Source organism: Azospirillum sp. B21, from assembly GCF_008364825.1.
Taxonomy (GTDB): Bacteria; Pseudomonadota; Alphaproteobacteria; order Azospirillales; family Azospirillaceae; genus Azospirillum.
In genome coordinates this window covers 225,075-282,069 of sequence record NZ_VTTO01000003.1, presented here as the reverse complement: position 1 = coordinate 282,069, position 56,995 = coordinate 225,075, and the positions used below count along the sequence as shown (strand labels likewise).

48 protein-coding genes, 1 tRNA gene and 1 pseudogene (2 of these 50 only partly in view) are annotated in these 56,995 nt (G+C 68.1%); 14 read left to right on the top strand and 36 right to left on the bottom strand.

Features of this window, described 5'->3' with window-relative positions; translation table 11 throughout:
• The 4 genes from tssM to FZ983_RS09545 all read left to right on the top strand — a co-directional run.
• A protein-coding gene (gene tssM / locus FZ983_RS09560) for a type VI secretion system membrane subunit TssM (RefSeq protein WP_149223323.1) crosses the window boundary here: on the top strand, positions 1-2,262 show its 3' portion. Its footprint begins 1,380 nt before the window's first position; the window shows 2,262 of its 3,642 coding nt (coding positions 1,381-3,642); its start codon lies beyond the left edge, outside the window; the stop codon is at positions 2,260-2,262.
• A complete protein-coding gene (locus FZ983_RS09555; protein WP_149223322.1) occupies positions 2,244-4,253 on the top strand; it encodes a serine/threonine-protein kinase in 2,010 nt (669 codons plus the stop codon). The genes tssM and FZ983_RS09555 overlap by 19 nt, the downstream gene beginning before the upstream one ends.
• 59 nt (positions 4,254-4,312) lie before the next feature.
• Positions 4,313-4,756, top strand: a complete 444-nt coding sequence (locus FZ983_RS09550; RefSeq protein ID WP_188092282.1) for an ATP-binding protein — start codon at positions 4,313-4,315, stop codon at positions 4,754-4,756.
• Between the two features lie 356 nt (positions 4,757-5,112).
• Complete coding sequence (locus FZ983_RS09545; protein ID WP_143273396.1) at positions 5,113-5,298, top strand: hypothetical protein; 186 nt, start codon at positions 5,113-5,115, stop codon at positions 5,296-5,298.
• A 24-nt stretch (positions 5,299-5,322) separates the two neighbouring features.
• Here FZ983_RS09545 and FZ983_RS09540 read toward each other — a convergent pair whose 3' ends face one another.
• Complete coding sequence (locus tag FZ983_RS09540) at positions 5,323-5,505, bottom strand: hypothetical protein (RefSeq protein ID WP_149223320.1); 183 nt, start codon at positions 5,503-5,505, stop codon at positions 5,323-5,325.
• Between the two features lie 192 nt (positions 5,506-5,697).
• On the opposite strand from FZ983_RS09540, the gene FZ983_RS09535 reads away from it, so the two are divergent.
• A complete protein-coding gene (locus FZ983_RS09535; RefSeq protein WP_188092281.1) occupies positions 5,698-6,117 on the top strand; it encodes an RcnB family protein in 420 nt (139 codons plus the stop codon).
• A 7-nt stretch (positions 6,118-6,124) separates the two neighbouring features.
• Here FZ983_RS09535 and FZ983_RS09530 read toward each other — a convergent pair whose 3' ends face one another.
• The gene (locus tag FZ983_RS09530; protein WP_149223318.1) at positions 6,125-8,032 is read right to left on the bottom strand and encodes a response regulator; all 1,908 of its coding nucleotides are present in this window, start codon (positions 8,030-8,032) and stop codon (positions 6,125-6,127) included.
• An 8-nt stretch (positions 8,033-8,040) separates the two neighbouring features.
• Positions 8,041-10,632 carry a response regulator gene (locus FZ983_RS09525; RefSeq protein ID WP_149223317.1) on the bottom strand — a complete coding sequence of 864 codons (2,592 nt, stop codon included), beginning with the start codon at positions 10,630-10,632 and terminating at the stop codon, positions 8,041-8,043.
• 319 nt (positions 10,633-10,951) lie between these two features.
• Between FZ983_RS09525 and FZ983_RS09520 the strand changes: the two genes are divergently transcribed.
• Positions 10,952-11,269 carry a cupin domain-containing protein gene (locus FZ983_RS09520; RefSeq protein ID WP_188092280.1) on the top strand — a complete coding sequence of 106 codons (318 nt, stop codon included), beginning with the start codon at positions 10,952-10,954 and terminating at the stop codon, positions 11,267-11,269.
• 42 nt (positions 11,270-11,311) lie between these two features.
• Here FZ983_RS09520 and FZ983_RS09515 read toward each other — a convergent pair whose 3' ends face one another.
• Together FZ983_RS09515 and ndk are read right to left on the bottom strand one after the other, a co-directional pair.
• Positions 11,312-11,815, bottom strand: coding sequence for a hypothetical protein (locus tag FZ983_RS09515; protein ID WP_149223315.1), 504 nt, complete (start codon positions 11,813-11,815; stop codon positions 11,312-11,314).
• A gap of 161 nt (positions 11,816-11,976) precedes the next feature.
• Entirely contained in the window at positions 11,977-12,399 is a 423-nt protein-coding gene (gene ndk / locus FZ983_RS09510; protein ID WP_014197473.1) for a nucleoside-diphosphate kinase, read from the bottom strand.
• 246 nt (positions 12,400-12,645) lie between these two features.
• On the opposite strand from ndk, the gene FZ983_RS09505 reads away from it, so the two are divergent.
• On the top strand, positions 12,646-14,202 hold the full coding sequence (locus tag FZ983_RS09505; RefSeq protein WP_149223314.1) for an MDR family MFS transporter: 1,557 nt from the start codon (positions 12,646-12,648) through the stop codon (positions 14,200-14,202).
• Positions 14,203-14,206: 4 nt separating this feature from the next.
• Here the strand turns inward: FZ983_RS09505 and FZ983_RS34495 are convergent, their stop codons facing one another.
• The 5 genes from FZ983_RS34495 to FZ983_RS09480 all read right to left on the bottom strand — a co-directional run bounded on the left by FZ983_RS34495 (position 14,207) and on the right by FZ983_RS09480 (position 20,056).
• Positions 14,207-15,319: an AI-2E family transporter gene (locus FZ983_RS34495; RefSeq protein ID WP_211102885.1), complete on the bottom strand. Its 1,113-nt coding sequence runs from the start codon at positions 15,317-15,319 to the stop codon at positions 14,207-14,209.
• Positions 15,320-15,562: 243 nt separating this feature from the next.
• Positions 15,563-16,993, bottom strand: a complete 1,431-nt coding sequence (locus FZ983_RS09495; protein ID WP_247883688.1) for an ATP-binding protein — start codon at positions 16,991-16,993, stop codon at positions 15,563-15,565.
• A gap of 169 nt (positions 16,994-17,162) precedes the next feature.
• A complete protein-coding gene (locus tag FZ983_RS09490; RefSeq protein ID WP_149223611.1) occupies positions 17,163-17,843 on the bottom strand; it encodes a response regulator transcription factor in 681 nt (226 codons plus the stop codon).
• Between the two features lie 89 nt (positions 17,844-17,932).
• Positions 17,933-19,504, bottom strand: coding sequence for a DegQ family serine endoprotease (locus FZ983_RS09485; protein ID WP_149223311.1), 1,572 nt, complete (start codon positions 19,502-19,504; stop codon positions 17,933-17,935).
• Between the two features lie 132 nt (positions 19,505-19,636).
• Positions 19,637-20,056 (bottom strand): secondary thiamine-phosphate synthase enzyme YjbQ, encoded by a 420-nt coding sequence (locus tag FZ983_RS09480; protein WP_149223310.1) that lies wholly within the window; start codon positions 20,054-20,056, stop codon positions 19,637-19,639.
• Positions 20,057-20,179: 123 nt separating this feature from the next.
• On the opposite strand from FZ983_RS09480, the gene FZ983_RS09475 reads away from it, so the two are divergent.
• Entirely contained in the window at positions 20,180-20,632 is a 453-nt protein-coding gene (locus FZ983_RS09475; RefSeq protein ID WP_149223309.1) for a carbon monoxide dehydrogenase subunit G, read from the top strand.
• A 108-nt stretch (positions 20,633-20,740) separates the two neighbouring features.
• Complete coding sequence (locus tag FZ983_RS09470; RefSeq protein WP_149223308.1) at positions 20,741-21,352, top strand: nitrogen fixation protein NifQ; 612 nt, start codon at positions 20,741-20,743, stop codon at positions 21,350-21,352.
• A 6-nt stretch (positions 21,353-21,358) separates the two neighbouring features.
• On the opposite strand, the gene FZ983_RS09465 is transcribed toward FZ983_RS09470, so the two are convergent.
• The 13 genes from FZ983_RS09465 to FZ983_RS09405 all read right to left on the bottom strand — a co-directional run bounded on the left by FZ983_RS09465 (position 21,359) and on the right by FZ983_RS09405 (position 37,649).
• Positions 21,359-21,628, bottom strand: coding sequence for a hypothetical protein (locus FZ983_RS09465; RefSeq protein ID WP_247883687.1), 270 nt, complete (start codon positions 21,626-21,628; stop codon positions 21,359-21,361).
• Positions 21,629-21,699: 71 nt separating this feature from the next.
• Positions 21,700-22,104: a response regulator gene (locus FZ983_RS09460; protein WP_149223306.1), complete on the bottom strand. Its 405-nt coding sequence runs from the start codon at positions 22,102-22,104 to the stop codon at positions 21,700-21,702.
• Positions 22,105-22,240: 136 nt separating this feature from the next.
• Positions 22,241-23,617 (bottom strand): response regulator, encoded by a 1,377-nt coding sequence (locus FZ983_RS09455; RefSeq protein ID WP_211102884.1) that lies wholly within the window; start codon positions 23,615-23,617, stop codon positions 22,241-22,243.
• A 30-nt stretch (positions 23,618-23,647) separates the two neighbouring features.
• A complete protein-coding gene (locus FZ983_RS09450) occupies positions 23,648-25,066 on the bottom strand; it encodes a diguanylate cyclase (RefSeq protein ID WP_149223304.1) in 1,419 nt (472 codons plus the stop codon).
• 12 nt (positions 25,067-25,078) lie between these two features.
• A complete protein-coding gene (locus FZ983_RS09445; protein ID WP_014247336.1) occupies positions 25,079-25,516 on the bottom strand; it encodes a response regulator in 438 nt (145 codons plus the stop codon).
• Positions 25,516-27,162: an ATP-binding protein gene (locus FZ983_RS09440; RefSeq protein WP_149223303.1), complete on the bottom strand. Its 1,647-nt coding sequence runs from the start codon at positions 27,160-27,162 to the stop codon at positions 25,516-25,518. The genes FZ983_RS09445 and FZ983_RS09440 overlap by 1 nt, the downstream gene beginning before the upstream one ends.
• On the bottom strand, positions 27,159-29,597 hold the full coding sequence (locus tag FZ983_RS09435) for a PAS domain S-box protein (protein ID WP_188092279.1): 2,439 nt from the start codon (positions 29,595-29,597) through the stop codon (positions 27,159-27,161). Before FZ983_RS09435 ends, FZ983_RS09440 begins: the two co-directional genes overlap by 4 nt.
• Positions 29,598-29,797: 200 nt before the next feature.
• Positions 29,798-32,281 carry a methyl-accepting chemotaxis protein gene (locus FZ983_RS09430; RefSeq protein ID WP_149223301.1) on the bottom strand — a complete coding sequence of 828 codons (2,484 nt, stop codon included), beginning with the start codon at positions 32,279-32,281 and terminating at the stop codon, positions 29,798-29,800.
• Between the two features lie 493 nt (positions 32,282-32,774).
• Complete coding sequence (gene accC / locus FZ983_RS09425; RefSeq protein WP_149223610.1) at positions 32,775-34,115, bottom strand: acetyl-CoA carboxylase biotin carboxylase subunit; 1,341 nt, start codon at positions 34,113-34,115, stop codon at positions 32,775-32,777.
• A 19-nt stretch (positions 34,116-34,134) separates the two neighbouring features.
• Positions 34,135-34,584 (bottom strand): acetyl-CoA carboxylase biotin carboxyl carrier protein subunit, encoded by a 450-nt coding sequence (locus FZ983_RS09420; RefSeq protein WP_149223300.1) that lies wholly within the window; start codon positions 34,582-34,584, stop codon positions 34,135-34,137.
• A gap of 22 nt (positions 34,585-34,606) precedes the next feature.
• On the bottom strand, positions 34,607-35,056 hold the full coding sequence (gene aroQ, locus FZ983_RS09415) for a type II 3-dehydroquinate dehydratase (RefSeq protein WP_014247329.1): 450 nt from the start codon (positions 35,054-35,056) through the stop codon (positions 34,607-34,609).
• A 154-nt stretch (positions 35,057-35,210) separates the two neighbouring features.
• Complete coding sequence (locus FZ983_RS09410) at positions 35,211-36,020, bottom strand: transporter substrate-binding domain-containing protein (protein ID WP_247883686.1); 810 nt, start codon at positions 36,018-36,020, stop codon at positions 35,211-35,213.
• 156 nt (positions 36,021-36,176) lie between these two features.
• Complete coding sequence (locus tag FZ983_RS09405; protein ID WP_149223298.1) at positions 36,177-37,649, bottom strand: dynamin family protein; 1,473 nt, start codon at positions 37,647-37,649, stop codon at positions 36,177-36,179.
• Between the two features lie 211 nt (positions 37,650-37,860).
• Here FZ983_RS09405 and FZ983_RS09400 point away from each other — a divergent pair, with 211 nt between their 5' ends.
• Together FZ983_RS09400 and FZ983_RS09395 are read left to right on the top strand one after the other, a co-directional pair.
• The gene (locus FZ983_RS09400) at positions 37,861-38,529 is read left to right on the top strand and encodes a hypothetical protein (protein ID WP_149223297.1); all 669 of its coding nucleotides are present in this window, start codon (positions 37,861-37,863) and stop codon (positions 38,527-38,529) included.
• A 543-nt stretch (positions 38,530-39,072) separates the two neighbouring features.
• Positions 39,073-39,324: pseudogene (locus FZ983_RS09395) on the top strand (helix-turn-helix transcriptional regulator); the annotation flags it as partial.
• 615 nt (positions 39,325-39,939) lie between these two features.
• On the opposite strand, the gene FZ983_RS09390 reads toward FZ983_RS09395, so the two are convergent.
• Positions 39,940-40,599 carry a DUF882 domain-containing protein gene (locus FZ983_RS09390; protein WP_149223296.1) on the bottom strand — a complete coding sequence of 220 codons (660 nt, stop codon included), beginning with the start codon at positions 40,597-40,599 and terminating at the stop codon, positions 39,940-39,942.
• Positions 40,600-40,977: 378 nt separating this feature from the next.
• Between FZ983_RS09390 and FZ983_RS09385 the strand changes: the two genes are divergently transcribed.
• Positions 40,978-42,303, top strand: coding sequence for a L,D-transpeptidase family protein (locus FZ983_RS09385; RefSeq protein ID WP_149223295.1), 1,326 nt, complete (start codon positions 40,978-40,980; stop codon positions 42,301-42,303).
• 30 nt (positions 42,304-42,333) lie between these two features.
• Here FZ983_RS09385 and FZ983_RS09380 read toward each other — a convergent pair whose 3' ends face one another.
• Positions 42,334-42,702 carry a DUF2934 domain-containing protein gene (locus tag FZ983_RS09380; RefSeq protein ID WP_149223294.1) on the bottom strand — a complete coding sequence of 123 codons (369 nt, stop codon included), beginning with the start codon at positions 42,700-42,702 and terminating at the stop codon, positions 42,334-42,336.
• A 267-nt stretch (positions 42,703-42,969) separates the two neighbouring features.
• On the opposite strand from FZ983_RS09380, the gene FZ983_RS09375 reads away from it, so the two are divergent.
• Positions 42,970-44,628 (top strand): polysaccharide deacetylase family protein, encoded by a 1,659-nt coding sequence (locus FZ983_RS09375; protein WP_149223293.1) that lies wholly within the window; start codon positions 42,970-42,972, stop codon positions 44,626-44,628.
• A gap of 27 nt (positions 44,629-44,655) precedes the next feature.
• Here FZ983_RS09375 and FZ983_RS09370 read toward each other — a convergent pair whose 3' ends face one another.
• From FZ983_RS09370 to FZ983_RS09340, 7 genes are all read right to left on the bottom strand, one after another.
• Positions 44,656-45,018, bottom strand: a complete 363-nt coding sequence (locus FZ983_RS09370) for a hypothetical protein (protein WP_149223292.1) — start codon at positions 45,016-45,018, stop codon at positions 44,656-44,658.
• Between the two features lie 183 nt (positions 45,019-45,201).
• Positions 45,202-45,438: a hypothetical protein gene (locus tag FZ983_RS09365; RefSeq protein ID WP_149223291.1), complete on the bottom strand. Its 237-nt coding sequence runs from the start codon at positions 45,436-45,438 to the stop codon at positions 45,202-45,204.
• 754 nt (positions 45,439-46,192) lie between these two features.
• Positions 46,193-48,244, bottom strand: coding sequence for an amylo-alpha-1,6-glucosidase (locus FZ983_RS09360; protein WP_149223290.1), 2,052 nt, complete (start codon positions 48,242-48,244; stop codon positions 46,193-46,195).
• A gap of 7 nt (positions 48,245-48,251) precedes the next feature.
• The gene (gene treZ / locus FZ983_RS09355; RefSeq protein ID WP_247883685.1) at positions 48,252-50,246 is read right to left on the bottom strand and encodes a malto-oligosyltrehalose trehalohydrolase; all 1,995 of its coding nucleotides are present in this window, start codon (positions 50,244-50,246) and stop codon (positions 48,252-48,254) included.
• A 265-nt stretch (positions 50,247-50,511) separates the two neighbouring features.
• On the bottom strand, positions 50,512-50,766 hold the full coding sequence (locus tag FZ983_RS09350) for a hypothetical protein (protein ID WP_149223289.1): 255 nt from the start codon (positions 50,764-50,766) through the stop codon (positions 50,512-50,514).
• An 18-nt stretch (positions 50,767-50,784) separates the two neighbouring features.
• On the bottom strand, positions 50,785-51,966 hold the full coding sequence (locus tag FZ983_RS09345) for a zinc-dependent alcohol dehydrogenase (RefSeq protein ID WP_149223288.1): 1,182 nt from the start codon (positions 51,964-51,966) through the stop codon (positions 50,785-50,787).
• Positions 51,963-52,808: an SRPBCC family protein gene (locus tag FZ983_RS09340; protein ID WP_149223287.1), complete on the bottom strand. Its 846-nt coding sequence runs from the start codon at positions 52,806-52,808 to the stop codon at positions 51,963-51,965. Before FZ983_RS09340 ends, FZ983_RS09345 begins: the two co-directional genes overlap by 4 nt.
• A gap of 141 nt (positions 52,809-52,949) precedes the next feature.
• On the opposite strand from FZ983_RS09340, the gene FZ983_RS09335 reads away from it, so the two are divergent.
• Complete coding sequence (locus FZ983_RS09335; RefSeq protein ID WP_247883684.1) at positions 52,950-53,600, top strand: alpha/beta hydrolase; 651 nt, start codon at positions 52,950-52,952, stop codon at positions 53,598-53,600.
• Between the two features lie 27 nt (positions 53,601-53,627).
• Here FZ983_RS09335 and FZ983_RS09330 read toward each other — a convergent pair whose 3' ends face one another.
• The 4 genes from FZ983_RS09330 to rpoD all read right to left on the bottom strand — a co-directional run.
• Positions 53,628-54,578, bottom strand: coding sequence for an anti-sigma factor (locus tag FZ983_RS09330; RefSeq protein ID WP_149223286.1), 951 nt, complete (start codon positions 54,576-54,578; stop codon positions 53,628-53,630).
• A complete protein-coding gene (locus FZ983_RS09325; RefSeq protein WP_149223285.1) occupies positions 54,578-55,087 on the bottom strand; it encodes a sigma-70 family RNA polymerase sigma factor in 510 nt (169 codons plus the stop codon). The genes FZ983_RS09330 and FZ983_RS09325 overlap by 1 nt, the downstream gene beginning before the upstream one ends.
• A 361-nt stretch (positions 55,088-55,448) precedes the next feature.
• Positions 55,449-55,524: transfer RNA gene (locus FZ983_RS09320), tRNA-Ile, on the bottom strand.
• A 145-nt stretch (positions 55,525-55,669) separates the two neighbouring features.
• Positions 55,670-56,995: the 3' portion of an RNA polymerase sigma factor RpoD gene (rpoD, locus tag FZ983_RS09315; RefSeq protein ID WP_149223284.1), read on the bottom strand. It continues 681 nt past the right edge of the window; 1,326 of the gene's 2,007 nt are visible here — the last part of the coding sequence; the start codon falls outside the window, past its right edge — the gene reads right to left on this strand; the stop codon is at positions 55,670-55,672.

Sequence of the window (56,995 nt, the reverse complement as noted above, 5' to 3'; positions counted from 1 at the left end):
CTGCTGGCCGGGCTGGGACTCGCCGCCTTCTGGGCCAACAGCTTCACCGGCAACGCCGCGCTGGTCGCCGGGGTCGATGCCGCCGCCGGCAAGGCGCAGGCCGAACTGGCGCCGCTCGCCACCGCACCGCGGTCGCTGACCAAGGTCGACGACACCGATTTCATCACCATCGTGCCCCCGCTGAACACGCTGCGCGCCATTCCCGCCGGCTGGACCGATCCGGCGCCGCTGGAGATGACCGGCGGTCTCTACCAAGGCGACCGACTGGGCCGGCAGAGCGAGACCGTCTATGATCGCGCGCTGCGCACGATCCTGCTGCCGCGCGTCTTCCTGCGGGTGGAGGAACAGCTGCGCCGCGAGCGCGGCCGGCCCGAATATCTGTTCCAGGCGCTGAAGGTCTATCTGATGCTGGCCGGCAAGGGGCCGCTGGACAAGGCGCTGGTGTCGGACTGGATGGCGCTCGACTGGATGGCCTCGCTGCCCGGCCCGGCCTATGACGGCGTGCGGCGCGACCTGCGCGTCCATCTCGACACCATGCTGGCCGCGCCCCTCTCATCCATGGAGCCGGACGAGGCGTTGGTGGAGGAGGCGCGCCAGAGTCTGACGCGCTATCCGCTGGCCGAACGCGGCTTCGCCATCCTGCGCGACCGACCGGAGATCCAGGCGCTGGCCGACTGGCGGCTGGTCGACCATGCCGGTCCGCTGGCTGGCCGGGTGCTGATCCGCCCGTCGGGCAAGCCTTTGTCGGAAGGGGTGCCCGGCCTCTACAGCTATGACGGCTTCCACAAGGCGGTGCTGCCGGCGCTGCCCAAGGTCGCCAAGGCGCTGGTGGACGAGAACTGGGTGCTGGGCCAGCCGAGCAGCGGTCCGCAGGCGGTCGCCAGCGCGCAGCGGCTGGAACAGGGCATCCTCTCCGTCTATCTCGACCGCTACGCCCGCCAGTGGGACGAGCTGCTGGGCGACGTGGTGATCGTGCCGCTGCGCAGCCTGAACCAGGCCGCCGACGTGCTGAACACGCTGTCCGGCCCGCAATCGCCGCTGAAGCTGTGGCTGACCGCCATGGTGCGCGAGACGACGCTGGCTCCCGGCCCGAATGACAAACCCGCCGACGGCAAGGGTCCGGTTGCCGGCGGTCCGCTGGCCGGGATTGCCCAGCAGGCCCAGGCGGGCGAGAAGGCGGTGGAGTCCACCGGCACCAACGCCGCCTATCTGGCGCGGCTGGCCGGCGTCTCGCTGCAGCCGGCGGGCCCGCCACCGGGCCAGCCGATCAACGACCACTTCAAGGCTCTGCGCGACCTCGTGCAGGGCGAAGGCGGGGCGCCGCCCAAGCTGGACGACTCGCTGAAGCTTCTGGGCGAGCTGTACCAGCAGATCGCCCGCGCGGCGAATGCTCCCGACCAGAACGGCGCTCTCCTGGCCGGGCTGGCCGGCGGTGCGGACAAGGGGGCGGTGGCGGCGCAGTTGCGCAATCTCGCCCGCGACCTGCCCGACCCGGTCGGCGGCATGGTCGCCACCGTGGCGCAGAGTGCGGCGACCGTCAGCGCCGGGGGTGCGCGGTCGCAGATCAACAAGGCGTGGCAATCCACCGTCCTGCCCTTCTGCCGGGCGGCGCTGGACAACCGCTTCCCCATGGTGCCGAACAGCCAGGTGGACGTGACGGCGGCGGATTTCGCCAAGCTGTTCGCGCCGGGCGGCATGATCGACCAGTTCTTCAACACCAACCTCCGCCCCTTCGTCGACATGACGGTCAGCCCCTGGGCGTGGCAGAAGGTCGATCAGGTCGATCTCGGCATTCCGCCCGCGGTGCTCGACCAGTTCGAGCGCGCGGCTCGCATCCGCGACAGCCTGTTCCCGGCCGGCGCCGCCACCGCCAAGGTGATGTTCGAGATCACCCCGGTCGAACTGGATGCCAAGGCGACCCAGGTTGCGCTGGACGTCGACGGCCAGACGCTGATCTACCAGCACGGCCCGCCCCGCCCGCAGGTGATGAAGTGGCCGGGGGCGGAGGGCACCAGCAGCGTGCGCCTCGGCTTCGGCCCGCCGCTGCCGGGCGAGCCGGCCGGCATCTCGCGCCAGGGCCCCTGGGCTTTGTTCCATTTCCTCGCCGACGGCAAGCTGGAGTCCACGCCGCAGCCCGACCGCTTCACCTTCGCGGTGACGGTGGGCACCCGCAAGGCGGTCTTCGCCCTGCGGGCCGACAGCGTGAACAACCCCTTCGGCAAGAACCTGCTGGAGAGTTTCCGATGCCCGACGGCTCTGTAGGCGGCGTGCTTCCCAGTCCCATCGGCCCCTACCGGGTCGAGGGCGTGCTGGGCCAGGGCGCCATGAGCGTGGTCTACCGCGCGACCGATGGGCGGACCGGGCAGCCGGTGGCATTGAAGCTGCTGCGCGGCGAATTGCTGGCGGCGGCGGAGCGCAATGCCGTGCTCGCCCGCTTCGGGCGGGAGGCGGAGATCGGGCTGAAGCTCGACCACCGCAACATCGTGCGGGTGCATGACTACGGCATGCTGGACGCCGCCCATGGCGGCGCGCCCTACCTCGCCATGGAACTGATCCAGGGCAAGGAGCTGAAGCACTACCTGGAGGCCGACACGCCGCTGTCGGTGCAGCAGGGCGGCGAGCTGATGGCGGCGGTGCTGGACGCGCTGGCCTTCGCGCATGCCCGCAACATCATCCACCGCGACATCAAGCCGGCCAACATCGTGGTGGAAGCCGACCTGACGCCGAAGCTGGCGGATTTCGGCATCGCGCAGATCTCATCATCCGACCTGACCCAGGCCGGCGACCTGCTGGGCACCCCCGCCTACATGGCGCCGGAGGTTCTGCGCGGGGAGAAAGCCGACGCCCGCAGCGACCTGTTCTCCGCCGGGGTGGTGCTCTATTACCTGCTGGCGCAGCGGCGGCCCTTCTCCGGCTCCGTCGCCACCGTGATGCAGCAGATCCTGTTCGTCGAGCCGCCGCCGCCCTCCCACGGCAATCCGGAGCTGCCGCCGCCCTTCGACACGGTGATCCTGAAGGCGCTGGCGAAGGCGCCGGCCGACCGCTATGCCAGCGCCGCGGAGTTCGCCGAGTCGCTGCGCCACGCGCTGGCCGTCGCCGGCACCATGCGGGCGGCGACTCCGGCCACCGAACTGACCCTGTTCAATGCCGAGGTTCCGGCAGCCACCGCTCCGGTGCGCGACCGCAACGCCCTCGCCGCGGCGCTGGAAACCGCCCTGCGCGCCATCCCCGGCCAGCCGATCGACGCCCGCAAGCTGACCGAGCTGCTCGATATGCTCGCGGAGTGGCAGGCAGGATCCGGCGGCGATGCGCAGCGCTGGCAGTCGGTGCTGCTCGGCGCCGGGATCGAACCGCTGGCCGAGCTGATCGTCTCGGCCACCCCGGCTCCGCGCGCCGCCCCGGCGAGCCAGCGGCGCGACTGGATGCCGCTGGTCCGGCTGTTCGCCGCGATGAACCGCGCGCTGGCCGGAACGCCGGCCGCCGACCGGGCGAAGATGTCCGCGGCGCGCATCGCCTTCGACCTGTCCGGCCGCTTCTTCCTCTATTCCGGTGAGCTGAACCGGGTGCTGATGGACGGCGACAACCCGGACATCCAGATGCTCTCGCTCGACTTCCTGCGGCTGGAGATCCTGCAGCACGCGCTGGAGGAGCTGGGAGCCGAGGCGGAGCTGGCGCAGAGCCGCAGCGCCATGCTGATGTTCGCCGTCCAGGTCATCCGCAAGGTGACGCAGATCCTGCGCGCCTGCACCGACGGCAACGACGGTCTGGCACGGTTCGGCGTCGCCATCATCCTCGCCAACATCGAGGAGCTGATCGTCATGGCCCAGCGCCTGTTCGAGACCGGCGGACAGGCGACCGGCGGCCTGCCGCAGGACGCGGTGGCAGAATTCATCGCCGCCGCCGGCCGCTTCGCCACCCTGTCGGTGGAGGAACTGCGCGGCGAGGTCGCGACTGGCGCCGGCACGGCCGAGAGCTTCGGCGCCCGCCTGCGCGGCGTCGGCCAGCTCTACCTGTTCGCCACCCGCCTGACCGCTCCAGATTGCGCGCCGCTGATGCACAGCCTGTCGACCATGCTCTACGGCCTCGTCGCCGGGCTGACCGCCGATCTCGGCAATGCGCCGGTCGGCGACACCGGCGCCCGCGCCCGGCTGGTGGCGCTGGCCGAGATGGCGAGCGGATTGGGCTGGAGCGAGGTGGAGCGGATCGCCGTGAGCGCGTTGCGCCGCTGGGCCGTCGTCGGTGCGGCGGCCTGACACGCTCGCCGTAATGCTGGAAAAATGTAACCGGGCCAACGGATATGGGGGATCGGCGCATGGATGAGCGGATTGACGGTGCCGTGACGAACCGCCTGGACATGCTCCTGCGCAACGACCTGTCCGAATTGACACGGCTGGCCGAAGCGGTGGACGAGTTCATCGAACGCAACCAGCTGCCGCCCGATCTTGCCTTCAAGTTCAATCTCTGCTTCGACGAGTTGATCACCAACACCGTCTCCTACGGCTACGACGATGCCGGCCCGCACGAGATCCGGGTGCGGATGGAAGCGGACGCCGCGGAACTGCGGGCGGAGGTGGAGGACGACGCCGCCGCCTTCGATCCCTTCGCCGACGCCCCGCCGCCCGACCTGACCAGCGACGTGGATGACCGCCGCGTCGGCGGACTTGGCGTGTTCCTGGTCAAGAAGACGATGGACCGTGCCAGCTATCGGCGCGAGGGCGACCGCAATCTGGTCCTGCTTGCCAAAAGCTTCGGCTGACCGCAACCTTTGGCAGCGGATGGCGATCCGGCAATCCCCTGAGAAATTAGGGGATATAGCTTCTGGACTATCGGGGGCACAGCGTCTCCGCTTCGCCACGCCGGATAAGTCCCCAACAATAGCAAGGTCAAATCGATTACCTTGCGAACTTTATGCACCTCTTGCCGGTCGTCTGCCGCTTGTCTTCCATGACAATCCGGCAAAGCAGAGCGTTCCGCTTTGCAACAAACCGACACATGACAAGCTTCGCCGTTTACAGCATTATTAACGCTGACCATCGGTCCAAACCGGGCTACCACTGTCCGACAGGGACCGGGACATGGAAGGCGAACGCTAACGTGTGGAGTCGACGCATCATGACCGGGACGCAGTGCCAAGAGGCACGCTTGCGCCTTGGCTGGTCGACACGGATGCTGGCGAACAAGGCCGGTGTGCCGTGGTACGCCGTTATGAATCTCGATTACGGAACGGGCGAGGTCGACCCGGCCATCGTCGATGCCCTCGCCCGCGCCTTCAAACAGGCGGGTCTGGAACTGCGCTGAGCATTCCGCAAGCGCCTGAACTTTTCACTTCTTCTTCCCGGCCTTGCCCTTCTCCGCCGGGCGGTCGATGTGTTTCGCCGATTCGGTGTCGGGGGTGATCGGCTTGCCGGTGTCCGATACGGCCTTCGCCGCTTCGAGCGGGTCGGCGATGTCGCGGTCCGGATCGTTGGACAGGGCGTGGCCCTCGGTCGCTTTCTGATCTGCCATGGGACGGCTCCTTCCATAGGGTCTTCGCATCACAACAGACGGGTGTGGGCTTTCGTCCCCATTCGAGTCGGATACACTCTGTTACCGAAATGCTGGCGGGCGGACACAGCCCCGCAACGAAGGCGCGCCATTCTGACCGCCACGGATGCCCCGGCACGACCGGCCGGCACCGGAAGGAAAAGGATGGACAGCATGAAGAAGACCCTGCTCGCCATGGCCGCCGCAGTCCTCGTCGTCACTGCCGCGACCGGCACTCCCGCCTTTGCCCGGGGATGGCAGCCCGGTCCGGACAATCGTCACTCAGCCCAGCATCAGGGCCACGAACGGGGGCAGAATCAGGGTTGGGGCGAGCGTGACCAAGGCCGCCGGACGGAATCGCACGGCCCTGTGACGACCCACCGCTTTGGCCCGCCGGACGGTCGCGGCTGGCAGGCGGGCCAACGGCTGCCGCAGGAATGGCGTGCGCCGCGCCATGTCATCGCCAAGCCCGCCGCCCACCACCTCCATCGTCCGCCACCCGGCCAGCGCTGGGTCCGCGTCGGTCCCGACGCCGTGCTGGTCGCCTCCACCACCGGCATCATCGTGAAGATCATGCCCGGCCTGTTCCGCTGACCGGCCCCTACTCCCCGATCCCCTTCTGCGCCAGGACCAGGAAGACCTTCTCCTCCAACTGGTCCGGCGTGAAGGGCTTGGCGATATAGCCGCTGACATGGTGGGCCAGCGCCCTCTTCACCGCCTCCAGCGTGGCTAGTGCGGTGACCATCAGGAATGGCAGGTCGCTGCGCGTCTCGCGCACATGCTTCAGCAGGTCCAACCCGTTCAGCCGCGGCATCATCCAGTCGCAGACGATCAGGTCGTAGGCCGCCCCGTCGGCCTGGAAGCGCTGCAACGCGTCCTGACCGTCGACCGCGGTATCAACCTGCCCGATGCCCAGTTCACGAAGGACCGAGGTGACGAAGGCACGCGGCCCGTCTTCGTCATCCACCACCAGCACCCGCTGTGCGGCGAGGTCGAGGAAGGGCACGCCGACCATCGTCAGCGACTGGCGCAGCCAGCCGGCCCTCGCCGCCCGTTCCTTCGGGCCCGGCGCGTTCAGCAGCACATGGCGGACGAAGCGCGGCCGGTGGCAGTGGCGGTAGAGAACGCGGGCCACCGCCAGCCGGCTCTTGCCGCTGCAGAAGGCCCCCTCCCCCGCCAGACGGACGATGTCCAGTACGGCGTCCGCCGGCGGGTCGTCCTTCGCCTGGATCAGCGGCGCCAGCACGCGCTGTGTGCGCAGGAAGGCGTTCTGGATGTCGTCCATCTGGCCGGCGAGATACTCGCGCTCCTCCTCCGGGAAGGCGCTGGACTGCACCATGCGCTGGACCTCCGCCAGTCCCTTCAGCTTTTCATTGCGGTCCTTCCAGCAGTCCAGCAGCCGGCCGGCGAAGTCGCGGCTGTCGAAGAAGCTCTTCAGGTAATCGGTGACCGCCTTGGCCGCGGTGGGCGACAGCGGCATCTTCTGCAGGACGAACAGGATACGCAGCTTCTGCATGAAGTTGCGGCCGCGCGTGATCTCCGGAACCGTATCCTCGTTGACCAGCAGGGCGGTGCGCCGCTGCAGCGCCGCTTCGGTCCGGGCGCCGCCGGCATAGTTGCCCTCGCGGTCGCGCAGGCGGGCGGACAGGTCGCTCAGCGCCAGAATTTCGCGCTGCACCGCTTCGATGCCGAACATGTCGCCGGCACTGGCGATGGTGAAGCAGGCGGGCTTGGCCATCTCGCGGCGGAAGGCGGCGGTCAGCGCTTCTCGCAGGGCCGGCATCGGCACCCGCCGCATCAGCGCATCAAGCCGGCGGAAGACCTGCGGCGCGTCGTCGGGCATCGGCCGGTCGGCGGCGATCAGCGTCACGATCAGGTCGATCAGCGTGACGAAGGGCGCGTCGCGCGCGCAGGACGCGGTGCCGGCATCGCTCAGCATGATCTCGCCCAACAGCCGTTCCAGCGGAACCAGCGCGTCGGGATGCTCGGTGGTCGCGGCCAGTTCCAGCAGGGATTCCGCCTTTTCGGCGAAGCTGCGGCCGGTGGCGATGTGCTGCGTGATGGCGGCGTCGAGCAGGAAGCGGCCGAGAAAGCCCCCATTGGACAGAAGCTCCGCAGCCGTGCCGGGATAGGCGTCGGGCAGGAAATCGGGTGGTGGGTTCTCCTTCAGCCTTTCCCGCGTCAACCGGGCGATCTCGTTGACCAGCGGGGTCAATGCGCCCTTCTGACCGCCGGGCCTCTCCATCGCCCGTTCCGCCTGGGTCAGGATGGCGACGAAGGTGGCGGTGTTGGACAGCGATGTCTGGTGGCGCGGGTGGTGCAGCAGTTCCGTCGCCGTCAGCGCATTCTCGTCGAGGAAGCGGCGGCAGAAGCGGCCGACGCTGTCCCGCCCGGCCGCCGCATAGAAATCCGCAGGCTCCCGGCAGACGTCGGGAGCGGACCCGTCGGCTTCGTCAAGCGCGGCCGGAGGGGCCGGGTCGGCGCGGTCGTCGTGGCGGGAGGGCTCCATCACGGTCCTCACAAGGCCAGAAGGTCGCGCAGGGCGTGGAGCAGCCGCTCCGGCGCCACCGGCTTCATCACGATCTGCCGCCCTTCCTGGGCCGTCAGCCCTGCCGCCGTCTCGCGCGAGGCATAGCCGGTCAGGAACAGGATGGGCAGAAGCTGGTTGCGCGTCTCCAGGGCGCGGGCAAGCTCAAGCCCATTCATCCGCGGCATCGACACGTCGCTGACCACCGCGTCGAACAGGCCGCCGGCCTCGTCATAGCGCTCCAGCGCCTCCCGCCCGTCCGACGCCTCGACCACCGTGCAGCCGGCCTCCTCCAGCACGAGGCGGAGGTAGCGGCGCACCGAGTCCTCGTCGTCCACCAGCAGGATGACCGCCCCCTCCCCCTCCGCGACATGCAGCGGGTCGAGCCCGGCGGGGACGGCCGGCGGATCCACCGCCGGCAGGAACAGGGCGAAGGTGGCGCCGCGTCCCGCCTCCCCTTCCAGTTCCACGGCGCCGCCGGCCTGCTGGGCCGTGCCGTAGACCATCCACAGGCCGAGCCCGGTGCCCTTGCCCGGCTCCTTCGTGGTGAAGAAGGGCTCCCAGATGCGGTCGCGAATCGCCGATGGAACGCCGGCGCCCTGGTCGGTCACGCGGATCGCGACATAGCGGCCGGGCTTCAGCCCGCGATGGCGGGCGAAAAAGGCGTCGTCGGGCGTCTCCACCGTCAGGGCGATGGTCAGGGTGCCGCCGTCCGGCATGGCGTCCCGCCCGTTCAGCGCAAGGTTCAGCAGCGCCTGGTTCAGCGTGACCGGATTGACCAGCGCATAGGCATTCTGGGGGGCGCTTTCGTCCCCGGCCTGGATCGCCACGTCGATGCCGGCGCTCAGCAGCGGCTTCAGGAAGACCCGCATGTCGCGCACCAGCGGCGCGATCGCCACCACCTCCCGCTCGTCCGTCACCCGGCGGTGGGAGAAGTCCAGCAACTGGCCGGTCAACGCCGCCGCCCGTTCGGACGCCTTGGCGATTTCCTGCACGCAGGTCAGGACGCGGTCCGGATCGGCGGGATTGCGCTCCGCCAGCCGGGCGAAGCCGCCGATCGCGGTCAGCATGTTGTTGAACTCGTGGGCGATGCCGCCGGCCATGCGGCCGACCGCCTCCATCTTCTGGGCGCGCTGAAGCTCGCCTTCCACCCGGCGGCGGTCGGTGATGTCGTTCAGCACCAGCAAGACCGCCGGACCGCCGCCATAGACCGCCGGGCTGGCCCCAACCTCCAGCCGGCGGCGTTCGCCGTCCGGGCGCAGGGCGTCGCATTCCAGCCGCCGCTGCTCCCCGTCCGCCGCGACGGCAAAGGTCGCTTCCAGCGCGTCGCCACCCTCCAGGAAGCCGGCCAGGGGCAGGCCTTCCAGCGCATCGGCGGCGACGCCCAGGATCGCGGCGGCGGCGCCGTTGGCGAAGCGGATGGCGCTGCGGTCCCAGATGACGATGCCGTAGGGCGCCAGTTCCACCAATTGGCGGTAGCGCAGCTCGCTTTCCCTGAGCGCGGTCACGGTCTGCTTCAACCGGGCGGTCTGGCCGGCCAGCTCCTCCTCCCGCATCTTCAGCTCTGTGATGTCCATCAGGATCTTCACTACGCCGCCGGTGCCTGTCGCATGCTCGCTGATGCGGTACCAGCGCCCATCGGACAGCCGGCCGTCCACCGGGGCGGAGTGCTGGAGGTGGCGGGTCAGCCGCTGTTCCACCCAGGCGCCGATGTCGCCCTCGCCCTCATACCCGCCGCGTTCCGCAGCCGCCCGCAGAATCTCGGCAAAGCTGCGTCCGGGGGTCAACAGGTCGGCAATGGTGGGATAGGCGCGGCGGTACTGCTCGTTGCAGATCAGCAGCCGGCCGTCGGCGCTGAACAGCACGAAGCCCTCCGACACGCTGTCGATGGCGTCATGCACCACCGCCTGCATGAAGCGCGCCTCCACCAGCGCCAGGGTTTCTGCGGTGGCGTCGATGCCGCAGCCGCGATAGCCGCGGAAGCGCCCATCGGCGTCGCGCACCGGCACGGCGCTTAGCCGCAGCACGAGGTCACGGCCATCCACCCCCTCGAAGCTCACCTCCAGGTCGCGAAAGGGCTGTCCGGCCTCGATGTCGGCGCGGTACTCGGCCCAGGTCGCCTCGTCATCGACCAGAGCCCCCAGGTCGAGCAGCGATTCGCCGAACACGCTGCCGGGGTCGCAACGCAGCAGCGTCCCCAGCCGGTCGGACAGGGTGAGATAGCGATGGTCGGCCCCCGTCTCCCAGAACCAGCCGGGAGAAGCGGCGGTGAAATCACGGGCGCGGGCCTGCATCCAAGCCAATTCGCTCTGTGCCTGCCGCAAATCCGCTCCCGACCGCGCCAGCGCCGCAGCGTTGCCGCCGGCCCGCCGGGCGCTCCACAGCGACAGCCCGCCGGCAAGGGTCAGGGCGCCGGCCACCGGCCATGCGGCCTGCCCGGTTGCGGCCAGACCCGCCAGGGTGCCGAAGGCGGCCAGCCCGGCGAGAAGACCGGGAATTGAAGCGGAAAGTCGGGCGCGACCGGCGACCGGTTCGACATCACCCGCAGTGCGGAGCAGGTGGTCGGTGTCTGCAACGTTCACGGTGCCTCCGCCGGTCCGAAGGGTGATTGTCCGACGTCATCGCGTCTAACCCTATCGTCATAGAAGGTCAGGCGTTAACAGCTGGTTTCGAGGCTAAGCTTTCCTTCAGAATGCGACTTCTCGAATCATTTCAGCCCATCTGCGGACTACCGCACCGCATCAGGAGACCTGACGAAGTTTCGTTCACCGGACCCTGCTTTTCAGGTGGATGTTCTTACGGTCAGTCATGACCCTATCCGAAATCTCCCGGCTTGGATGGAGATCCGGACGGTGCCGATGCACGTATCATCCGGTTGCCACCGCAGGAAGGGGACCCGGCATGCCGAAGGCGGACGTCGTCACATGGAGCGATCTCCCGGCCCAGACGGACGGAGAAGCCGAGCGGCGCGAGTTCCTTGGCGCAGGCGCATCGCTGAAGCATGTGGTCATCAAGGCGGGAACCTCCGCCCCGCGCCACAGCCACGCCCATGAACAGTTCGTGATGGTCGTGGAGGGTCGCGTCCTGCTGACCTGCGAGGCCGGACCGGTGGACCTGCGTCCGGGCATGGTCATCCGTTTCGACCCGGACGCTTGGCACAGCGCGGATTTCGTCGAGGACACGGTGCTGGTCGAGGTGAACCTGCCCCCCGCAAGTTGATGCCGCAGGGGCGCGGAACGTCGCAGGCGTCGAATTCGCTTCTCAGACGTCGATTTCGAGGTCGTCGTCTTCCGGCGTACGGCCGAGCAGCAGGTCGGCGGCGTCCAGGGTCAGCGCCTCCACCTCCTCGTGGCGGTCCTCCTCCGGCAGGCGCAGCGCATGCATCACCTGGGTCGCCAGATGGATCAGCATGGCGCGGACGCAATCATCCTCCGGATACTCCAGAGCCACCATCTCCTTCAGGAAGGCGCCCAGTTGCTCCGGCGTGTTCCAGGGATGGGTGATGACGGTCTCGAAGCCGCTGGTGCCGAGGAAGACGGCGTTCAGCGCGGTCGCCTGCCGATTGATGCCATCCACCGCCTCGTCCTGGTCGAGCTTGCCCTGCAGGACCTGATTGAAGGCGTCGAGGCTGAGATCGATGAACTGGCGGACCAGCAGCCGCACCACCGTCTCGTCCGCCAGATCGTTCCGGGCCTGCGGCTGGGTCAGGATCGGCAGCGGTTGCAGCAGCGCCGCGATGATCGGCTTTGCGGATTGGGATTCCATCGCGGGCACTCCTGTCGGATTCGGCCCCGGCGCTTGCGGGGCAAAAATGTCTATGGCTCCCGATACTGCCAGAGCCTGATGCAAAACGCAAAAAAGGCCGCCTCCTTGCGGAAGCGGCCCTTTTCTCTGCCGGCCGGGCGCGATGCCCGGCGCTCGCGAAATCAGCCCACCAGCTCGATGCCGGCGAAGAAGAAGGCGATCTCCTGGGCCGCCGTCTCCGGGGCGTCCGAACCGTGGACCGAGTTGGCCTCGATCGATTCGGCGAACTCCTTGCGGATGGTGCCCTCGGCGGCGTTGGCCGGGTTGGTGGCGCCCATGATCTCGCGGTTGCGGGCGATGGCGTTCTCGCCTTCCAGGACCTGCAGGACCACCGGACCGGAGATCATGAAGGACACCAGGTCGTTGAAGAACGGACGCTCGCGGTGCACGCCATAGAACTGCTCGGCCTGGGCCTTCGACAGCTGGACGCGCTTCTGGGCGACGATGCGCAGGCCACCGTCCTCGAACTTGGCGTTGATCTTGCCGGTCAGGTTGCGGCGGGTGGCATCGGGCTTGATGATCGAGAGGGTCCGTTCGACGGCCATGGTGGTGACTCCTGCAGGTAAGGCTTTTCGCCGATTAAAAAGCATGCAGGCGCCACCGGTTGAACCGGGGCGCCGATGGGCCGCTTTATAGAGGCGCTTTGGCGGCGCGGCAAGGCGTTCGTTGGAGAATGCGGTTGAACCGCCATCGGACTTGCCCCATCGAGCTTGCATGGAACGGTTCCAAGTCTATGGTGGGACCGCCTCCGGTGCCCCGTGCAACGACCTCAACGGCCGAGACGCCCGACCATGACCGAGACCGCCGCCCGCCCCGCCTCCTCCGACGATGTCCCGCCGGTCTTCACCCACCAGGAGATCCTGCGCGTGTTCAGCGGGGTCGCGCTGGCGATGCTGATGGCGGCGATGGACCAGACCATCGTCGCCACCGCGTTGCCGACGATGGCGAGCCAGTTCGGCGGGCTGGAGATGCTACCCTGGGTGGTCACCGCCTATCTGCTGACCTCCACCACCACGACACCGATCTACGGCAAGCTGTCCGACCTCTATGGCCGCAAGCGCGTGCTGCAGACGGCGATCCTGCTGTTCCTCGTCGGCTCCGTCCTGTGCGCCGCGGCGCAGAGCATGACCCAGCTGATCCTGTTCCGCGGCCTGCAGGGGCTGGGCGGCGGCGGGTTGATGTCGCTGGCCTTCACCATCATCGGCGACGTGGTGGCCCCGCGCGAGCGCGGACGCTACCAGGGCATGATCGGTGGCGTCTTCGCGCTGGCCAGCGTCGCCGGGCCGCTCTTGGGCGGCATCTTCACCGAGACGATCGGCTGGCACTGGATCTTCCTGATCAACCTGCCGCTGGGGGTGGCGGCCTTCGCCATGACCCGCAGTACCCTGTCGCGCCTGCCCGCCGGCCGGACCAAGCCGCGCATCGACGTGGCCGGCGCGGCGCTGCTGACCGGGGCGGTCACCTGCCTGCTGGTCTACGCCACCCGCGGCGAGGCGATGGGCTGGGGCAGCGCGGCGGCGCTGGCCCTACTGGCGGCGGGCCTCGCCATGCTGGCCGTCTTCCTATGGCACGAGCGCCGGATCGAGGAGCCGATCCTGCCTCTGCACCTGTTCCGCCGCCCGGTGGTCGCGGTGGCGACGCCGGTGGTCGCGGTTTCGGCGATGGTGCTGTTCGCCGGCATCGTCTATCTGCCGCTGCACCTGCAACTGGTGCAGGGCGCCAGCGCCACCGTGTCCGGCCTGCTGCTTCTGCCGCTGGTGCTGGGCATGACCTTCGGGTCGGTCGGCGGCGGCCGGCTGATCGCGCGCACCGGGCGCTACAAGGCCTTCCCGCTGGTCGGTCTCGCGCTGTCGGGGGCGATGTACGCGCTGCTCGGCACCCTGCCGGAGCTGGCCGCCAGCGGGCTGTGGTCGACGCTGATCCTTGTGCCGCTCGGCATGGGGCTGGGGCTGGTGATGCCGGTGATGACGGTCGCCGTGCAGAATGCGGTGGAGCAGCGCGACCTGGGGGCGGCCACCGCCTCGGTCGGCTTCTTCCGCTCGCTCGGCGGCTCGGTCGGCGTCGCGGTGTTCGGCGCCGTGTTCAACGCCGTGGTGTCCGAGCGGCTGGAAGGCGCCGGCCTGTCCGGCCGCGCGGTGCTGGACCATGGCGCCGCCGCGCTGGCCGATCTGCCCCCTGCCGTCCGCAGCGGGGTGGTGGCGACGTTGGAGCACGGATTCGCCACCCTGTTCCTGCTGGCGGCCGCCCTGGCGGTCGTTTCCTTCGCCATGACCCTGTTCCTGAAGGAACTGCCGCTGCGCTCCTCCCGCACGGACCGGGGCGAGGCCGCTCCGGCGGCGGAGGGCTGAAGCGTCAGGATTCGTCGTTTGGGAAATGCCGGGGCTGGCCAAGCTTGTCCTCGATATAGAGCAGGTTGACCAGCACCAGCACCACCACGGCGATCGGCGTCGCCAGGAACATGCCGAGGATGCCGAACAGCACGCCCCCGGCGGCGATGGCGCCGATGGTGATCACGGGCGGCAGGTCGACCACCCGCTTCTGCAGCAGCGGGGTGACGAGGTTCCCCTCCACCTGCTGGATGACCAGATAGAGCCCGGCGACCCACAGCGCATCCTGCGGCGACTGGGCAAAGGCGATCAGCAGCGCCGGGATCGCCGCCAGGAAGGGGCCGACAAGCGGGATGAACTCCAGCAGCCCGGCCACCATGCCCAAGGCCAGCGCCGACGGAATGCCCAGCAGCCAGAGCCCGACAGCGGTCAGCGTGCCCACCGCGGCCATCGCCACCATCTGGCCGATCAGCCATTTCCACAGGCTGTCCCCGGCGACGTTCATCACCTCCCAAGCCCGCTCCTGCCCCTGCGGCGGCACCAGCAGCACCACGCCGCGCCGGTAGACGCCGGGCGAGGCCGCCAGATAAAGCGCGGCGAACATCACCACCACCGCATCGCCGATGACATAGACGAGGCTGCTGGCGAAGCTGCTCAGCTGGTTCATCCAGGGCCACTCCTTGCCCTGGTCCATGATGCGCTGGCGCCACTCGTCCGGCAGCATGGCCATGGCCTTGGTCACCTGCTCCTGCAACTGGCCGAGCTGTGCCGTCATCGAGGTGCCCATCAGCCAGCCGCCGCCGCCGACCAGCAGCACAAGCACCACCAGCACGATGGCCAGCGCCCAGCCATGGCCCAGCCCTGTCGCCTGCCGCACATAGCCGGTCAGCCGCTGCAGCAGGATGGCGAACAGCACGCCGGTGAAGATCAGCAGCAGCGTGCCCGACACCTTCCACAGGAACAGCGTCAGCGCGGCCACCCCGGCGACGATCAGCACCTTCCAGGTGAAGACGGCCAGTTCGCCGCGCGCGGCCCGCGCCGGCGGCTCGTCCTGCGTCGCCCCGCTGCCGGTGCGGCCGGGCGGGACGGCGCCCGGGGAAGCGGTCTGGTGGGCGGCTGGGCGGCTGGGTATCGCCATCTCTCGGAACTCCCGCGCTTGCGGCCGCCTGACGGACGGCCCTGGGGGAGAACGCTCAAGTCCATCGGACGTTGCGGAAAGTCAGCAGGCTAGGCCGTCGGCGGTAGTCCGAAGATCGATCTGGAAGCCGGTCGGCGCCGCCCCATATCAAAAGGGACGCCAAGGAGTCATTCTCGCTGATGTCACTTTGAAAGCCCGCCGCATGGCGGGCTTTTTTTTGGCGATGATGGCGGCCTTGAGCCCCTAGCGCCGCGCTTCCGGCGGGAACACCAGGCTGACCCGCAAGCCCGGCGCGTTGTCGTCCAGTTCCAGACGTGCGCCATGCAGCGTCGCCACCGCATCGACAAGGCTCAGCCCCAGCCCGTTGCCGGGCGACGCGCGGGCGGTGTCCAGCCGGACGAAGCGTTGCAGCACCTTGTCGCGCATCTCCGCCGGAATGCCGGGACCGCTGTCGGCCACCGAGATGCAGGCGGCGCGGCCGGGCGCCGGGCCTTCCAGCACCAGCGAGATGGTGCCGCCTTCCGGCGTGTACTTGATGGCGTTGTCCAGCAGGTTAGACACCGCCTGGGCCAAAAGCTGGCCGTTGCCGCGCACGGTCGGCTTGCCTCGGACATCCACGCTCAGCCGCTGGCCGCGTTCGTCCGCCACCGGCTCGTAGAGGTCGGCGGCCAGTTCGACCACCTCGGCCAAGTCGACCGGCACGAAATCCTGCCGCTTGGCGCCCGATTCGGCCTCCGCGATCGACAGCAGGGCGCTGAAGGTGGCGAGCAGCCGGTCGGCCTCGGCAATCGTGTCCTGCAGGACGGTGCGGTAGACCTCCGGGTCCTCGGTCTCGTGCAGCAGGGCAAGCTCGATGCGGGAGCGCAGGCGGGTCAGCGGCGTGCGCAGGTCGTGGGCGACGCTGTCGGTCACCTGCCGCATCCCGGTCATCAGCCGCTCGATGCGGTCGAGCATGGCGTTGAGGTTGCCGGCCAGCCGGTCCATCTCGTCGCCGCCGCCGAAGCGCGGCACCCGGTCGCTCAGGTCGCCGCTCATGATCTGGCGGGTGGTGCGGTTGATCGCCTCGATACGCCGCATGGCGCCGCGGCTCATCAGCAGCCCGCCCCCCAGCCCCAGCAGAGCGGTGGAACCCAGGATCCAGCCGAGCGAGCGGAACATGCGGGTGCGCAGCTGGTCGATCTCGCTCATGTCGCGACCCACCAGCAGGCGGAACTGCCCCGGCAGGGTGAAGGTCACGGCCTGCGCGGTCGACGGCCGGTCGGTGACCCCACCATAGTCGGCGACCTTGAAATGGGTCCATCCGCTGGCATTGGGCACCGCCGCCGGCCAGCCCGACAGGTTGCCGGCCAGAATCACCCCGGCAGCGGTGGTCAGCAGATAGATGGAGTTGTTGTTGGGAACCGCGCTGCGCGTCCGCACCACGTCCACCAGACCGGGCAGGCCGTGGATGCGGTAATGGTCCTGCAGCCCGGCGACCTCCAGTGCGATGGTCTCGCCGATCTCCTGCTCCAGGAAGCCGGCGGTGGTGCGATAGACGACGCCCAGGATCAGACCGACCGACAGCACGAACATCGCCAGATACAGCAGCGCCAGCCGGAACGCCGTGGTCCGCACCAGCCGCAGGCCCGCGGCAAAGAAGCCGTGCAGGCCGCCGGAGTGGGTCTCCCCCTTCAACAAAGGCCCTCTCCCGCTGGGCGCAGGCCCTCTCCCCCCCGGGGAGAGGGTTGGGTGAGGGGGATGCGTTGCGAGGATCGTCCGGCAAACGGAACCCCCTCACCCTGCCCTCTCCCCGGGGGGGAGAGGGAAAACGCCGCCATCAAAGTCCCAACTCCATAAATTCCCGTTACCCCTCCGCCACGCGCAGGCTGTAGCCGGCGCCACGGACGGTGTGGATCAGGGGGGTGGGGAAATCCTTGTCGATCTTCTGGCGCAGACGGGCGATGTGCACGTCGATGACGTTGGTCTGGGGATCGAAGTGATAGTCCCATACATTCTCCAGCATCATGGTGCGGGTCACCACGCTGCCGGCGTTGCGCATCAGGTACTCCAGCAGCGAGAACTCGCGCGGCAGCAGGTCGATTGCCTTGCCGGCGCGTTTGACGCTGCGCGACAGCAGGTCCAGTTCCAGGTCGCCCACCACCAGCCGGGTCTGCGGCTGGGCCGCGCCGCGCCGTCGCACCAGCACCTCGATGCGGGCGAGAAGCTCGGAAAAGGCGAAGGGCTTGGTCAGGTAATCGTCGCCGCCGGCCTTCAGCCCCTTCACCCGGTCGTCCACGCTGCCCAGCGCCGACAGGAACAGGACCGGCGTGTCGTTGCCGGCCGCCCGCAGAACCTGGACCAGCGACAGCCCGTCGCGGCCGGGCAGCATGCGGTCGACGATCATCACGTCGTAATGCTCGGCACCGGCCAGGAACAGGCCTTCCTTCCCGTCATTGGCGACGTCCACCACATGGCCCGCCTCCTTCAGCCCCTTGGCGAGATAGCTGGCGGCCTGGCGATCATCTTCAATGACGAGAATCTTCATGAGCACGAGTGTAGCCTCCCAAAACAGCCCGGCCAAGCGCGAGCATGCCGCGCCCGGCCGGACTTCCGTCACTCAGGCGGCGGACCACCTCAGGCCTTCAGCTTCAGTGCGACGAAGGACTCGTTGCCCTGACGGTTGATCAGCATCAGCAGCGCCTTCTGGCCGGCCTTCTCGGCTTCGGTTACATGGCGGCGGACGTCGGCCGGGCTCTTCACCTCGGCATCGCCGATCCGCTCGATCACGTCGCCGGGACGGATCGGCACGTCGACGCTGCCCGACAGTCCGACCACCACCACGCCCTGGACATCGTCGCCGATTCCCAGTCGCTTGCGCGCCGCCGGGTCGAGCGGGGCGAGCTTCAGCCCCTTCACCGGCGCGACCTCGGCTTGCGGGCCGGAGCCATTGCCGCCGTCGGTGTCGGCCGACGCGACCTGCGGCTGCTCGCTCAGGCGGTCGATGCGGACCTGCACCGACGTTTCACGGCCGCCGCGCAGGACCTTCAGCTCGACCGTGCCGCCGGGCTTGGTGTCGGCGACGTTGCGGGTCAGGTCGCGCAGGCTGTTGACCGGCTTGCCGGCATAGCTCAGCACCACGTCGCCCTGGCGCAACCCGGCGCGCTGGGCCGGGCTGTCGGCGGTGACGTCGGCCACCAGGGCACCCTTGGCGGCGGGCAGGCCGACGCTGTCGGCGATGTCGGGCGTCACCTCCTGGATTTTCACGCCGAGCCAGCCGCGCTCGACCTTGCCGGACTCCTTCAACTGGGCCACCACGTCCTTGGCAAGGTTGGAGGGGATGGCGAAGCCGATGCCGACCGAGCCGCCGTTGGGGGAGTAGATGGCGGTGTTGATGCCGATCACCCGACCGGCGAGATCGAAGGTCGGGCCGCCCGAATTGCCGCGGTTGATGGCGGCGTCGAGCTGGAAATAGTCGTCATACGGCCCGCTGTGGATGTCACGCCCGCGGGCCGACACGATGCCCTTGGTGACGGTGCCGCCCAGCCCGAACGGATTGCCGACCGCCATCACCCAGTCGCCGACGCGGGTCTTGTCGCTGTCGGCCCAGTCGACCGACGGCAGCGGCTTCTTCGGCTCCACCTTCAGCAGGGCGATGTCGGTCTTGGCGTCGCGGCCGATCACCTTGGCCGGCATGGCGGTGCCGTCCTGCAGGGTGACGGTGATCTCGCTGGCGCCGTCGATGACGTGGTTGTTGGTCACGACGAAGCCGGCCGGATCGATGATGAAGCCGGAGCCGAGCGCCCCGCTCTTGCCTCGCGGCCCAGGGCTCTGGTCATCCTGACCACCGTCCGGACCGCCGTTCCGGCCCATCTGGTCCTGGAACTGGCGGAAGAACTCCTCGAAGGGCGAGCCGGGCGGGAAGCCGGGGATGCCGGGGCCGCGCTGCGCCCGCGGTTCGGCCTTGGCATCCTGCGTCGCGGCGATGTTGACGACGGCGGGGCTGACCTTGGCGGCCAGATCGGCGAAGGTGGAGGGCGTGTCCTGCAGCATCGTCACGGCCGGCGGCGTGGCCGTCTGCTGCGCATGCGATGCCGCCCATCCGGCCAGCGCCGGCCCCGTCAGCACCGTGGAGCCCAGCAGCAGGGCGGCGACGGTGCGGCGCAGGCGGTTCGGACGGTTCGGCGTGGTGGAGGGAATGGTGGTCATGGCGACAACGCTCCAGTGATGCGGTTCCGGGTGTCCGGTGTTGTCCGCAATCTAGGATGCCGCCGTTGACCGGCGCCTTGCGACCGGATGAAAGATATTTCAGACGGACTGCCCGTCCTTATCCCCCAGGGCCTATTCTCCCAGCAGATGCAGCACGATCTCGCGCCGGTGCGGCCGGGCGCGGTGTTCGAACAGGTAGATGCCCTGCCAGGTGCCCAGCACCGGCTCCCCTTCCATCACCGGAATCGACAGGCTGACGCCGGTCAGCGCGGAGCGGATGTGGGCTGGCATGTCGTCGGGCCCCTCGGTGGTATGCTCGTAGAGCGACGGGTCCTCCGCGACCAGCCGGCGGAAGAAGCGCAGCAGGTCGGCCTGCACGTCGGGATCGGCATTCTCCTGGATGGTCAGGGAGGCCGAGGTGTGGCGGCAGAAGACCGTCAGCAGGCCGGTGACCATCCCCTGCTCCGCCACCCAGCGCCGCACCGGGGCCGTCACCTCGACCAGTCCGGTGCCGCGGGTGGCGATCGTCAGCATCGTGGCGGCTTGTCGCATGGGATCCATCCTCCTGGTGGCGTTCAGCGGCTTGGTTCCGGCCGCAATCAATACCAGATGTGTCTGCCCGGCCGTTGCACCGGGGTTGCGACCTTGCGGGACTGCGAAAGAGGAAGACGGCGCATGGACATCACCGGTACCCACAGCGTCCCCGGGCCGCGCGACCGCGTGTTCGCGGCGCTCTGCGACCCGGCGGTGCTGATGCGCTGCATCCCCGTGCTGGAAGAGATGGAGCGGCTGTCCGCCACCGACTACGCCGCGCGGGTGCGCACCACGCTGGGGCCGATGAAGGCGCGCTTCTCCGGCCGGCTGAAACTGGAGCCGGAGGATGGCATCCACCGCTACCGGCTGGTCGCCCAGGGCAACGGCGGGCTGGCCGGCGCCGTGAAGGGCGAGGCGCAGGTGGTCCTGGAGGAGGATGACGGCGGGCGCACCCTGCTGACCTACAGCCTGACGGTTGCGCTGGGCGGGGCCGTCGGCCGGCTGGCGGTGAAGCTGGTCCAGGCCAAGACCGATCGGGTGCTCGCCGCATTCTTCGAGCGCTTCGCCGAGGAGATGCATGCCCGTCCTGAATGATGCGGCGCAATGCCGCAGGCCGCCGGTTGGGAGAGCGTCTTTCGCACATGCAGCATCCTGGGTCAGGATAGCAGGCGTCGCGGGTGCTTCCAGCCGGTGGAGATGGACATGTCCAAGCTCTCAGCCCATTCGCCTGCCTGCGCTCCGGATTGCACGGACCCGGACGATCCCGCTGCCGACCGCATGATCTTCGGCCGCATCCTGGCGCTTGCCGCCGCAGATGAGGCGCGGACGATGCCCCAGACGCTCGCACTGAGCAAGGCCGACCTTGCGGAGATGGCGGCCCGCCACGCCCCGCAATTTACAGCTGCCGTCGCATCCCTCCCCGATGAGGCGGAAGCCGGCGAGGATGCCATCGAGGAGGCCGACCTGCGCGCCTTCCTGATCGACCATGGCGCGCGCGGCACGGATGAGGAGCGCTGGCTGGCCGCCATCCTGGCCCGCCGGTCGTTGGCGCCGAACCATCTGTGGCAGGATATGGGGTTCCACGACCGTGGCGAACTGAACACGATGTTCCGCCGCCATTTCCCGGCGCTGGTGGCGCTGAATGCCGGCGACATGAAGTGGAAGAAGTTCTTCTACCGGCAGCTTTGCGAGCGCGAGGGGCTGATGCTGTGCAAATCGCCCAATTGCGAGGTGTGCGACGATGTGGAGGTCTGCTTCGGCGAGGAGGCCGGCGATCCGCTGGCGACCCTGTCACGCCTTGCCCGCAACAGCTGAAGGGCTTCAGCGCGGCTGGGCGCCCAGATCCTCGAAGGCCATTCCCTTGTCGGTGCGGCGGAAGCGCCCCTTGCCGTTGACGGTCAGCGGTTGCTGCCCCGGCTGCGGCACGAAGGTGGCGGCGTAGTAACAGTCATACTGCCCGCTGCCGTCCTGCCCGTTCTTCAGCTTCGCTTCGACGCAGCCCTGCTTGCGGAAATTGTCGAAGGCGCGGAAGGCGGCATTGCCCTGCCGCTCCAGCATGCGGCGGGTGTGCATCTCCACCAGCTTGCGCATGTCGCCCTCCGACGGCTCACCGGAGCAGGCCGTCAGAATAAGCGCAAGCGTCGGAATGACCGTACGGAGCCTCACCGTCCCCCCAGCAGCCTGTCCATCCGCTCCTTCAGCGCGGCGAAGGATGGGGGTTTGACCACGAAGCCGTTGACGCCCAGCGCCATTGCCTGTTTCACGATCTCGGATTCGGTGTGGTTGGTCAGGAAGACCACCGGAGCGCGCGGATTGGCAGCCTCGGTGCTGGCGCGCAGATGGGCCAGGAACTGAAGGCCGGAGACCGGCTTCATGTCGATGTCGCAGACGATCAGGTCGGGGTTGACGCGGATGCACTCGTACATCGCCGACTCGCCATTGTCGGCCTCGGCGACGTCGCGGAAGCCGATCTGGCCCAGAATCTGGACGATGGTGCGGCGGACGAAGGGCTGGTCCTCGACGACCAGAATGCGGTGCAGGGAGTAGTCGATCGTCTGCATATCCATCCCCGATCCTCCAGCCAATTCGCCGCTTTCCACTGATACCGTCCGAGCCGGCGGCGGGCAACCGAAGGCCGGTTACCGTCAGGTGGAATATGGTTTTAGGTCTGTAAAATTTTCGACGACTTGTATCGGGCCGGCATCAGCCGCCCCGCGGAATGCGTCCGGGGAACAGCCGCTCCAGCACAGCGCCCAACCGATCCATGGTCAGCGGCTTGTGCAGGCAGTCGTCCATCCCGGCAGCGCGGCACTGGGCGTCATCCTCGGCATCCGTGCCGGCGGTCAGCGCCACGATCGGCACGCGGCCCGCCTCGCCCGGCAGCGCACGGATGGCCCGCGATGCCTCATGGCCGTCCATCACCGGCATCTGCACGTCCATCACGATCAGGTCGAACCGCCGTTCGGTCGCCGCGGCGACGCCTTGGGCTCCGTCCTCCGCCGTCGTCACCGCATGGCCCAGCGCCTTGAAGAAGCCGGCGGCAACCAGCCGGCCGATCGGGTTGTCCTCCACCAGCAGGACCGAAAGGGCGGCCGGTGGAGCAACGGGACGAGCCGGCAGTTGAACGGGAATTCGGGCGGTCAGCCATTCGCCGGCGTCGCCGTCCGCAAGCAGGCGCCCCCCCAGCCGCCGGACTTGCGGTCCGGCCACCGCCAGCGCCAGCGGGCGCAGCCGCGGCACACCCCGGCGGCGGAGGATCAACTCGGCCGCCTCCCCCGCCGGCTGAAGAGACAGCGACAGCTCCGCCCCCGTCTCCGCCGTCAGGAGGACCAGTAGGGAGCGCAACCCGCCCGCATCGCCGATGAACCGTTGGTCGGCGCCCCCCTCCACCGCGACCGCCTTCGCGCCGGCCGCCAGATCGCCAAGGGTCAGCGTCTCCACCGCCTGGATTCCCGGCTTCGCCGAACGCAGGGCCGACAGCGTCGCGCGCAGCGTGTTGCCCGCCGTCCGGACGCCGGTCAGCCGGTCCAGCTGGCTCGGCAGCAGCGGCGATTCCAGCGCAGCGGCGGTCAGCGCCAGTATGGGATCGAGCGCCGCCTCCACCGCGGCGGCGGCGTCGTCGAACAGCGCCGCCGCCTCGCCCCCTGCCCGCTCCGCCCCGGCCAGAGCCGCACGCAGGCGGTTTTCCCGTGCCTGCCGCCGACGGGCGGCAGCTATGGCGCGGCGCAGGGCGGCTGCATCACCGACTGGCAGCGCATCCTGCGCGCCGGCCGCGATGAAGGATGCCGCAACCTCCTCTTGCCCATCCGGCAACAGGACCAGAACGGCAGGGACCGGGTCCAGCCGGACCAGCGCCTCGACCGCGGCATGACCGGGGGCGACATCGGCGACACTGCCGGCGGCGTCGATCACGACTACGCCGTCGCCGGCCGCTGCAACGCCGCGCAGACGGTCCAGCGCCGCTTCGACCGTATCAACCCGCGGGGGAATGCCGCCCAGCGCGATGGCGAGCTGCCGTATGCGCAACGCGTCGCCGGAGACCAGCAGCACCCCGTCCTGGCCGGAGGTGTCCGTCATCATTCCTTCGGCCATTTTTCCTCTGACATGCCGTCAGCTCGCGATGGATGTGGGGATGGAGGTGGGGATGGATGCGGTTGCGAAGGCCGGGCCGGGATAGCCGTCGCTGACGACGACGCGGTTGCGACCCAGCGATTTCGCCTCGTACAGCGCGCGGTCGGCGCGGCCCAGTGCGCGCTCGATGCTGGCGTCCTCGTCACCGCACATGGCGACGCCGATGCTGACCGTCATGCGCAGCGTCCCGCCGCCGGATTGGCCGCCTGACTGCAGCGCCACGTCGGCCAGGGCCAGACGCTGGCGCAGCCGTTCCGCCACCTCGGTCGCCGACTCCAGCGGGGTTTCGGGCAGGATGATCGCGAACTCCTCTCCGCCCACCCGGCCGACATGGTCGGTGTCGCGCAATTCGGCGCGGCAGACCTCCGCCAGCCGGACCAGCGCCCGATCCCCGACGGCATGGCCATGGGTGTCGTTGATCGCCTTGAAGCGGTCGATGTCCAGCATCAGCACCGACACCGGCCGGCCATAGCGGCGCAGCCGCGCCATCTCGACCTCCGCCAGTTCCATGAAGCGGCGGCGGTTGTTCAGCCCGGTCAGCGGATCGGTGGTCGCCATGCGGCGAAGTTCGCTCTCCACCCGCATGCGCTCCGACACGTCGCGGATGACGGCGGTGAACAGCAGGCCGCGGGCATGGTGCAGCTTGGCGATCGACACCTCGGCCGGGAACTCCCGTCCGTCGGCGGTCAGCCCCTGCACCTCGCGCCGGTTGGTCATCACCTGCGCCTGCATCTCCGACGCGGCGAATCCGGCGATGTGGGCCTCGTGGTCGGGACGGAAGCGCTCGGGGATCAGCAGCGACAGCGGCCGCCCCAGGATGTCGTCGGCATCGTAGCCGAACAGGCTTTCCGCCGCCCGGTTGAACAGGGTGATGTTCAGGTTCTCGTCGGTGGTCAGGATGGCGTCCTGCGCCAGCCCGATGATGCCCTGCAGCCGCTCCTCCGACAGGCGCAGCTCCTCCTCCAGCCGCTTGCGGGCCATGGCGTGCTGGACGGCGCGCCACATCAGCGGCCCGTCGGTCTGCCCCTTCACCAGATAGTCCTGGGCGCCGTGGGCCAGGATCTCCAGCGCGAAATCCTCGTCGTCATAGCCGGTCAGCACCACCAGCGGCAGCGACGGCGCGTCGGCATGCAGGCGGGTCACCGTCTCCAGCCCGAAGCTGTCGGGCAGCGACAGGTCGAGCAGCACGACGTCGCAGGCGTTGCGGTGCAGCCAGGCCCGCGCCTCCTTCAGCGAGGTGGCGCGCGCCACGGTGGAGCGGCGGGCATAGGGCGTCAGCGAGCGGGTCACCAGACGCGCATCGGCGTCGTCATCCTCGACCAGCAGGATGACGGTGCGTCCCTCCTCCGGCTCGGGGCTGTGGGACTGGGCGGGCTTGGCCGGTAAGGCGATGGACATGTCTGGCCTCCTTCACCGTGGCAGCCGGACGACGCGGAACCAGTATTCCTCGATGCTCTTCACCGCATCGAAGAAGGCGTCCATGTCCATCGGCTTGGTGATGAAGCTGTTGGCACCCAGCAGATAGCTGGCGTTCACGTCGCGGTCGACGTCGGAGGTGGTGAGGATCACCACCGGAATGGTCTTCAACTCCTCGTCCGCCTTCAGCTCCTGCAGGACCTCGCGGCCGTCCATGCGCGGCATGTTCAGGTCCAGCAGGATCAGGTCGGGCCGGGTGGCACCGGCGAAGGGACCCTGGCGGCGCAGATACTCCATCGCCTCCACGCCGTCGCGGACATGGCCGACGTTGCACAGGATGCGGCCGTCGCGCAGCGCACGCTTGGCGAGGCCGGCATCGGCCGGGTCGTCCTCGACCAGCAGGATCTCGAAGGGAGTCGTCAGGTCCTGCATCAGGGGAATCCTCGGAAGGCGGGATGGGGCAGATGGATGGAAAAGGTGCTGCCGACGCCGGGGCTGGAGACGACGGTGATCCGGCCGCCCAGCCGCTCCACCATCTTGCGGGCGATTGCGAGCCCCATCCCGGTGCCGGGATGCTCGTCGCGCGAATGCAGGCGGCGGAACACCTCAAAGATCTGGTCGCGGTAGCGCGGCTCGATGCCGATGCCGTTGTCGCGCACGTCGATCACGTCATAGCCGTCAATCCGCCGGCCGGAGACATGCACCTCCGCCGCGCGGTAGGGGTGGCGGTATTCGACCGCATTGGCGATCAGCACGATGAAGATCTCGCGCAGGCGCCGCTCGTCCGCCTGCACCGCCGGCAGTTCGCCCACGGTGACGGTGGCGCCGGCATCGGCGATGCGCCGCTTCAGCGCGGTCAGCGCCGCCTGCAGCGCGTCTCCGGCCGCGACCGTGCCGCAGCCGAGCGGCACCCGGTCCTCCGCCAGGAAAAGCTGGACGTCGCGCAGCAGCATCTTCAGCCGCCCGGCCCCGTCGACGATCTCGCGGATGAAGCCGGCGCTCTCCTCGTCCAGCTTGCCCCTCTGCTGCTTCTCCAGAAGCTGGGCATAGCTGGCGATTGCGCGCAACGGCTCCTGCAGGTCGTGGGCGGTGGCGTAGGCGAACTGCTCCAGCTCGTTCTTGGCCCGTCCCAACTCGGCGGTGCGCAGGTCGACCTGCCGTTCCAGCGTGTGGCGGCGGCTGACCGCCATGAAGGTCAGCGCCTCGATCAGCAGGGCCAGCAGCAGGAAGGCCGCCTGGAATCCGCGGAAGGTCGGGTCGGCATAGGCGAGACCCTCCCAGCTGGTGCGCGGAGCCAGCGCCAGTTCCCAATGGCCGTCCGGCAGGTTGATCCGCTCGACCAGCGGATCGCCCTTCAGAGCCAGCGCGTCGCCCGCCACCTGCTGGCCGATGTCGGTCACGACGGCGAAGCCCAGATGCGGCGGCACCCGGTCGAAACGCACCTCGCCGAGGATGGCGCCGACATCGAACACCAGACCGACCGCTCCCCAGGGCTTGCCCGGCCCGTAGACGATCTGTCGGGCGATCAGCCCCTGCCCGCCCTGGAGCAGGGCGACCGGACCGTGGATGGTCACGTCGCGGCTGATGATGGCGCGCTGCACCGTTTCGGCGAATCCGGGCCGCGCGTCCTTCAGCAGATCGTTGCCCAGCACCTTCTCGTTGCCCTCGACCGGATAGACGATGCGGACGACGAAGTCGGGGGCGGCGGAGATGTTGCGCACCCCCACCACCGAGCGCCGCAGCCCTTCCGCATAGCGCGGGAACTGTTCGGTGAGGCTGCCTGCCGCGGCCGCGACCTCGACGAAGGCGGTCAGGCCGCGGACCAGCGCCAGACGCTCGTTCAGCGCGCTGGACAGTGTGCTGGCCATCGACGAGGCGGTGAGCGCCGCATTCGCCCGGTGTTCGGCCACCAGGACGCGGATATAGACGTCGCCCATCCACAGATAGGCCAGCGCAAGCACCAGCGTCACCGCAGCCTGGACGGCGGCGGCCTTCCAAATCCGCTGGCCGCCCGCGATCAGGCGGCGCAGAACGGCCGGCACCGGCGGGCGCGGCGCGATCAGGGGCTCCGCCGTCATCGCCGGTCACATGCCTCGCCGGTCACGTCCGCCATGGCCGGCAGGACCATGCGGAACAGGCTGCCGCAGGGGCGCCCGTCCGCATCGCGCAGGTCGTCGTCCGGCGGGCCTTCCACCCACAGCCGGCCGCCGTGATGCTCGACCACCTTCTTGCAGACCGCCAGCCCGACGCCCGTGCCCTCATACTCGTCGCGGCGGTGCAGCCGCTGGAAGATGCCGAAGACGCGGTCGCGGTCCTCCGCGGCGATGCCGATGCCGTTGTCGCGAATGTCGATGCGCACCACCGGCGCACCGCCCTGCCGGCCCGAAGCCCGGCCGGAAGCCACGGTGACGCGCACCACCGGCGGGCGGCCGGGTTCGCGGTATTTCACCGCATTGCCGATCAGGTTCTGGAACAGCCGCATCAACTCGTTGTCGTCACCGGCCACCACCGGAAGCGCGGCGCCGTCCGGCCCGCCCACCGTGACCGTGGCCCCGGCATCCTGGACCGCGACCTCCAGGTTCAGCAGAGCCAGCCGCAGCGGTTCGTCCAGCGGCACCGGCCGGAATGGCTTGGCCTTGCGCCCGACCCGCGAATACTCCAGCAGGTCGACGATCAGCCGGTCCATGCGCTGGGCGCCGTCGCGGGCGAAGTCGATGCACTCCCGGCCCTCCTCGTTCAGCGACTTGCCCAAGCCCCGCTCCAGCAGGGTCAGGTAGCTGGTGATGACGCGCAGCGGCTGGCGCAGGTCGTGGGAGGCGACATAGGCGAAGGCCTCCAGTTCGGCGTTGGATCGCTCCAACTCGCTGGTCTTGCCGCGCAGTGCCTCCTCCGCGATGCAGCGTTCGGTGATGTCGTGGATCAGCGACATCAGCAGCGTGCGGCCATGGACGACGATGTTGCTGATATAGACCTCGACGTCGCGGACGTCGCCGGAGGCCAGCCGATGGCGGAACTGGAAATGCTTGCGTTCGGCGTTGTGGGCCTGTTGCAGCTCCCGCTCCACCTCCCCGCGCGGCGCCACGTTGATGTCGTGGATGTGCATGCTGCGCAGCCGGTCGAGCGGATGGCCGTAGAACTCCGCCGCCGCCGGGTTGGCATCGACGATCCTCCCGTCTGCCGGGTCGACCAGCAGCTTCACCGCGCAGCTGGCGACGAAGATCTGCTCGAACAGCTGCTGTCGCTCCAGCAATGCCTGCTCGGCATGCTTGCGCTCGCTGATGTCCATCACCGCGCCGACGATGCCGGCCGGCTTGCCGCCGGTGCGGCAATAGACGGCTTTGGAGAACAGCACGTCGCGCAGCGTTCCGTCGGCGCAGCGCAGCTGGGTTTCGTAGCTCTGCGGCTTCTGGTCGGCCAGCAGCGCCTTGTCGACCGCCTCGTCGGCCTCGGCGACATGCGGCGGGGCGAGGTCGAAGACGGTGCGGCCGAACAGGGCCTGCCGGTCGATGCCCATCCAGCGTTCGAAGGCGTCGTTGGCGTCCACGTAATGGCCCATGACGTCCTGGACGAAGATCGGCACCGGCACCGTGTCCAGCAGCACCCGCTGGAATCCGGCGCGGTCGTTCAGCGCCTGTTCGGCGCGCCAGCGCACCGTAACGTCCTCCACCACCCAGACGAAACCGCGTGCAGGGTCGCCCGTCTTCACCGGCCGGCCGATCAGGCGGCAGCGGATGTCGGTGCCGTCGGCCCGGCGCATCGCCACCTCCTCGTCGAACTGGCCACCCGACTGCATGCGCGGATAGGCGCGCCGACCCACATCCTCGAACACCCCGTCATCGCCGTAGATGATGCGGGAGCTGCAGCCGACGATGTCCTCCATCCGGTACCGGAAGGTGGCGGCCGCCGCCTTGTTGACCCGGCGGATCACCCGGTCGCCGTCGACCAGCAGCACGCCGACCGGGGCATTGTCGAGGATGGCGTCAAGCTGCAGCCGGCTTTCGGCAAGCTCCTCCTCCATCCGCTTGCGGGCGGTGACGTCGACATGGGTCCCGATCATGCGGCGCGGCCGGCCCTCCGCATCCCAGGACACCACCCGTCCGCGGTCGAGGATCCACAGCCAGTCCCCCGATTTGGCGCGGATACGGTGCTCGCATTCGTAGAATGGCCGTTCGCCGGATAAATGCGCCTGGAGCGCCGCCTGGGCCAGCGGCAGGTCTTCGGGATGGACGCGGGAGCACCAGAAATCGAGATGCGGAGTCACCTCGCCCGGCGAGAAGCCCAGCATCGTCTGCCAACCCGGGCTGTACCAGACCGCATCGGTCGCGAGATCCCAGTCCCAGATCCCGTCGCCGGCGGCGTCGGTCGCCAGATGCAGGCGCGGCACCGCCGTGGCCAGCCTGCCGCGACGCCATTTCAGGCGGGTGCGGAGCTTCGGCGCGGCGGTGCCGGCCGTCGCGCCGGGATCCAAGAGGGGACGCAGTGTGGTTGCTTCGAGTGTGGTTGCTTCGACCATGGTTGCGGTCGGACCTCGTTTCCATTCATCCGGAAGGAGCTGCGGAAAACCGCGCATCTCCCGGCAGTACGGCAAGCATACTCCTTCAACCCTGAAGTAATCCCCGGCGAAATTGTCACAGGGCTGCAGTCCTCACCAACCGGGAAGAAGAAGATGCTTAACCATTACCAATGCTGAATGATGGGATGCCGCTGAACAGTTCAGGCGGCCACATCGACGGGTGCGCGATCCTTGGTGGCGATTTCCACGGCCCGGCTGAAGTCCCGCGGCATGCTATCCGTCTCGAAGGCCAAATGGATGCGGTTGTGTTCCACCGCCTTGACCACGACCGCAGCCTCCGCCCCGTAGCGGTCGAGGCGCAGATGGCCGATGGTGCCGGCGAGCGAACGGCCGTCGGTTGCGGTCACCGGATCGATCATGGCGCCGCCGATGGACAGGTTGCGGACGGTCACCGCCAGGCGATCGCTGCCGATCAGAAGCGTCCCGGTCTCTTCCACCTGATAGCGCGGCTTGCGCCGGCGGTCGGCATCGCCGGTGGAGGTGCGGACGATGCGCACCAGAACCTGTCGCAGATCCTCGATGGAGCGGGCGACATCGCCCGAGCCATTCTTGACCTGGGTCGCCTGTTCGCCGGTGCGGTCGGCTTCCTCGGACACGGCGGCGATGCGGAACGACACCTCCTGCGCGGCGGTGGAGGTCTCCACCACGTTGCGGCTGATTTCCTGGGTGGCAGCCGACTGCTCCTCCATCGCGGCTGCGATGGACCCGGAGATGTGGTCGATCTCGGCGATGGTGTCGCCGATCTCCTCCACCGCCTTCACGGCCTCGTCGGTCACGGCCTGGATGGCGGTGATCTGGCGGGTGATCTCCTCGGTCGAGGACGCGGTCTGGTTGGCGAGGTTCTTCACCTCCTGCGCCACGACGGCGAAGCCCTTTCCGGCCTCCCCCGCCCGCGCCGCCTCGATGGTGGCGTTCAGCGCCAGCAGGTTGGTCTGGCCGGCGATGGACTGGATCAGGTTCACCACGTCGCCCACCTTCGCCACCGTTTCCGAGAGCGAGCGGATGGTGGTCTGGGTGTGGTGGCCGCTTTCCACCGCGCGGCGGGTTACCGCGCTGGAATGGGCGATCTGCGACGAGATTTCGCGGATCGACGCGGCCAGCTGCTCGCTGGCGGCGGCGACGGTCTGGGCATTGGCCAGCGCCTGACCGGCGGCGGACGCCACGGTCTGGGCGTTGATGCTGACCCGCTCGGCGGAACCGGACATGCCTTCGGCTTCGTTGGCCATGGCGCCGGTTCGCTGGGCCACCTCCTCCACCGCGCGGCCGGCCTCGCGCTCCACGGTGGAGGCCATGGCCTCCAGCGCGCGGCGCCGCTCCTCGTCCGCCTGCCGGGCGCGCTCGACACGCTCCTGCACGGCGTAGCAGAGCCGGGCCTTCAGCCCGCGCAACTGGCCGGCGACGGGATGGAACTCGGCCGCCGCCGGCAGGTCGATGATGTGGGTCTGGTCGTTTCGGGCGATGGCGTCGAAATCACCGGAGAAGTCGGCCAACGGACGGCGCACCGTGCGCAGAAGCAGAAGCCCGCACAGCACCGCCGCCGCCAGCACGCCCATCCCGGCGACCATGGCGAACACCAGATGCCACTGGAAATCCTCCAACGCCCCATCATACTCGGCTTTGGCGACGGCCAGCTGCAGTTGCAGCAGGTTCTTGTTGGTCTGGAAGGCGGCCTGGAACAGCGGTTCGACGCGGTCGCGGACCAGAACCTCCAGCCGCAGCGAATCGCCCTGGCGCGCCAGTTCCACCGCAGGCCGCAAGCCTTCGTTCAGGAAGGCGGCGCGCTGCTTGGCGAAACGTTCCGCCAGCGTCTTCTCCTCCGGCGTCAGATATGTGGTGAGATAATCCGCCCACAGCCGGTCGATGGTGGCAATGTTGTCGGTGATCCGCGCATCGCGCCCCGCCATCACCTTCGCGTCGGTGCCGTCGCGGGTGTCGATGATCAGGCGCTGCAGCGTCTGCACATTGTCGCGCATGTGGTCCAGAATCTCGCCGATCTGCACCGCCGGCACCGTCCGATCCTCGTACACCGTCTTCAGCGAGGCGTTGCTGTCGGCCATGCCGCGCAGGGTGACGCCACCGACCGCAAGCATCGCCAGGATCATGAAGGAGAAGATCAGGGTCAGCCGGCCGGTCACGCTCGCCGACCAGTGCCGGAACGCCGCGCCGGCGCCACGGCCCACCGCCTGCCCGTCACGCACCGTCAAATGGCGCGCCCGGCCCTCGCGGATGTCGGCATAGAGCCGCTCCGTCGCCGCCACCTGCTCGCGCGAGGGCTTGGTGCGGATGGAGATGAAGCCGGTCACCTTGCCGTCCTCGATCACCGGCGTGACGTTGGCACGCACCCAGTAGAAGTCGCCGGACTTGGTGCGGTTCTTCACCAACCCTTCCCACGGCCGCCCATCCTTGATCGTCGCCCACAAGTCGGCGAAGGCCTCCTTCGGCATGTGGGGGTGGCGGATCAGGTTATGCGGCGCGCCGATCAGTTCGGCCTCCGTATAGCCGCTGATGTCGACAAAGGCCTTGTTGACGAAGGCGATGCGCCCGCCGGTGTCGGTACGCGACACCAGCAGGACGCCGTCTTCCATCACGATTTCGCGGTCGGTGATCGGTTCGTTCACGCGCATGGACGGGGCCTCGTCGAACAATGGGCTTGGGACAGGGGGGCTTGAGACAGAGGGGCACGAACAGGACGGCGCGACACCGCCGGACCGGGCGATTGCTGGGTACGGAGAGCGGGGAGCCTGTTCATCTACCCTGGGTGGATGCCGGTCCGCACTGACCCAGATCAAAAGAGCAAGAGGCGTGCCATGCACAACAGCCGGACCCGAGAACGGCCTTTGGGGAAAACCCCTATGAACTCCAAGACCCGTACAGCGACAGGCATGCACCGGCAATCGTCGGGAAATGCAGCCGGCCTCGCAGTTTGCGAATAGAAACGCGAGAGAGCAGCCGAATTCCTAAAATGCAAAATATCAATCGCACCACTATGGTGGCGGCTCTCTTTTAAAAGAAAGATCTTATAAAGAAAAAGCCCCTCTCTCGACTTGAGGGAGGGGCTTTAGAACCGCGACGGATTGTCGCAGCATCTTTCGCTATACAGTTGGACCCGGCAGCTGGTCAGGACTTCGCCATCAGCTGTTCCAGCCAATGGATGTCGTAATTGCCATCGATGAAGGCCTGCTGGGCGATGATGCGGTCATGCAGCGGCAGCGTGGTCTGGATGCCGCCGATCACATACTCCTCGATCGAACGGCGCAGCCGCATCAGGCACTCGTTGCGGGTGGTGCCGTGGACGACCAGCTTGGCGATCAGGCTGTCGTAATGCGACGGCACGCGGTAGCCGTCATACAGCGCCGAATCGACGCGGACGCCCAGGCCGCCCGGCGCGTGGTAGCCGTCGATCTTGCCCGGCGACGGCATGAAGGTCTCCGGATTCTCGGCGTTCACGCGGCACTCGATGGCGTGGCCTTCGAAACGGATGTCCGGCTGGCCATAGCCCAGCGGCGCACCGGCGGCGACGCGGATCTGCTCGCGGACCAGATCGATGCCGGTGATCATCTCGGTGATGGTGTGTTCCACCTGCAGGCGGGTGTTCATTTCGATGAAATAGAACTGCCCATCCTCGAACAGGAACTCCATCGTGCCGACGCCGCGGTAGCCGATGGCCGCCGCGGTCTTGGCCGCGAGGGCGCCGATATACTCGCGCTGCTCGGCGTTCAGGGCCGGGCTCGGCGCCTCCTCGATCACCTTCTGGTGCCGGCGCTGGACGGAGCAGTCGCGCTCGCCGAAATGCACGCAGGCGCCGTGGGTGTCGCCCAGGAGTTGGATCTCGATGTGCCGCGGATGGCCGAGATACTTCTCCAGATAGACCTCGTCGTTGCCGAAGGCGGCGCGCGCCTCGCCACGGGCCAACTGATAGGCTTCCTTCAGCTGGTCGGGGTTGCGGGCGACCTTCATGCCCTTTCCGCCGCCGCCGGCCGCCGCCTTGATGAGCACCGGATAGCCGGTCTCGTGGGCGACCTTCTCGGCCTCTTCCAGCGTCGTCACCGGGCCGTCGGATCCGGGCACCACCGGCAGACCCTGCTCCATCACCGTCTTCTTGGCGGTGACCTTGTCGCCCATGATCCGGATATGCTCCGGCGTCGGGCCGATGAAGGTGAAGCCGTGCTCCTCCACCATCTCGGCGAACTGAGCGTTTTCGGACAGGAAGCCGATGCCGGGATGGATGGCGTCGGCATTGGTGATCGACGCCGCCGACAGGATGGCCGGGATGTTGAGGTAGCTCTCACGCGCAGACGCCGGACCGATGCACACGCTCTCGTCGGCGAGGCGGACGTGCATGGCGTCGGCGTCGGCGGTGGAATGCACCGCCACGGTCTGGATCCCCATCTCGCGGCAGGCGCGGTGGATGCGCAGAGCGATCTCACCACGGTTCGCGATCAGGACCTTTTCGAACATCGCCAAGGGAATGCCCCGCTTACTCGATGATGAGGAGAACTTCGCCGAATTCGACCGGCTGGGCGTCGGACACCAGCACTTCGGCGACCGTGCCGCCGCGCGGGGCCTTGATCGGGTTCATGACCTTCATCGCCTCGATGATCATGATGGTCTGGCCGGCCTTGACCACGTCGCCCGGACGGACGAAGGGCGTGCCGCCCGGCTCGGCCGCCAGATAGGCGGTGCCGACCATCGGCGAGGTCACCGCACCCGGATGGCTCACCGGCTTGCCCGCCGGAGCCGCCGCGGCGGCGACCGGGGCGGCCGTCAGGACCGGGGCGGCCTGGACGGCGACCGTCTGGGCGGCGGTCGGCCGGGTGACGCGGATGCGCTTTTCGCCCTCGGCGAACTCGATCTCGCTCAAGCCCGTCTCACGCAGGAGGTCCGCCAGCTTGCGGACCAGATCGCCGTCGATGTCGAAGCTCGCCATGATGTCAGTCGTTCCCGTTTCCTTAATCGCGGTCGATGATGTTCGCGATGGCGTCCAGCGCCAGAAGATACCCGTGCGGCCCGAACCCGCAGATCATCCCCCTCGCCACCGGCGAGATGTAGGAGTGATGGCGGACCGGCTCGCGCTTGAAGATGTTCGACAGATGGACCTCGATCACCGGCAGTTCCGACAGGATCAGACTGTCCATGATCGCGACCGAGGTGTGGGTGTAGGCGCCGGCGTTGATGACGATGCCGTCATTCTCCGTGCGGGCCTGCTGAATCCACGAGACCAGTTCGCCTTCGTGGTTGGATTGCCGGAAATCCACGGTCAGACCCAGCTGATCGGCACGCTCGTGGCAGGCGGCCTCCAGATCGTCCAGGGTCATCGACCCGTAGATTTGCGGCTCCCGCACGCCCAGCATGTTGAGGTTCGGCCCATTGAGGACCAGAATCGACGCGTCGATGGCCACGGCCCGCGCCCCTTTTCCATGATCGAAACCGCGCGTTTATAGCACGAAGCACCGTCCTGTCCATGGCGACGCGGGCCTTGGCCGCGGAAAAGCGTGGCACAGGCCCCCGCCCCGCTTGGCGCCCATCCCGTCCGCGCCGGCGAACCGCCGGGGCTCAGGGGGGTGGCGGAACGGTGTGGCCGGACAGCAGTTCGCGATAGACGCCCTGCGCCTTCAACGCCTTGAGCCCGTCGTTGAAGGCGGCGAGCGTCGTCTCGGCTCCCGGCGTGGCACGCCCGATCACCAGATGGAAGGTGACGACGGCATAGGGGTGGTCCGAAACCCGGATGTCGTCGGCCAGTCCGGATCGGGCGATGGCTGCGGCGGCGCTGTACTCGTCGATGACGAGGGCATCGGCCCGCCCGGTCGCCACCATGCGCACGCAGGCCCCCAGGTCGGATGGGGTCTGCCGCGCCAGCTGCCCCTGCCCGACCAGCGCCTCCAGCTCCGGCGGCAGGGCATAGCCCACCGCTTGGCAAACGGTTCGGCCGCGGAACCCCTCCAGGCCGCGGGGGCCACGCACCAACCGCCCATCAAAAGTCATCGCCGTACGGTTCGACATGTAGACGAACTGCCGCACCTCGATCACCGGGTCGGAGAACAGCACCTCCTGCTCCCGTTCCGGCGTGCGGACATAGGGAAAGGTGGCCAGGAAGCGGCCGGCGACCACCCCGTCGTAACCGCGCTTCCACGGCATGAACCGAACATCGTAATGGCGGCCGGACACCGCGAAGGCCCGGCGGGCCAGATCGGTCACCAGCCCGCCGCCCGGCAGTTCCTCCCCCGTATAGGGTGCGTAATCGCCGCCGGTCACCAGGTCGAGGCCGGTGTAGGGGGCCGGAGCAGGCTCGGTTGCGGATTCCAGCGCCTGTCCGGCGGTCGGCGCAGCAAGCAGCAACGCGACAGCCGGAACGACGGCCCGCATGGCAGCGCCGGCCCTCCCCACGACCTTTCCGCCCGCCGATCGAACACCCATTCCTGCACTCTCCCGCCCCTTCGCGGACCGTTGGCCATCGTCCTCAAGGTCCAGGGATCTAACGGCCTTTCCGTGATCCTGTAAAGAGCGGCCGGCGTTCCCCGGTCACTCCGCGGCGGTGGCGGGGGTGGAAGCAGCCTCCCGCGCGCGGCGGCCGGCCGGGTCGGTGTAGAGGTCGTTGATCCGCTGGACATGGACCGCCGTGGCCTCGCGGATGGCGAAGATCGCCTTGCGCGCCCTGCCGCCCCAGCCCGCCGGCTGCTTGGCGAAGATCGAGCGGAAGAAGCGGGTGTTGGCGAGGAAGGCCTGCCGCAGGTTCAAGTCGACGTCGCCGAACCGTTCGTCCAAGCCCGTGGCGACGCGGCCGGCGAAGAATTGCCGGATCTTGAAATGGCCGGCCAGGAACAGCCCGCCCACCAGCAGGACGGTGCCGACCAGGCGCAGCGGCACACCGCCGTCGGGATTGTCGAACATCCAGCCGAGCAAGGCGCCGAACCCGCCGCCCATCGTCTGCACGACGGTTCCCAGCAGCGTCAGAAGGAGGACGCCCCAAACCGCGTCGCCGATCAGCACCCGCCGGCGCCATGCCGCCATCGCCTCGCGCAGCTTGGGGATCACCTCGCCCTCAAGCTCCTTGGTCAGGCTGTCGATGGAGCCGATGATGCGATAGGCCCGCGCGACCTCCACCTCGTTGATGCGGGTGTGGAGTTCGGCAAGGTCATGGTCGCGCCGCGCCTCGTAGCGGGCACGGCGGCCGTCGTCCTCGATGGCGACGGCGGAACGCTGGTCGTAGATGGCGTAGAAGCGGCCCGACACCAGCCCGGCCTGGGCGATCGCCCGCTGCCAGGCGCCGAAAACCGCCTCCAGATTGTCTTCCTTGGCCGTGGTGTCGACTTGGTTCAGGATGTAGCAGACCTTGCGGGCGTCGGCGCGGTTCACCGTCTTGGCGACCAGATGGCGCAGCGTGTCCTGCATGGCGCCCGGTTCGGGATGGCGGGCGTCGAAGAAGACCAGCACGAGGTCCGACAGCTCGACGATATGGTCGACCAGCCGCAGGACGGAGCGGCGCTGGTCGTCGGCGTCGAAACCGGGCGAATCGATGAAGATCTTGCCCTTGGTGCGCGGTCCGGCCAGCGTCTTCAGCTGCAGGTAATTGTCGATCCGCTTGCCTTCGCCGGCCGCCACCTTCTCGATCTCGTCGGCGATGCGGTAGAAGGGAAAGCGCGGGTCGGCGTTCAGCGCGGTGCCCGGCAGCGCCTCCTTCCGCGTCTCCGGCCCGTGGCAGATGACGGTGAACTTGTCGTCGACCGCCTGGTTGCCGGTGTTCTGCAGGGTCTCGCCGAGATAGCCGTTGAGGAAGGTCGACTTGCCGGCCGAGAATGTGCCGAGCACCGCGACCATCGGCCACCAGGGAATGCGGGTGGTCAGCGATTCATGACGGTCTATCAGACCCAGCCCGGCCAGGATCCGGTCGAAGGCACGGAAGGTCGGAAGGACCGGCAGCAGATTGGGGTTTTCCGCGCGCAGATGGGCATCCAGGGCCGCAAGGCGCTGCTGAAGGGCTTGCCGGGGGGTCATGGTCGGTCTGATTCCACAATGGCACGGGGCACGAGACTCTGGCCGGATGCGGCGGGGCGCCGGCCCGGTTCGGTCCGGCTCTGTCTAGCACGGGCGGAGTGGCGCCCGGACATGAAATCTCCCTCATACTCCATGCGGGAGAACATCCGTGGCGCCGCATGGAAGTGTGGCATCGGTGGAACCAGAAGCGGAAGCGGAACGTTGCCCTTGGATGGACAGCGATGGCGGCACCGACGATCCTCCTTCGGCCCCTCCCCTCCCCGCACCGGAGGAGGAGCACCGGCTGACCGCCGAAGAACTCGCCTTCCTGCTGCGCGATCCGGCGGCGAGAGCGCGCGAGGCCGAGCGCGCCGCACGCTCCAACCGCAACCGCACCGAACGCCGCGGGGCTGATCCCGCCTATGCCGAGCGGCTGCGCGCCGGCGACCGCGAGCGCCAGCGCCGGCGCCGTCTGCGCGAGTCCATAGGCCGTCCCGAACCGCCCGGCTCCCCTGCGGTTCCCCTGCCCGACCTGACCGAGGCCGAGGCCGCCCGGCGCCTGACGCTTCATCTGGAACGGAGCATCGACGCGCAGGCCGTGCAGTTGCGCCGCCGGCCTGAACGTGTCCGGCTCTATGCCGAGGCCTTCGTCGTCTATCGCACCCTCTCGGCAGGCGGCGGCCGGCCGACACGCGGGGCGCTCGCCGCCCTGTTGAAGTCGCGCTTCGGCCGCAGCGTCACGCCTTCCCAGGTCCAGAAGCTGCGCGACCATGTGGAGGCGTTCGCCGCCCCCGGCGGGCCTTGGGCACCCGGTACCGCCGCTGCGCCGACACCTGTCCGAAGGAAGGACGCCGTCAAGGCCGATACGGATAGTCACGCATCACGGCCGAATCGCCGGTGAATCCGGAGCCGGAACCCTCTCCGCAGAGCCGAATAATATGGTTAATTATCTATTAACGCTTCCCTGACCAACGATTCAGCACTTTGCCATGAGCACGGCGGCGCGTGACGACCTGTATCGGCCTGAGTCATATCAAAGATTGCTTCGCTTGCGCATGATTATTTGCCGCAACCAGAAGGTTTGCCATCACCATTTGTAGCAGTTCTAATCCCGTCTGGTTTCGAACGGTTGACGGCTGAATTTCGTAAGCTATCGATCCAACCACTGGGTGAGTCGAAAGACACGGAGATTTCCGCCAAGGGATGGGTGTAGGGTGTGGACAAAGCGTTTGCGGAATTGACTCTGCCAACGCCGGGAATAATTCAAACCTGTAACAAAGCAACTCCTGCGAATGTTTCTACACCACCGATACCTATCGGAATATGGCGCCCACATACCAATATTCAAAAGTTTTCTCTTGAAAATCGGAAAAGAACGTGCAAACAATCTTTTCATTCTCGCAAAGAGAGGCGATGGAAGACTGGCTATCGGAGACCAATGGACATGAGTGAGCCGACGGCGCGCAAAAGAGGACGACGCGGATCGCCGGAGTCCTGGTCTGTGGATGCCCATGTCGGGCAGCGCGTGCGGATGCGCCGGACCTTGCTGGGGATGAGCCAGGAAAAGCTGGGCGAGGCCATCGGCCTGACCTTTCAGCAGGTCCAGAAATACGAACGCGGATCCAACCGCATTTCCGCCGGAACTCTCTATCGCCTGGGCCAAGTCCTGGACGTTCCGGTCAGCTTCTTCTTCGACACCTACAACGATCCCGATGCATCACGCCGCCGCCGCGGCTTCGAGGAATCCGACGACAACGACACGCAGATCAGCCGGCGCGAGGCGCGACTGCTGCGCCTGTGGCGTGCCGCTCCCTCTCATGTGTCGGACGAGCTGCTGTCGCTGCTCTCTGCCCTTTCCCCTGAAATCAGGGAACCACCGGAGGGCTCCGGCGAGGATGTCGACGATGATGGGGAACCGCCGTCCTTCGATGGCGCTCCGCCGTCCGGCGGCCCCGGCCAGAGTGATGGCTGGAGCAGCGCGGCCACAGGCACGATGATCGAGGCGGATGGAACCCGCGCCTCGAGCCGGGCGGTCCGCAGTGACACGCCGCGGATCAAAGCGGCCGGATCGGCCGATGCATCGGGCAAAGGCAAGGGGAAGCGCCGCCGCCATGGTGCGGTGTGGGACCCTACCGACATCCTCCGCGCGTCCAAACCGTCGCCCCGCAGTTGACGAAAGACGGCCGTTTCCAGTTTCGGCAATGCGGTGAGTTTTCGCGTCGACCTATACGAAAAGCCCCGCATCGCCTGATGCGGGGCTTTTCAGTTCGACTGCTCAAAATCGGCAGGACGCGAGCGCTGGAGCGCGATCTTACCAGCTGCGCACGGGGCCGACATCGAGGTGGACGAAACCACTGCGCGGGTAGAAGCCGACGCCGCCACCCTGCATGGCCTTGGCCGTCTCGGAAATGGCGCGCAGCTGCGTGTCAGGAAGGCGGATGTCGATGGCCATGCCGCGGGTATGGTAGCTTTCCTTCGCCACCCCGCGCGACCGGCGGCGCGCCATTGCATTGGTGCGGCGGGAGCGGAAGCCGCAGATCACTTCGAAGGGATCGTCGGACCCGACGCTCTGGTGCACGCGGGCGAGCAAATCGAACAGGCGCGGGTCGTAATGGCAGACCTGCTTGGCACGGTGATCGCGCAGGAGCACGTCCAGTTTGCGCAGGGCATCGGGCTTGTAATGGCCGTCGGCCCAATACACACCGTCAAAGCGCTCGTTGGTATTGATGTTGTGAAGGCTGAGGCGCCGGACACCCCCGGCCAGAGGCGCCGCTTCGGCCGAACCCGATCCCAGAAGGACCGGAGCCGCGGTTATGCCGCTGACCACACCACCCGTCACGACCCTGGCCGCGACGCTCGTCACCATCCCCGATGCGACCGGAACGGCCGCAGACACCGCCGCGGCGGCAAAACCCAGGAACCCGCGCCGCCCCATGGCCGGAGCGGCACGCTCGTCATCCCCCAAAAGCATCCCCGAACCTCGTCGTTTTGCGTTTTGGCCGTTCTACGATGTGGCCGTTTGGCGTCTGGCGGGTCGCTTGGCGCCCACGTTAGGTGTAAACCTTGTAACCAACGCTGTTTCGGAGCGCTCCGTCTGGCGGGAAGCGTCTCCGAACGGCTATTCGTATAGGGAAGGTCATCGGACTAGGCAATCAAAAAATTTTGCACTGTGACCTTATTGCATAGACGGGGTCATAGGACGGCGACGGGAAAGCCACACTGGATGAATGTTCGCGGAGATTTCGCGCCGTACGCCTCGCCTTCCATTATTGCGTTGCATAAATTGATCATAAGGGCCGCGCCGCACCCCTTCCGATGCAACAGGCCCGCCGCGACAGAGGGTTCCGACATGACCGTATCCGCAGACCTCCGCAGGCCCCGCAAGCTGGCCGTCCTGGCTATGGCTGCCGCAACGGCGCTGGCGCTGCTCGGACCGGCGTCGGCAGACGCCCTGCCCTACCGCGACACGCTGACCCAATGGGCCGACCGGCTGGACAGCGCCGCTACGGAACTTGACCGCGCTCCCGCCCAGGTCTCCACCCGCATCGGCGAAGGCGGGACGATCAAGCTGGGAAGCCGAGGGGAGCGGGTCGCCCGCCTGTCCCAGCGGCTGTTGGAACTCGGCTTGCTGCCGGCCGACAAGCTGTCCGACACCTTCACGACGGACCTCGACCACGCGGTGAAGGCCTTCCAGATTTCGCAGCGGATGAAGCCGGACGGGCTGGTCGGCGCCGGCACCCGCGCCGCGCTGGACCGCACGCCGGCCGAAGCGGCAAGCCTGATGCGGCAGAGCGCGGCGGCCATGCGCAGCTTCCGCGACACCGCTCCGGACGATGTGCTGGTTGTGAACCTGACCGACCAGACCACCACCCTGGTCCGCGGCGGAGAGGAGGAGCTGACGATGCGCGCCATCGTCGGTCGGCCGTCGCGCGAGACGCCGCTGCTGACCGATCGCATCACCCACATCATCGTCAACCCGACCTGGACCGTGCCGCCCACCATCCTGAAGGAAGACAAGCTGCCGATGCTGCGGGCCAAGGGGGTTCCCGGCATCCAGAACGCCATCGTCTATCTCGACGGGCAGGAGGTGGCTCCGGAGACGGTCGACTGGTACGGCGTCACTCCCGGACGGGTCCGCATCGTCCAGCAGCCGGGCGACCACAATGCGCTGGGCCGCTTCCGCTTCAACCTGACCAACCCCTACGACATCTATCTGCACGGCACCAACGAGCCGCGCCTGTTCTCGCGGGAACTTCGCTCGATCAGCTCCGGCTGCGTCCGGCTGGAGGACCCGCGACGTCTCGCCGAACTGCTGCTGCAGGGCACCACGGTGACGCCCGCGCGGATCGACCGCATGCTGGATAGAATGCAGCCGCAATGGGTGAAGCTGGCGACGCCGATGCCGGTCCAGTTCGTCTATTGGATCGCGACCGTCGAAGCCGACGGCGCCGTCCGCCTGCATCCGGACATCTACGACCGGTTGGACGAAGCGCCGGCCACCGCGTCGGCTCCCTCGGCCGCACCCGATGCGGCGGCGCCGGCCATCTCACCCGCGGCCGCTCCGGCGCCGGCACCGGCAACCCAGCCGGCCGACACCGGGCGCGCAGCTGCTCCGGTGGACAAGTCCGGCACTGCCGAGGGCGGGCCGGCAGCAACGGAGAAATCCCCGGCCTGACGGCCGGGGCATCCGATCGGACGGTGACGGCTACGCCCTGCGGCGGGACTTCTTGCTGCGGTTCGGCGGCACCGCGGTAGAGGCCGCTTCCTCCGGCGTGGGCCAGACGTCGCGGTCTCCGCGCATGGGTATTCCGAACTCGTCGCCCTGATCGGCCAGCCCTGGCTGTTCGCCCTGGTTAGCGATGGCCAGCACCGGCTCCACCGGCTCGGTCCGCATCGCGGTCGCCTCCGGGCCGCCGGCCGGGTTGGGTTTCAGCGTACTCAGATAATTGTCCTGGATCGCGATCTCTTCGCTGGCCAGCTCCCAGTTCGCTTCGGCCCGGCCCTCCGGCCGGCCTTCGCGTTCCCAAATCTCATGCGCGCGCCGACGGATGCGGCTTTCCAAATCCTCGGCCATACGGGTCCTCTCCTTCACGGCTGGGGTTTCCCCTAATGAACCCCGCCACGGCCCTGCCGGTTCCGGTCCCGTCTTTCCGCGCCGGTCGCGCCGCGTGCCTGGCCGTACGGCATCCCACCGTTTCCCAATGGCAACGCCTGCCCGAAATCCGCCCGAATTGCCCCAATTCAGCCGCTTGTCGTTTGAATTAATACCTTTGGGATGATATTGCACCGCGATCCACCGGCGGTCCCGCAAATTGTGGCTGGGCCAAGCGACGGGACCGATATGTTGCGCATCTTCCGGCCGAACGCCGTCTCCATCGCCTCCCCCGTCCTAGCAGCCGGCACCGTCCGCGGCCTTGGCGCCGCTTCGGCCGCCGGGCTCCGGACCGGACGTTTCGGTGGCAGTCTGATGAGCGCCGCGCTGCTGGCCTGCGTTCTCAGCCTGCCTGCCCTGCCGGCCGCCGCCGCGCCCGACACCCGTCCCCAGCGCCCGCCGGTCGCCAAGGCGGAGCCGGAGAAATCCAGTGCCGCGCCCGCGAAGGGGGAAGACAAGCCCGCCAACGGGCCGGTTCTGCAACTCGGCATCTATTCCCGTGACGGCGACGCTTGGTGGAGCTGGAAGAGCCTGCAGCAGCGTCAGCCCGAACTGGCCGCCGGCCTGACCGCGACCGTCACGCTGCTGGACGGCAAGAGCGAGGCCGGGGGCGTGGCGCTCTACGCCCAGGTTGCCAACGGGACCGATCCGAAGGTGCTGTGCCGCCGCATCGTCGGTGCCGGCTTCGGCTGCCTCATCGTCGACCGTCCGCCGGCCTCGGCAACGCCCGCTCAGACGACGCCCGCTCAGGCAACACCCGCTCAGGCAACTCCCCTCCCAGCCGCCACCAAGGCCGCTCCCGCCAACGCCACTTCCGGTGCCAAGGCTCCGGCCGCTGCCATGGTCACCGCACCGGCACCAGCGGCGACCGAAGCATCCAAGCCGCCGGCCATGACCGTGGCCGTGGCGCCGCCCGCCCCGCCACCCGCCGAGGCGAAGCCGCAGCCTACGCCCAAGCCGGAAGCGCCGGCCGGAACGACAACCTCCGTCCTGGCGCCGATCGGTTCAGCCGCCGCCGCGCCGTTGGCGCCCCCGCCCCCGGCGGTCGCCGCCGCCATCCCGCCGGCCGAAGGGCTGATCATCTACAACGAGGAAGACGCCCGCACGATGGCGGACATCGAGCAGCATAGCCGCCGCAAGGGCCGGCTGCGCTCGGTGATGCCGGATTCGCGCTATGACGTGATGCCGGCGACGCTGAAGAAGGAAAACTGGAACCTCTGCGCCCTGACCTTCGATGATGGGCCGCACCGCACGGTGACCCGGCAGGTTCTGGACATCCTGAACCGGGAGGGCGTGCGCGCCACCTATTTCCCGGTCGGCCGCATCGCCGAACGACAGGGAGAACTGATCCAGGATTTCGTCGCCGGTGGGCACGAGATCGGCAATCACAGCCTGACCCACTCCGACCTGCGCAAGATGGACGCGGTGGCCGCACGGTACGAGATCGCCGAGACCAACCGCATCCTTCGGGAATTCGGCGCCAATCCGGTGCTGTTCCGCCCGCCCTACGGCCGCTATTCGGAGGAGCTTCTGACCGTCGCGCGCGAGGAGCGCATGGGGTCGGTCCTCTGGTCGGTCGATACGCGCGACTGGCAGGTGCGCAACGCCGACAAGATCGTCAGCCAGATCAAGCTGGGCGGCATGCCGGGCAACGTCTTCCTGATGCACTCGACCTATCCGAGCACCGCGCAGGCTCTGCCGCGCGTGATCGCGGAGCTGCGGGCCAAGGGCTGCGAGTTCGTCACATTGTCGGAATGGCTGGATCGGGCCCGCAATCTGGCCCTGCCGAAGATCGTCAACGCCGGCATGCCGGCGCCCGCCAACGGCACCCCGGCCGACCGCCAGTAAGGAGCGGGAGCGCTCTACCGGGCGCCCCTACCGGGCGCTCTTGGCATCCTGCTGCTTGCGGTTCTGGGCATATTGCCGGATCGCCCCGTCCACCTCCGGCGGCAAGATCGTCCACGTGGCGCCGAAGGTGGGTCCCTTCACCTCCACCACCGCGACGGTCGCGGCAAAGGCGAATTTGCCGGCCGGATCGTCGACGCGCACCGACACCCGAGCATTCTGCCCGACGATCAGCGATCCGTCGAAGCCACGGGCGACGAAGCCCTTGGGCGTCAGCGACACGATGGGAAAGCTCTTGCCGTCGCACTCTACGACGCTGACCGCCATGCGGCCGGCCGGCTTGGCCGGATTCTGATCCTTCACCGTGACCTTCAGGAAGTCGAAAAGCCCCATCCCGCGCCCCCAGAAAACCGCCCCGCACAGCCGGGAAACGGGCGAGTGCCGCCCATTTGCCATCCACCTGCCGTCCATACCCGCGATTAAACGCGGGCACGATCCCGGGGGCAATCGATTCCTGCCTTTGGGGTAATCCGTTCAGGCAAAACCGTTCAGGCAAAACCCTGAGCGGGTGGAAGCTCAGCGGCGCAATGCACCCTGCATGTCCGCCCAGGCGCGATGCGCCCGCCTGACCGACAGCAGTGCAAAGGGCAGCAGGGTGACGAGGACCATCGCCATTCCGGCCATGATCGACATCGCCCCCAACGCGTCGGAGGCGGGAAGCCGCGCCACCAGATCGGCCAGCAGATGCAGGATCAGCGCACCCAACACCGACGCCGCCAACAACGGGCCCATCAGGGCGGTCAGCAGGGCCATGGCACCCGCCTGCCGGGGCCGCCCGGCATCCTCGCCACCACCCTTCGGCCAATCGGCCCGAACAGTCGCAGACCGGATAGCGGAAGATCGGATAGCGGCAGACCGGACCGCCGGGTACGGCATGCCGGCGACGCCTCGCACAACGCTCCGCATGGGCAACTCCGTTCTGGCTGTTCTTCCACATGCCCGTTCGACCGCACCCGACCGGCCATCCAATCGTATTGCCAACTGGATTGGTCGGGGTACCGAAGGAACCGGTGTGGGAACTATAGGATGCTTTGTCCGGCTTGGCTAAAATCCAAACCGATTACCCCCTTGCGCATGCCCCTTGCCGCTTGTCTGCCTAAAGTACAGGCATCGAAGGTATGAGTTCGGTTGTGTGGGCACGTCATAAGCCATGGCCGCCGGCAGAACCCGCGGTCTCCACAGAGGCTGTGGATAACTGTGTGGGCAAGCCGTGGGCAGCCCCGATTCGCACTAGGCGATTCAAGGCTCCCGTGGTGTTTGCCCAAAAATCAGGCATTTCTGTTAAGGGATTGATCTATAACGATAAACTTCCGTTCGAAGCCCCAGGGGCTTGGCCGGCGTGTCAACCGAAATCTGTCACATTCCGCAACGCCCCTGGATTTCACACCCGGTTGTGCCCTGTTGACAACTGCCTCCTAGGGTATTGCACCATCGTTACGGGTGGAGCGACCTTGGTCCACCGCCCTATGACTTTGGTAAAGAGTCGGCTCCGCAACCATTGTCCCGGCTAGCCGTCGGTCTTCACCCAACAGCGCAACACCTCCGCCACGCTCCAGGCTTGGGATATGCAGCCTCGCGGGGTGAATGGGGGTTCCGCATCGAAGATCTCGCTGATGGTTCCGATGCCAGCCTCGTCCAGATGCGGCAGGAAGCCTTCCAGCAGCCGGCGTGCTCCCTCCTTGTCCTGCGGGTGCAGCTTCAGCCACGCATCGACGTAGGGGCCGATCAGCCAGCCCCAGACAGTGCCCTGGTGATAGGCGGCGTCGCGCGCCCGCAGGTCGCCGAAATACTTCGCCTTGTAGTCGCGGCAGCCGGGCGCCAGCGACCGCAGCCCGACCGGCGTCAGCAGGTGCTTGCGCACCGTCTCCACCACCGGCTCCCACCGCTCGCGTTCCAGCACCGGATGGTCGAGCGAGACGGCGAAGATCTGGTTGGGCCGGCAGGCGATGTCGTCGCCATGCTCGCCATCCACAACGTCGAACAGGTGCCCCGCCGACGGACACCAGAACCGCGCGTTGAAGGAGGCGCGCGCCTGGTCGGCCAACTCCTCCAGCGGCCGGGCGGCGGCCTCGCCGTCCTCCTCGCGCAGCCAGTCGGTCATCAGGCGCAGGGCGTTGTGCCACAGCGCATTGATCTCCACCGCCTTTCCCCGCCGCGGCGTGACGACCCAGTCGTCCACCTTGGCGTCCATCCAGGTCAGCTGGTAGCCCTCCTGTCCCTGGCGCAGCAGCCCGTCCCTGGGATCGACGCCGATGCCGAAACGGGTGCCGCGACGGTGGAAGTCGATCACCTCGCGCAGCTTGGGCAGCAGCAGGCGCAGCGTGTCGCGGTCGCCGGTGACGCTCAGATAGCGGTGCAGCGCATGGAAGAACCACAGCGTCGCGTCGGCGGTGTGGTACAGCCCGCGATCCTTGCCGTCGGGGAACATGTTGGGGATCAGGCCATCGCGGATGTAATGGCCGAAGGTGTGCAGGATCCAGCCAGCCTCCATATGGCGGCCGGTTGCCAGCGTCAGCCCCTCCAGCGCGATCATCGTATCGCGGCCCCAGTCGGTGAACCAGTGGTAGCCGGCGATCACCGTCCGCACCTCGTCCCCCTCGGCCCGTGCCCGCATCTGGTCGGCGACACGGCCGGCCGGCACGAACAGGAAGCTGTCGGCGGACAGCACCAGCTCCGCCATCGCGCCGTAGCGCAGGCTGGGATGGGCGTTCTGGATGATGCGGCGGCGGCGTTCGGTCTCGAACCCCAGCACGTCGGTCGGCGGCAGCGCCTCCAGCCGCCACCACTCCTCGGTCGCGGCGGCGAAGGTGATGCTCTGTCCGGCCCCGACCTCGCCGCTGAAATAGCCGGGCGTCCACAGCGAGCCGCGGGCCTGGTAGCCGCGCTCGTCCTCCACCCGGTAATAGACCTCGCGACGGATGCCGCCGTCTAGCGTCATCGGGAAGTCGCCGCCCTCGATCGCCATGCGCAGAACCGGCAGGTCTGGACCGGCCGACACCTCGTAACGCTGGCCCGTCGCTGTGATTCGGTATGCGCCGGCCAACGGCCGGTCCACTGCCGATTCCAGCGTGCGGAAGGCCAGCACCGGCCGCAGCCGCAGTTGCACCGGCGATTTCGCCTCCAGCACCCGGTAGGTGACATGCACGATGTTCTGGCCATGCGGCAGGACGATCTGCTTCTCGATCACCACACTGCCTGCGCGGAAGCGCCAGACGGGAAGCCCCGCCTCCATGCGGAACTCCTGCAATGCGGCGATCTGCTCCTCCTCCGCATCTTCGGCGCCCGCCGGATCGCCTCCGGTATCCCGGCGGCTCAGTCGGAACTTGCGCCCATCGGTATCGGTGACCACGTCGACCAGCTGGCTCAGCATCAGCACGCGGCCGAGCGGGGCCGGCAATGCCGCGATCAGCAGCCCGTGGTAGCGCCGGGTCACCGCCCCCGACACCGAGCCGGAGGCATAGCCGCCAAGGCCGTTGGCGACCAGCCATTCCCGGGTTTCGGCACCGTTCGGGCCGGTGTTCAGGACTTCGCGCGACAGGGTGCGGACGAAATCAGCCATTGTAGACCTACGCTCTGCTTTCGGTTACCGACCCTTTGGAAACCACGATGACGGGGGTTGTGTTGCCTCCCGCAGCGTCGCTTTTTGTCGGAAAATCGCGCGCCGGCCCCAGAACCAGCGCGGCATGGCCGGGAAGGCGCCAGGCGCCGTCGGTCTGCTCCACCGGTGCGGAGCCGCAGCCGCCATAAGTGGGCTCTTCGCTCGACCAGATCAGCGTCCAGGCACCGTCGAGCGGTGGGGCGAGCAGCGGATCGGCCAACGCCCGCAGCGTCAGGTCGCGGCCGAGATTGACCAGCACCAGCCGGTCGTCCCCCTCCCCCTCCCCGAAGAAGCGCAGGACGAAGGCATCCTCCCCCAGAACGGCACCGTCCAGCCCGCCGACACGTTGGGCGGCGAAGACAGCGTCCTCACGGCGCAGGCGCAGCAGGTCGCGGTGCAGCGCCCAGACCGCGGCGTTGCTCTCGCGCTCGCGGTGGTCGAGCTTGCAGCGGGTGAAGCTGTCCTCGGCATGGGGTTCAGGCAGGGCCGCCCGCATTGCGGGCTCCGCGATGCTGGGAAACTGCGCCAGGAATTCCGCCCTGCCCTTTTCGACCAGTTCGGCCAGCTCCGGCTTGTGATCGGCGAAATAGAGGAAGGGGGTGCTGGCGGCGAACTCCTGCCCCTGGAACAGCATCGGCGTGCCGGGGCCCAGCAGGGTCAGCGCCGTCATCGCCCGCAGCCGGCCAGGTGTCGTCAACGCGTGCAGCCGCAGCCCGCGGGCGGAGTTGGCGATCTGGTCGTGGTTCTGTAGGAAGGTGACGAAGGCCGGCCGCGGCAGGCCAAAGGCCGGCATGCCGCGCCGCTTTCCCTGCCAGCGATACCACTGCCCCTGATAGAGAAAGCCGTGCTTCATCGCCGACACGAACTCCTGCGGCGTGCCGCGATAGTCGGTGTAGTAGGCCTCCGTCCGGCCGGTCAGCGCCACCATGGCCGAATGATGGAAATCGTCGTTCCAGATGGCGCAGAGTCCGCAGCCGCCCTCGTCGGCCGGCTTCACCATGCTGGCATGCTGCGGCTCGTTCTCCCCCACCAGGATGGCGGCGCGGTCGCCGGCGGCCTTGCGCACCGTGCGGGAGATCTCCGTCAGGATATGCGGTTCACCGCTGTCGAAGATCGACTGGGTCGCGTCCAGCCGCAGCCCGTCCAGATGATATTCCTCGATCCAAAATGCGGCGTTGGACAGGAAGAACTCCCGCACCGGCCCGGATCCGGGACCGTCGAAATTGATCGCCTCGCCCCACTCGTTCTTGTGGCGATCGGTGAAATACTCGTCGGCGAAGCACTTCAGGTAATTGCCGTCGGGACCCAGGTGGTTGTAGACGACGTCGAGGATGACGGCGAGGCCCAGCCGGTGCGCCCCGTCCACGAAGCGGCGCATGGCGTCGGGATCGCCATAGAGCCGGGTCGGCGCGAACAGGTTCACCCCGTCATAGCCCCAGCCGAAGCGGCCGGGAAACTCCGACACCGGCATCAGCTCCAGCACCGTGACGCCAAGTTCGGCCAGCGCCGGCAGTTCCCGCAGCGCCGCGTCCCAGCTGCCTTCCGGCGTGAAGGTGCCGATGTGCATCTCGTAGATCACCTGGCCCTTGATGGGCCGGCCGCGCCACTCCCGGTCGGTCCAGTCGAACCGGTGCGGATCGAGCACCTGCGAGGGACCATGCGGCCCGTCGGGCTGAAAGCGCGACATCGGGTCGGGATAGAGCGTCTCGCCGCCATCGAGCCGGAACCGGTAGAGCCCACCGGCCTCCAACCCCGTCACGGCGCCGGAGAAATAGCCGTTCCCCTCGCCCTCCAGCACCGTCACCCGCGCGTCCGGCTCCACCACCAGTTCGACCCGCTTGGCCTTGGGCGCCCAGACACGCGCGTGCGCCCCACCCGGCTGTAGCTCCACCCCGATCGGCCAGCGGCGCGAGACGGTGGCACGAGGCTGCTCGACAGACGCTACTGCGGCGGAGATGTTCACGGCGGCTGGCCCCCAAAGGCGTGAGGCGGACTTGCCTTACGGTCATGGTCAACAGGAACGGGGTGGCGTGGTCACGCTGGAAGTGGGGAAATTGTTTCGGGGTCTAAGGGGTTTTCGGGAGAGTGTCGGCTTCGGATGCCTCCACCCCGACCCTCCCCCGCTGAGCGGTGGAGGGAGTTTAGTGCAAGGGCGGCGGAGTTCCCTCCCCCACCCAGTGGGGGAGGATAGGTGGGGGGTCTAACCTCGCAAGGAACTAACCGCCCCCTCAAACCCGCTCGCCGAAGCTCCCTGCGGCGGCGTCGATCACCAGGGGGTGGGCGCGGAGCGTGCTCAGCGCCGCTTCGACCTTGTCGTCGGCGACCTCCAGGGTCACCACCACGTCAGAGCGGTCGCCGCGTTCGGCATCGCGCTCCTCCCGCCCCGTCTGCACGACAGTGCCGAAGCGGTCGCGCAGGCTGCCGACGATCTCGGCCTCCACACCCCGGCCGCGTTCGGCGGGATAGGCGTAGACCAGTTCCATCGCACTCTCCCTTCTCTGCTAACCTTGCGGGGCGAAGACGACGCGCAGGCAATCGTCGGTCTTCTCCTTGAACATGCGGTAGCCCTGCGGTCCTTCGTCCAGCGGCATCCGGTGCGTCAGCAGGTATGACGGGTCCAGCTCGCCCTTGCGGATGTGCTCGAACAGCCGCTCGGCATAGCGCTGGCCGTTCTGTTGGCCCATGCGGAAGGTCAGGCCCTTGTTCATCGCCGCTCCCATCGGGAACTTGTCGATCAATCCGCCATAGACGCCGACGATCGACAGAGTGCCGCCCTTGCGGCAGCTCTCGATCATCTGGCGCAGCACCGCCGGCCGGTCGGTCTGCAGCCCCACCGCCTGCTTGGCCCGGTCGTACAGGTCCTCCACCGGGTTGGACGGACTGTCGGCCTCCATGCCGACGGCGTCAATGCACACGTCGGGACCGCGCCCGCCGGTCATCGCCTGCAACGCGTCGAAGATGTCGACGCGGCTGTAGTCCAGCGTCTCCGCTCCCGCCTTCATCTGGGCGGCGCGCAGCCGATCGGGGAAGCGGTCGATGCCGATCACCCGCTCCGCACCCAGCAGATAGGCGCTGCGAATCGCCATCTGGCCGACGCCGCCGCAGCCCCACACCGCCACAACGTCGCCGGGCTTGATGCCGGCCATGTCGGCGGCCATGTAGCCGGTCGGCACCGCGTCGGACACGAACAGCGCCTTCTCGTCGCTCACCCCTTCCGGAACGCGGACGGCGTTGAAGTCGGCGTAGGGCACTCGGACATATTCGGCATGGCTGCCGGCATAGCCGCCGAAGGCGTGGCTGTAGCCGAAGATGCCGGCGCCGCAATGACCGTAGGCGGTGCGGGCATAGTCCGGGTTTGGGTTGGAGTTGTCGCACAACGAGCTTTCGCCATGCTGGCAATGGCCGCAATGGCCGCAGCCGATCACCGAGATGGTGATGACCCGGTCGCCGCGGTTCAGATAACGAACCTCCGGCCCCTTCTCGACGATCTCGCCCAGGAACTCGTGGCCGATGATGTCGCCGGGCCGCATGGTGGGGACATAGCCGTCGATCAGATGCAGGTCGGACCCGCAGACAGACGACAGCGCCACCTTGACGATCACGTCATGCGGATTGACCAGAACCGGGTCGGGCACGCGCTCCACCCGCAGGTCGTTGGTTCCGTTCCAGCAGAGCGCCTTCATTCCGTCGCCTCCCGGAACGAGCCGCTGCCCGCTCCATTCCCACTCCCGTTCCCGCGGGGCTGACGGTCGATGGTGGACAGCTCTCCGGTTTCCACCCGCTGCTTCAGCCGGCGCAGTGCCTCCTCCGCCTGCGCTTCCGGGGTCACGCCCAGACGCGCCGCGACCTCCGTGGCCGGGACGCGGTAGACCAGCGTCAGCCGCACCTCCGTCCCGCGGTCGCCCGGCGCCGGGGTCAGCATCAGCGAGGCGCGGTGCGGCAGCGCCGTCTCGCCCACCGTGTGCCAGGTCAGCAAGCGGTCCTCATCGACGCGGTCGAGCACGCAGCGCCAGCTCAGCGCCTCCCCGCCCGCCGTCCCTCCGCCCGGCGTCCCCCCGGACATGGCGATCCATCGGCTTTCGGTGGCCGACAGCACGTCGACCCGCTCCAACTGCGGCATCAGCTTCGGCAGGTTGGCGAAGTTGCGCCAGAAGCGGAAGACCGTCCCCGGTTCGGACGCGATGGTCACGACCGCTTGCGTGCGTTCCGGCGTCAACGACCGGCGGCGCGATGCCGGGACATGGCTGCGCCACGTGCCGGCGTCGGGTACCGCCCGCAAGGCGCGGTCGCCGAAGGGCCGTAGACCCAAGGCACCTGCGGCGAACAGGCCGGCGCCGCCCAGCGCCAGCATCGCACCGCTCCAACCCGTCCGCCGGAGTCCCAGCACACCCAGCGCGGTGCCGCCCACCATGGCGAGCCAGCGGCCGCCGGTCGCGGCATCGCCCGATCCGATCAGGCTCATGCCCGACCGCAGGGAGTCCGACTGTGGCCAACGGCCCCGCCCGGTCAAACTGTTCGACGCCATCGCCGCTCCTTTCCCGTCTGTGCAATGCCTGTGGACAGAGAACAGCCGGGTTGCGGCTTCGTTGCCTTACGCATGACCTGATGCGCGGCAACCCTGCGGCGTTCCGGTTGTTACCATCGGCAGCAAAGATCGGAAGGGAGGATGGCCGTGCCACTTCTGGACGCCACCGTGGGTATCGCCGACGCCGAAGGGTTCCGGCCGGCATCCCTGGAAACCGACCGCGGCCCGGTGGAGGCCCGCTACTACCCGGTTCCGGACGGGGAACTGGCGGTGCTGTGGGTCGGCGGGGTGGGCGGCGGTTTCGACACGCCGGCGCGCGGGCTCTATCCGCGGCTGGCCGCAGACCTGACCGCCGACGGCATCGCGTCGCTAAGGCTGCGCTTCCGCGATCCGCGCGACCTGGAGCAGGCGGTGTACGACGTGCTGTGCGGGCTGAGCTTCCTCGGCCGCCAGGGCATCCATCATGTGGCGCTGGTCGGCCATTCCTTCGGCGGCGCCGTGGTCATCCAGGCGGCGGCCTCCAACCGCGGCGCCGTCTGCACCGTGGTGACGCTGGCGACCCAGGGTTACGGCACCGATCCGGTGAGCGATCTGGCCTGCCCCATCCTGCTGGTCCACGGCGAAGCGGACGAGATCCTGTCGCCCAGTTGTTCAATCCATGTCCACCGCAAGGCGCGGGAACCGAAGAAGCTGGTCCTGGTCCCCGGCACCGGCCACGCGATGGAGGAGGCCTCCGAAGCGGTCTGCCGCGAGGTGCGCGACTGGCTGAAGGCGTATCTGCAGGAACGGTAAGGGGGCGCCCGAGACGCCCCCCACCCCTCAGCTTTCCTTCGGCTTATGCGTGTCGCTGATCGGCTGCACGCCCGCCGGCTGCTCCTGCTGCTGCGGCTGGGGTTGCTGCTGCTGTTGCTGCTGGTCGGGCGGCGGCTCGCGGCGCGGCGGTCCGGCCTTGACGTCCTGGTAGACGGCCTTGGCAATCTCCAGCAGCTCCTCCTTCGACAGGCGGCCGGCCAGCGCATAGGCCAGCTGCCCTTCCACCCAGTAGAAGGTGGCGACATCGCCGTTCTGGGTGAAGCTGAAGCTGGACTGGTTGCCGCTCTGCGGAGCGCCGACGAACAGCGTGATCCGCTTGTTGGCGTCGTTGGCGTACATGTACTGCGCGCCGGCGCCCATGTCGGTCGGCAGCGACCGGCCGCCGATCAGCCGATAGCCGACGCGGCCCAGATCGGGACCGAACACGTCGCGGCCGACCCGCTTGGAGAGCCAGCCGTTCAGTTCGTCCTGGTTGTCGGCGCCGAGTTCCACCTGGAAGCGTTCGTCCGACGTGTAGAAGCGGTGCGCCTGGGTGGCTTCCTGGGCGAAGGTGGCGAGGGTCTGGCGCTGCTGGGCGACGGGGGCGACGGCCTGCTGCTCGGCGCCGCGGCCCATCCAGCCGCCGGCCGCACCGGCGACCACTAGCATCACCGCGGCGGCGAACCGGACCAGCGGGCGGGCGTGCCAGGCCGGGCGGTTGTCGTTGAAGGCGATACGCCCCTTCAGCTTGTCGGACAGTTCCTGAACCGTGTCGCTCGGCGGCTCGCGCAGGACGGTGTCGAACATCTCGTGCAGAAGCATCGCCTGGGCGCGATAATCATCCGCCCGGCGCGCCGCATCGGGATCCTCGGCCAGCCATCGCTCCACCGCCAGACGGCGGCTGCCGTCCAGCTGTCCGTCCACGTAAGCGTGGAGTTCGTCCTCGGTGACCCGCCCTATGCCTTGATGCGCGTTCATCACTTCACCCGCCGGAGGGTGACGCCACCCTCGTTCGCCAGTTTCGCCCGCACCGCCTCGCGCGCCCGTGATAGGCGCGACATGACGGTCCCGATCGGTACGCCGAGCATGTCGGCGACCTCGTCGTATTTCAGGCCCTCCAGCGCCACCAGAAGCAGCACCTTGCGCTGTTCCTCCGGCAACTCGTCGACCGCGCGCATCATCTCGCGCAGCTCGACACGCTCTTCCTGCCGGGCCGGGGTGACCAGCTTCGATTCGACGTCGTCGACGTCGACCTCCTGCGGCCGGGCGGCCTTGGAACGGACCTGATTGACGTGGACGTTGTGCAGGATGGTGAAAAGCCATGCCCGCAGGTTCGTCCCCGCCTGGAAGCTGTCGGCGCGCGCCACCGCGCGCGTCAGCGCCTCCTGCACCAGATCCTCCGCATCGGCGCTGTTGCGCATCAGCGCACGCGCGTAACGCCGCAAGGACGCGATGTGGACTTCCAGATCGACCCCGAATTTGCTCAACCGCGCACCCGATCCTTACCGATCACGCCACGGCTCACGCCATGGCCTCACCCTCCAGCCGCAAGGCCGGACGGGACGACACGGCGTCGCATGTCCAGGGCCGGGCCGGCCCGTTCGGCCTTTCAACCGAAGCGGAGACCCGATGCATATGGGTGCGAACGCGCGCCGCGCATCCTTTATTCCAGACTTTCTCAGGCTTGCAGCAAAATTTATGGGGAACTGCCAAGCTTGTGCCGAAAAGGCTTCAGGCCATCCGCTGGATGATCCCGGAGGATGATCCGGGGCACGTCGATCACGTCTTCATCCCCGGGAGGCATATGCGATGCCCGGGATGCCCGATGCTTCAAGTGGAATGGATGGCTGGTGGGCCCGGCCGGATTCGAACCGACGACAACACCGTTATGAGCGGCGCGTTCTAACCGCTGAACTACAGGCCCTACCGTGGGGCGCACTTTGCGACAAAGCTTCGGGGAAATGCAACCCCTCGTTCATCGCTCCGACGCATAAGTCCGAAAACGAAAACGGGGGCCGAAAGGCCCCCGCTTCGTCTCGAACGATAAGATCGCGAATCAGGTGTCCCAATCAGGTATCGAGGAAGCTGCGCAGCTTGCGCGACCGCGACGGGTGCTTCAGCTTGCGCAGCGCCTTCGCCTCGATCTGGCGGATACGCTCGCGAGTCACGTTGAACTGCTGGCCGACCTCTTCCAGCGTGTGGTCGGTGTTCATGCCGATGCCGAAGCGCATGCGCAGCACGCGCTCCTCGCGCGGCGTCAGCGAGGCCAGGACACGGGTCGTCGTCTCGCGCAGGTTCGCCTGGATGGCGGCGTCCAGCGGCAGGACCGCATTCTTGTCCTCGATGAAATCGCCGAGATGCGAATCCTCCTCGTCGCCGATCGGCGTTTCGAGGGAGATCGGCTCCTTGGCGATCTTCAGGACCTTGCGCACCTTCTCCAGCGGCATCATCAGACGCTCGGCCAGCTCTTCCGGGGTCGGTTCGCGGCCGATCTCGTGCAGCATCTGGCGGCTGGTGCGAACCAGCTTGTTGATCGTCTCGATCATGTGGACCGGGATGCGGATGGTCCGCGCCTGGTCCGCGATGGAGCGGGTGATCGCCTGGCGAATCCACCAGGTCGCATAAGTCGAGAACTTGTAGCCACGCCGGTACTCGAACTTGTCCACCGCCTTCATCAGGCCGATGTTGCCCTCCTGGATCAGGTCCAGGAACTGCAGACCGCGGTTCGTGTACTTCTTGGCGATGGAGATAACGAGACGCAGGTTGGCCTCGACCATCTCCTTCTTGGCGCGGCTCGCCTCCTTCTCGCCCTTCTGGACGGTGGAGACGATGCGGCGGAACTCGTTGATCGGCAGGCGGGCCTCTTCGGCCACCTGGGCGATCGACTCGCGCGTCTTGCGGATGTCGCCGTCGTACTTCTCGGCGAACTTGCCCCAGGTCTTGGGGTTCAGGCCGCGGATGCGCTCCTGCCAGTTCGGGTCCAGCTCGTGGCCGAAATACTGGTTCAGGAAGTCCTCGCGCTTCACGCGGCAGTCGGTCGCCATGCGCAGCAGGCGGCCTTCGAAGCCGGTCAGCTTGCGGTTCAGGCCATAGAGCTGCTCGACCAGCTGCTCGATGCGCTGGTTGTTCAGGCGGACGGTGTTCATCAGCTCGACCATCTCGGTCTTGAGCTTCTCGTACTTCTTGTCCGTCTGCTTGCCCATGTCCTCGCCGCGCTGCATCGCGGCCATGCGGGCCTCGTGCAGCTTGTGCAGCTTGTCGTAGGTCGCCTTGATGTTCTCGAAGGTCTCGATGACCTGCGGCTTCAGCGCGGCTTCCATCGCGGACAGCGACAGGCTGTTGTCGCCCTCGTCGCCTTCCTCGCCCTCTTCGCCCTCGCCTTCGGCGCGCGGCGG

What these genes read in the sequence shown, in the direction of transcription:
- FZ983_RS09555 (WP_149223322.1), top strand. Translation starts at nt 2,244, where the DNA reads ATGCCCGACGGCTCTGTAGGCGGCGTGCTTCCCAGTCCCATCGGCCCC.
- FZ983_RS09550 (WP_188092282.1), top strand. Translation starts at nt 4,313, where the DNA reads ATGGATGAGCGGATTGACGGTGCCGTGACGAACCGCCTGGACATGCTC.
- FZ983_RS09545 (WP_143273396.1), top strand. Translation starts at nt 5,113, where the DNA reads ATGACCGGGACGCAGTGCCAAGAGGCACGCTTGCGCCTTGGCTGGTCG.
- FZ983_RS09540 (WP_149223320.1), bottom strand. Translation starts at nt 5,505, where the DNA reads ATGGCAGATCAGAAAGCGACCGAGGGCCACGCCCTGTCCAACGATCCG.
- FZ983_RS09535 (WP_188092281.1), top strand. Translation starts at nt 5,698, where the DNA reads ATGAAGAAGACCCTGCTCGCCATGGCCGCCGCAGTCCTCGTCGTCACT.
- FZ983_RS09530 (WP_149223318.1), bottom strand. Translation starts at nt 8,032, where the DNA reads ATGGAGCCCTCCCGCCACGACGACCGCGCCGACCCGGCCCCTCCGGCC.
- FZ983_RS09520 (WP_188092280.1), top strand. Translation starts at nt 10,952, where the DNA reads ATGCCGAAGGCGGACGTCGTCACATGGAGCGATCTCCCGGCCCAGACG.
- FZ983_RS09515 (WP_149223315.1), bottom strand. Translation starts at nt 11,815, where the DNA reads ATGGAATCCCAATCCGCAAAGCCGATCATCGCGGCGCTGCTGCAACCG.
- ndk (WP_014197473.1), bottom strand. Translation starts at nt 12,399, where the DNA reads ATGGCCGTCGAACGGACCCTCTCGATCATCAAGCCCGATGCCACCCGC.
- FZ983_RS09505 (WP_149223314.1), top strand. Translation starts at nt 12,646, where the DNA reads ATGACCGAGACCGCCGCCCGCCCCGCCTCCTCCGACGATGTCCCGCCG.
- FZ983_RS34495 (WP_211102885.1), bottom strand. Translation starts at nt 15,319, where the DNA reads ATGGCGATACCCAGCCGCCCAGCCGCCCACCAGACCGCTTCCCCGGGC.
- FZ983_RS09490 (WP_149223611.1), bottom strand. Translation starts at nt 17,843, where the DNA reads ATGAAGATTCTCGTCATTGAAGATGATCGCCAGGCCGCCAGCTATCTC.
- FZ983_RS09485 (WP_149223311.1), bottom strand. Translation starts at nt 19,504, where the DNA reads ATGACCACCATTCCCTCCACCACGCCGAACCGTCCGAACCGCCTGCGC.
- FZ983_RS09480 (WP_149223310.1), bottom strand. Translation starts at nt 20,056, where the DNA reads ATGCGACAAGCCGCCACGATGCTGACGATCGCCACCCGCGGCACCGGA.
- FZ983_RS09475 (WP_149223309.1), top strand. Translation starts at nt 20,180, where the DNA reads ATGGACATCACCGGTACCCACAGCGTCCCCGGGCCGCGCGACCGCGTG.
- FZ983_RS09470 (WP_149223308.1), top strand. Translation starts at nt 20,741, where the DNA reads ATGTCCAAGCTCTCAGCCCATTCGCCTGCCTGCGCTCCGGATTGCACG.
- FZ983_RS09465 (WP_247883687.1), bottom strand. Translation starts at nt 21,628, where the DNA reads ATGCGCAAGCTGGTGGAGATGCACACCCGCCGCATGCTGGAGCGGCAG.
- FZ983_RS09460 (WP_149223306.1), bottom strand. Translation starts at nt 22,104, where the DNA reads ATGGATATGCAGACGATCGACTACTCCCTGCACCGCATTCTGGTCGTC.
- FZ983_RS09455 (WP_211102884.1), bottom strand. Translation starts at nt 23,617, where the DNA reads ATGATGACGGACACCTCCGGCCAGGACGGGGTGCTGCTGGTCTCCGGC.
- FZ983_RS09450 (WP_149223304.1), bottom strand. Translation starts at nt 25,066, where the DNA reads ATGTCCATCGCCTTACCGGCCAAGCCCGCCCAGTCCCACAGCCCCGAG.
- FZ983_RS09445 (WP_014247336.1), bottom strand. Translation starts at nt 25,516, where the DNA reads ATGCAGGACCTGACGACTCCCTTCGAGATCCTGCTGGTCGAGGACGAC.
- FZ983_RS09440 (WP_149223303.1), bottom strand. Translation starts at nt 27,162, where the DNA reads ATGACGGCGGAGCCCCTGATCGCGCCGCGCCCGCCGGTGCCGGCCGTT.
- FZ983_RS09435 (WP_188092279.1), bottom strand. Translation starts at nt 29,597, where the DNA reads ATGGTCGAAGCAACCACACTCGAAGCAACCACACTGCGTCCCCTCTTG.
- FZ983_RS09430 (WP_149223301.1), bottom strand. Translation starts at nt 32,281, where the DNA reads ATGCGCGTGAACGAACCGATCACCGACCGCGAAATCGTGATGGAAGAC.
- accC (WP_149223610.1), bottom strand. Translation starts at nt 34,115, where the DNA reads ATGTTCGAAAAGGTCCTGATCGCGAACCGTGGTGAGATCGCTCTGCGC.
- FZ983_RS09420 (WP_149223300.1), bottom strand. Translation starts at nt 34,584, where the DNA reads ATGGCGAGCTTCGACATCGACGGCGATCTGGTCCGCAAGCTGGCGGAC.
- FZ983_RS09410 (WP_247883686.1), bottom strand. Translation starts at nt 36,020, where the DNA reads ATGCGGGCCGTCGTTCCGGCTGTCGCGTTGCTGCTTGCTGCGCCGACC.
- FZ983_RS09405 (WP_149223298.1), bottom strand. Translation starts at nt 37,649, where the DNA reads ATGACCCCCCGGCAAGCCCTTCAGCAGCGCCTTGCGGCCCTGGATGCC.
- FZ983_RS09400 (WP_149223297.1), top strand. Translation starts at nt 37,861, where the DNA reads ATGGACAGCGATGGCGGCACCGACGATCCTCCTTCGGCCCCTCCCCTC.
- FZ983_RS09390 (WP_149223296.1), bottom strand. Translation starts at nt 40,599, where the DNA reads ATGCTTTTGGGGGATGACGAGCGTGCCGCTCCGGCCATGGGGCGGCGC.
- FZ983_RS09385 (WP_149223295.1), top strand. Translation starts at nt 40,978, where the DNA reads ATGACCGTATCCGCAGACCTCCGCAGGCCCCGCAAGCTGGCCGTCCTG.
- FZ983_RS09380 (WP_149223294.1), bottom strand. Translation starts at nt 42,702, where the DNA reads ATGGCCGAGGATTTGGAAAGCCGCATCCGTCGGCGCGCGCATGAGATT.
- FZ983_RS09375 (WP_149223293.1), top strand. Translation starts at nt 42,970, where the DNA reads ATGTTGCGCATCTTCCGGCCGAACGCCGTCTCCATCGCCTCCCCCGTC.
- FZ983_RS09370 (WP_149223292.1), bottom strand. Translation starts at nt 45,018, where the DNA reads ATGGGGCTTTTCGACTTCCTGAAGGTCACGGTGAAGGATCAGAATCCG.
- FZ983_RS09365 (WP_149223291.1), bottom strand. Translation starts at nt 45,438, where the DNA reads ATGGCCCTGCTGACCGCCCTGATGGGCCCGTTGTTGGCGGCGTCGGTG.
- FZ983_RS09360 (WP_149223290.1), bottom strand. Translation starts at nt 48,244, where the DNA reads ATGGCTGATTTCGTCCGCACCCTGTCGCGCGAAGTCCTGAACACCGGC.
- FZ983_RS09350 (WP_149223289.1), bottom strand. Translation starts at nt 50,766, where the DNA reads ATGGAACTGGTCTACGCCTATCCCGCCGAACGCGGCCGGGGTGTGGAG.
- FZ983_RS09345 (WP_149223288.1), bottom strand. Translation starts at nt 51,966, where the DNA reads ATGAAGGCGCTCTGCTGGAACGGAACCAACGACCTGCGGGTGGAGCGC.
- FZ983_RS09340 (WP_149223287.1), bottom strand. Translation starts at nt 52,808, where the DNA reads ATGGCGTCGAACAGTTTGACCGGGCGGGGCCGTTGGCCACAGTCGGAC.
- FZ983_RS09335 (WP_247883684.1), top strand. Translation starts at nt 52,950, where the DNA reads ATGGCCGTGCCACTTCTGGACGCCACCGTGGGTATCGCCGACGCCGAA.
- FZ983_RS09330 (WP_149223286.1), bottom strand. Translation starts at nt 54,578, where the DNA reads ATGAACGCGCATCAAGGCATAGGGCGGGTCACCGAGGACGAACTCCAC.